General features: G+C 71.0%; 57 protein-coding genes (1 of these 57 running past the window's edge). 31 read left to right on the plus strand and 26 right to left on the minus strand.

From position 1 onward, the window contains the following. Positions 1-127: 127 nt before the first annotated feature. Positions 128-604 carry a macro domain-containing protein gene (locus QMF80_RS25460; RefSeq protein WP_283457084.1) on the plus strand — a complete coding sequence of 159 codons (477 nt, stop codon included), beginning with the start codon at positions 128-130 and terminating at the stop codon, positions 602-604. A gap of 194 nt (positions 605-798) precedes the next feature. On the opposite strand, the gene QMF80_RS25465 is transcribed toward QMF80_RS25460, so the two are convergent. The 4 genes from QMF80_RS25465 to QMF80_RS25480 form a co-directional block, all read right to left on the minus strand. Next, on the minus strand, positions 799-1,242 hold the full coding sequence (locus QMF80_RS25465) for a nitroreductase family deazaflavin-dependent oxidoreductase (RefSeq protein WP_283457087.1): 444 nt from the start codon (positions 1,240-1,242) through the stop codon (positions 799-801). Between the two features lie 157 nt (positions 1,243-1,399). Further along, on the minus strand, positions 1,400-1,585 hold the full coding sequence (locus QMF80_RS25470) for a hypothetical protein (RefSeq protein ID WP_283457089.1): 186 nt from the start codon (positions 1,583-1,585) through the stop codon (positions 1,400-1,402). Between the two features lie 78 nt (positions 1,586-1,663). Continuing rightward, on the minus strand, positions 1,664-2,671 hold the full coding sequence (locus QMF80_RS25475) for a YdcF family protein (RefSeq protein WP_283457091.1): 1,008 nt from the start codon (positions 2,669-2,671) through the stop codon (positions 1,664-1,666). A gap of 163 nt (positions 2,672-2,834) precedes the next feature. Further along, positions 2,835-4,142 carry an amino acid deaminase gene (locus QMF80_RS25480; RefSeq protein WP_283457093.1) on the minus strand — a complete coding sequence of 436 codons (1,308 nt, stop codon included), beginning with the start codon at positions 4,140-4,142 and terminating at the stop codon, positions 2,835-2,837. A 260-nt stretch (positions 4,143-4,402) separates the two neighbouring features. Between QMF80_RS25480 and QMF80_RS25485 the strand changes: the two genes are divergently transcribed. Beyond that, positions 4,403-5,242: an IclR family transcriptional regulator gene (locus QMF80_RS25485; protein WP_283457095.1), complete on the plus strand. Its 840-nt coding sequence runs from the start codon at positions 4,403-4,405 to the stop codon at positions 5,240-5,242. 201 nt (positions 5,243-5,443) lie between these two features. On the opposite strand, the gene QMF80_RS25490 is transcribed toward QMF80_RS25485, so the two are convergent. Together QMF80_RS25490 and QMF80_RS25495 are read right to left on the minus strand one after the other, a co-directional pair. After that, entirely contained in the window at positions 5,444-6,784 is a 1,341-nt protein-coding gene (locus tag QMF80_RS25490) for a M14 family metallopeptidase (protein ID WP_283457097.1), read from the minus strand. Between the two features lie 108 nt (positions 6,785-6,892). After that, a complete protein-coding gene (locus tag QMF80_RS25495) occupies positions 6,893-8,596 on the minus strand; it encodes a chitinase (protein ID WP_283457099.1) in 1,704 nt (567 codons plus the stop codon). Positions 8,597-8,967: 371 nt separating this feature from the next. On the opposite strand from QMF80_RS25495, the gene QMF80_RS25500 reads away from it, so the two are divergent. The 14 genes from QMF80_RS25500 to QMF80_RS25565 all read left to right on the plus strand — a co-directional run bounded on the left by QMF80_RS25500 (position 8,968) and on the right by QMF80_RS25565 (position 20,355). Then, complete coding sequence (locus tag QMF80_RS25500; protein ID WP_283457101.1) at positions 8,968-9,954, plus strand: hypothetical protein; 987 nt, start codon at positions 8,968-8,970, stop codon at positions 9,952-9,954. Positions 9,955-9,990: 36 nt separating this feature from the next. After that, complete coding sequence (gene cpaB / locus QMF80_RS25505; protein WP_283457104.1) at positions 9,991-10,692, plus strand: Flp pilus assembly protein CpaB; 702 nt, start codon at positions 9,991-9,993, stop codon at positions 10,690-10,692. Between the two features lie 7 nt (positions 10,693-10,699). Continuing rightward, a complete protein-coding gene (locus QMF80_RS25510; RefSeq protein WP_283457106.1) occupies positions 10,700-12,004 on the plus strand; it encodes a CpaE/TadZ family protein in 1,305 nt (434 codons plus the stop codon). A gap of 3 nt (positions 12,005-12,007) precedes the next feature. Next, a complete protein-coding gene (locus tag QMF80_RS25515) occupies positions 12,008-12,403 on the plus strand; it encodes a TadE/TadG family type IV pilus assembly protein (RefSeq protein ID WP_283457108.1) in 396 nt (131 codons plus the stop codon). A gap of 15 nt (positions 12,404-12,418) precedes the next feature. Beyond that, on the plus strand, positions 12,419-12,799 hold the full coding sequence (locus QMF80_RS25520; protein WP_283457109.1) for a TadE/TadG family type IV pilus assembly protein: 381 nt from the start codon (positions 12,419-12,421) through the stop codon (positions 12,797-12,799). Further along, a complete protein-coding gene (locus QMF80_RS25525; RefSeq protein ID WP_283457111.1) occupies positions 12,796-14,241 on the plus strand; it encodes a TadA family conjugal transfer-associated ATPase in 1,446 nt (481 codons plus the stop codon). Before QMF80_RS25520 ends, QMF80_RS25525 begins: the two co-directional genes overlap by 4 nt. Beyond that, complete coding sequence (locus QMF80_RS25530) at positions 14,238-15,176, plus strand: type II secretion system F family protein (RefSeq protein WP_283457113.1); 939 nt, start codon at positions 14,238-14,240, stop codon at positions 15,174-15,176. Before QMF80_RS25525 ends, QMF80_RS25530 begins: the two co-directional genes overlap by 4 nt. A gap of 16 nt (positions 15,177-15,192) precedes the next feature. Then, a complete protein-coding gene (locus QMF80_RS25535) occupies positions 15,193-16,143 on the plus strand; it encodes a DUF5936 domain-containing protein (protein WP_502962916.1) in 951 nt (316 codons plus the stop codon). Positions 16,144-16,148: 5 nt separating this feature from the next. Beyond that, positions 16,149-17,387: a sensor histidine kinase gene (locus QMF80_RS25540; protein WP_283457118.1), complete on the plus strand. Its 1,239-nt coding sequence runs from the start codon at positions 16,149-16,151 to the stop codon at positions 17,385-17,387. Then, the gene (locus QMF80_RS25545; RefSeq protein ID WP_283457119.1) at positions 17,387-18,082 is read left to right on the plus strand and encodes a response regulator; all 696 of its coding nucleotides are present in this window, start codon (positions 17,387-17,389) and stop codon (positions 18,080-18,082) included. Before QMF80_RS25540 ends, QMF80_RS25545 begins: the two co-directional genes overlap by 1 nt. 110 nt (positions 18,083-18,192) lie before the next feature. After that, complete coding sequence (locus QMF80_RS25550) at positions 18,193-18,438, plus strand: hypothetical protein (RefSeq protein ID WP_502962913.1); 246 nt, start codon at positions 18,193-18,195, stop codon at positions 18,436-18,438. Then, a complete protein-coding gene (locus tag QMF80_RS25555) occupies positions 18,435-19,070 on the plus strand; it encodes a pilus assembly protein TadG-related protein (RefSeq protein ID WP_283457122.1) in 636 nt (211 codons plus the stop codon). The genes QMF80_RS25550 and QMF80_RS25555 overlap by 4 nt, the downstream gene beginning before the upstream one ends. A gap of 30 nt (positions 19,071-19,100) precedes the next feature. Beyond that, positions 19,101-19,685, plus strand: coding sequence for a hypothetical protein (locus QMF80_RS25560; RefSeq protein WP_283457124.1), 585 nt, complete (start codon positions 19,101-19,103; stop codon positions 19,683-19,685). Positions 19,686-19,689: 4 nt separating this feature from the next. Next, positions 19,690-20,355 carry an OmpA family protein gene (locus QMF80_RS25565; RefSeq protein WP_283457126.1) on the plus strand — a complete coding sequence of 222 codons (666 nt, stop codon included), beginning with the start codon at positions 19,690-19,692 and terminating at the stop codon, positions 20,353-20,355. A 39-nt stretch (positions 20,356-20,394) separates the two neighbouring features. Here QMF80_RS25565 and QMF80_RS25570 read toward each other — a convergent pair whose 3' ends face one another. Then, positions 20,395-20,961, minus strand: coding sequence for a TetR/AcrR family transcriptional regulator (locus QMF80_RS25570; RefSeq protein WP_283457128.1), 567 nt, complete (start codon positions 20,959-20,961; stop codon positions 20,395-20,397). 109 nt (positions 20,962-21,070) lie between these two features. On the opposite strand from QMF80_RS25570, the gene QMF80_RS25575 reads away from it, so the two are divergent. After that, positions 21,071-21,547: a nuclear transport factor 2 family protein gene (locus QMF80_RS25575; RefSeq protein WP_283457129.1), complete on the plus strand. Its 477-nt coding sequence runs from the start codon at positions 21,071-21,073 to the stop codon at positions 21,545-21,547. Between the two features lie 287 nt (positions 21,548-21,834). Further along, positions 21,835-22,119, plus strand: a complete 285-nt coding sequence (locus tag QMF80_RS38380) for an alpha/beta fold hydrolase (RefSeq protein WP_502962917.1) — start codon at positions 21,835-21,837, stop codon at positions 22,117-22,119. Here the strand turns inward: QMF80_RS38380 and QMF80_RS25580 are convergent. Continuing rightward, positions 22,082-22,279, minus strand: a complete 198-nt coding sequence (locus QMF80_RS25580; RefSeq protein ID WP_283457132.1) for a hypothetical protein — start codon at positions 22,277-22,279, stop codon at positions 22,082-22,084. The genes QMF80_RS38380 and QMF80_RS25580 overlap by 38 nt on opposite strands. Positions 22,280-22,289: 10 nt before the next feature. Further along, entirely contained in the window at positions 22,290-23,141 is an 852-nt protein-coding gene (locus QMF80_RS25585; RefSeq protein ID WP_283457134.1) for a helix-turn-helix domain-containing protein, read from the minus strand. 325 nt (positions 23,142-23,466) lie between these two features. On the opposite strand from QMF80_RS25585, the gene QMF80_RS25590 reads away from it, so the two are divergent. Continuing rightward, positions 23,467-23,868 carry an ATP-binding protein gene (locus tag QMF80_RS25590; protein WP_283457136.1) on the plus strand — a complete coding sequence of 134 codons (402 nt, stop codon included), beginning with the start codon at positions 23,467-23,469 and terminating at the stop codon, positions 23,866-23,868. An 11-nt stretch (positions 23,869-23,879) separates the two neighbouring features. On the opposite strand, the gene QMF80_RS25595 is transcribed toward QMF80_RS25590, so the two are convergent. The 5 genes from QMF80_RS25595 to QMF80_RS25615 form a co-directional block, all read right to left on the minus strand. Beyond that, on the minus strand, positions 23,880-24,779 hold the full coding sequence (locus tag QMF80_RS25595) for a hypothetical protein (RefSeq protein WP_283457138.1): 900 nt from the start codon (positions 24,777-24,779) through the stop codon (positions 23,880-23,882). After that, positions 24,776-26,608 (minus strand): alpha/beta hydrolase, encoded by a 1,833-nt coding sequence (locus QMF80_RS25600; RefSeq protein WP_283457140.1) that lies wholly within the window; start codon positions 26,606-26,608, stop codon positions 24,776-24,778. Before QMF80_RS25600 ends, QMF80_RS25595 begins: the two co-directional genes overlap by 4 nt. Before the next feature lie 10 nt (positions 26,609-26,618). Next, positions 26,619-27,023: a hypothetical protein gene (locus QMF80_RS25605; protein WP_283457142.1), complete on the minus strand. Its 405-nt coding sequence runs from the start codon at positions 27,021-27,023 to the stop codon at positions 26,619-26,621. A gap of 97 nt (positions 27,024-27,120) precedes the next feature. Next, positions 27,121-28,245: an SGNH/GDSL hydrolase family protein gene (locus QMF80_RS25610; RefSeq protein ID WP_283457144.1), complete on the minus strand. Its 1,125-nt coding sequence runs from the start codon at positions 28,243-28,245 to the stop codon at positions 27,121-27,123. A 121-nt stretch (positions 28,246-28,366) separates the two neighbouring features. Continuing rightward, complete coding sequence (locus QMF80_RS25615) at positions 28,367-28,936, minus strand: TetR/AcrR family transcriptional regulator (protein ID WP_283457146.1); 570 nt, start codon at positions 28,934-28,936, stop codon at positions 28,367-28,369. Positions 28,937-29,053: 117 nt separating this feature from the next. On the opposite strand from QMF80_RS25615, the gene QMF80_RS25620 reads away from it, so the two are divergent. The 3 genes from QMF80_RS25620 (at position 29,054) to QMF80_RS25630 (ending at position 32,232) form a co-directional block, all read left to right on the plus strand. After that, positions 29,054-30,661 carry an MDR family MFS transporter gene (locus QMF80_RS25620; protein ID WP_502962914.1) on the plus strand — a complete coding sequence of 536 codons (1,608 nt, stop codon included), beginning with the start codon at positions 29,054-29,056 and terminating at the stop codon, positions 30,659-30,661. A gap of 307 nt (positions 30,662-30,968) precedes the next feature. Then, complete coding sequence (locus tag QMF80_RS25625; protein WP_283457148.1) at positions 30,969-31,784, plus strand: polysaccharide deacetylase family protein; 816 nt, start codon at positions 30,969-30,971, stop codon at positions 31,782-31,784. 121 nt (positions 31,785-31,905) lie between these two features. Further along, positions 31,906-32,232 (plus strand): nuclear transport factor 2-like protein, encoded by a 327-nt coding sequence (locus QMF80_RS25630; protein WP_283457150.1) that lies wholly within the window; start codon positions 31,906-31,908, stop codon positions 32,230-32,232. A gap of 115 nt (positions 32,233-32,347) precedes the next feature. On the opposite strand, the gene QMF80_RS25635 is transcribed toward QMF80_RS25630, so the two are convergent. Then, on the minus strand, positions 32,348-33,478 hold the full coding sequence (locus tag QMF80_RS25635) for a serine hydrolase domain-containing protein (RefSeq protein ID WP_283457152.1): 1,131 nt from the start codon (positions 33,476-33,478) through the stop codon (positions 32,348-32,350). A gap of 174 nt (positions 33,479-33,652) precedes the next feature. On the opposite strand from QMF80_RS25635, the gene QMF80_RS25640 reads away from it, so the two are divergent. Beyond that, positions 33,653-34,276: a hypothetical protein gene (locus QMF80_RS25640; protein ID WP_283457154.1), complete on the plus strand. Its 624-nt coding sequence runs from the start codon at positions 33,653-33,655 to the stop codon at positions 34,274-34,276. Between the two features lie 233 nt (positions 34,277-34,509). On the opposite strand, the gene QMF80_RS25645 is transcribed toward QMF80_RS25640, so the two are convergent. From QMF80_RS25645 to QMF80_RS25655, 3 genes are all read right to left on the minus strand, one after another. Continuing rightward, positions 34,510-35,793, minus strand: a complete 1,284-nt coding sequence (locus QMF80_RS25645) for an extracellular solute-binding protein (protein WP_283457156.1) — start codon at positions 35,791-35,793, stop codon at positions 34,510-34,512. Between the two features lie 262 nt (positions 35,794-36,055). Then, positions 36,056-36,673 (minus strand): SMI1/KNR4 family protein, encoded by a 618-nt coding sequence (locus QMF80_RS25650; RefSeq protein ID WP_283457158.1) that lies wholly within the window; start codon positions 36,671-36,673, stop codon positions 36,056-36,058. Between the two features lie 51 nt (positions 36,674-36,724). Further along, the gene (locus QMF80_RS25655; protein WP_283457161.1) at positions 36,725-37,120 is read right to left on the minus strand and encodes a DUF192 domain-containing protein; all 396 of its coding nucleotides are present in this window, start codon (positions 37,118-37,120) and stop codon (positions 36,725-36,727) included. Positions 37,121-37,249: 129 nt separating this feature from the next. Here QMF80_RS25655 and QMF80_RS25660 point away from each other — a divergent pair, with 129 nt between their 5' ends. Continuing rightward, positions 37,250-37,978 carry a prepilin peptidase gene (locus QMF80_RS25660; protein ID WP_283457163.1) on the plus strand — a complete coding sequence of 243 codons (729 nt, stop codon included), beginning with the start codon at positions 37,250-37,252 and terminating at the stop codon, positions 37,976-37,978. A 143-nt stretch (positions 37,979-38,121) separates the two neighbouring features. On the opposite strand, the gene mgrA is transcribed toward QMF80_RS25660, so the two are convergent. Next, positions 38,122-39,159 (minus strand): L-glyceraldehyde 3-phosphate reductase, encoded by a 1,038-nt coding sequence (mgrA, locus tag QMF80_RS25665; RefSeq protein ID WP_283457165.1) that lies wholly within the window; start codon positions 39,157-39,159, stop codon positions 38,122-38,124. A gap of 125 nt (positions 39,160-39,284) precedes the next feature. Here mgrA and QMF80_RS25670 point away from each other — a divergent pair, with 125 nt between their 5' ends. The 5 genes from QMF80_RS25670 (at position 39,285) to QMF80_RS25690 (ending at position 45,030) form a co-directional block, all read left to right on the plus strand. After that, a complete protein-coding gene (locus QMF80_RS25670; protein WP_283457167.1) occupies positions 39,285-40,046 on the plus strand; it encodes an isoprenyl transferase in 762 nt (253 codons plus the stop codon). A 355-nt stretch (positions 40,047-40,401) separates the two neighbouring features. Next, the gene (gene phoH2, locus QMF80_RS25675; RefSeq protein ID WP_283457169.1) at positions 40,402-41,718 is read left to right on the plus strand and encodes an RNA 5'-3' helicase PhoH2; all 1,317 of its coding nucleotides are present in this window, start codon (positions 40,402-40,404) and stop codon (positions 41,716-41,718) included. 417 nt (positions 41,719-42,135) lie between these two features. Beyond that, a complete protein-coding gene (locus QMF80_RS25680; RefSeq protein ID WP_283457171.1) occupies positions 42,136-42,852 on the plus strand; it encodes an aggregation-promoting factor C-terminal-like domain-containing protein in 717 nt (238 codons plus the stop codon). 103 nt (positions 42,853-42,955) lie between these two features. Next, positions 42,956-44,317 (plus strand): AI-2E family transporter, encoded by a 1,362-nt coding sequence (locus tag QMF80_RS25685; RefSeq protein ID WP_283457174.1) that lies wholly within the window; start codon positions 42,956-42,958, stop codon positions 44,315-44,317. Next, the gene (locus tag QMF80_RS25690; protein ID WP_283457176.1) at positions 44,314-45,030 is read left to right on the plus strand and encodes a hypothetical protein; all 717 of its coding nucleotides are present in this window, start codon (positions 44,314-44,316) and stop codon (positions 45,028-45,030) included. The genes QMF80_RS25685 and QMF80_RS25690 overlap by 4 nt, the downstream gene beginning before the upstream one ends. A 161-nt stretch (positions 45,031-45,191) precedes the next feature. Here QMF80_RS25690 and QMF80_RS25695 read toward each other — a convergent pair whose 3' ends face one another. Both QMF80_RS25695 and QMF80_RS25700 read right to left on the minus strand, forming a co-directional pair. Further along, positions 45,192-45,740 carry an alkyl hydroperoxide reductase gene (locus QMF80_RS25695; RefSeq protein WP_283457178.1) on the minus strand — a complete coding sequence of 183 codons (549 nt, stop codon included), beginning with the start codon at positions 45,738-45,740 and terminating at the stop codon, positions 45,192-45,194. A 3-nt stretch (positions 45,741-45,743) separates the two neighbouring features. After that, positions 45,744-46,298, minus strand: coding sequence for a peroxiredoxin (locus QMF80_RS25700; protein ID WP_283457180.1), 555 nt, complete (start codon positions 46,296-46,298; stop codon positions 45,744-45,746). A gap of 165 nt (positions 46,299-46,463) precedes the next feature. On the opposite strand from QMF80_RS25700, the gene QMF80_RS25705 reads away from it, so the two are divergent. After that, complete coding sequence (locus tag QMF80_RS25705) at positions 46,464-47,453, plus strand: hydrogen peroxide-inducible genes activator (RefSeq protein WP_283457182.1); 990 nt, start codon at positions 46,464-46,466, stop codon at positions 47,451-47,453. 39 nt (positions 47,454-47,492) lie between these two features. Here QMF80_RS25705 and QMF80_RS25710 read toward each other — a convergent pair whose 3' ends face one another. The 5 genes from QMF80_RS25710 to QMF80_RS25730 form a co-directional block, all read right to left on the minus strand. Beyond that, positions 47,493-49,898, minus strand: coding sequence for an FtsX-like permease family protein (locus QMF80_RS25710; protein ID WP_283457184.1), 2,406 nt, complete (start codon positions 49,896-49,898; stop codon positions 47,493-47,495). Then, entirely contained in the window at positions 49,895-50,581 is a 687-nt protein-coding gene (locus QMF80_RS25715; protein ID WP_283457186.1) for an ABC transporter ATP-binding protein, read from the minus strand. The genes QMF80_RS25710 and QMF80_RS25715 overlap by 4 nt, the downstream gene beginning before the upstream one ends. Continuing rightward, positions 50,578-51,102 (minus strand): PadR family transcriptional regulator, encoded by a 525-nt coding sequence (locus QMF80_RS25720; RefSeq protein WP_283457188.1) that lies wholly within the window; start codon positions 51,100-51,102, stop codon positions 50,578-50,580. The genes QMF80_RS25715 and QMF80_RS25720 overlap by 4 nt, the downstream gene beginning before the upstream one ends. Positions 51,103-51,246: 144 nt before the next feature. Then, positions 51,247-51,528, minus strand: coding sequence for a type II toxin-antitoxin system antitoxin (locus QMF80_RS25725; RefSeq protein WP_283457190.1), 282 nt, complete (start codon positions 51,526-51,528; stop codon positions 51,247-51,249). Next, positions 51,528-52,436: an SPFH domain-containing protein gene (locus QMF80_RS25730; protein ID WP_283457192.1), complete on the minus strand. Its 909-nt coding sequence runs from the start codon at positions 52,434-52,436 to the stop codon at positions 51,528-51,530. The genes QMF80_RS25725 and QMF80_RS25730 overlap by 1 nt, the downstream gene beginning before the upstream one ends. Before the next feature lie 231 nt (positions 52,437-52,667). Between QMF80_RS25730 and QMF80_RS25735 the strand changes: the two genes are divergently transcribed. Further along, positions 52,668-54,800: the 5' portion of a transglycosylase domain-containing protein gene (locus QMF80_RS25735; protein ID WP_283457194.1), read on the plus strand. The gene runs 156 nt beyond the window's last position; only the first 2,133 of its 2,289 coding nucleotides appear in the window; it begins with the start codon at positions 52,668-52,670; its stop codon lies beyond the right edge, outside the window.

The following is a 54,800-nucleotide window of genomic DNA, read 5'->3' on the forward strand; positions in this document are numbered from 1 at the left end:
CGGGTGGGTGCCCGGGAACTGCCCCGACCCCGGACGTTCGAAGCCAAAGCCCCCGCGGCGCAGCCGCGGCAGCCCCCCACGCCCCGCCCCCGCCCCCCTGTCAGCGGCTGCTGGCACCATCGGTCGTATGGAGCCGTTGAAGATCACCAAGGGGGATGCGGCCAGTCCTCACGCCAAGGGGCCGAAGATCATCGCCCATGTCTGCAATGACCTGGGCGGCTGGGGCAAGGGGTTCGTGCTGGCCGTCTCGAAGCGGTGGGACGCGCCCGAGGTCGCGTATCGGGCGTGGCACCGGGGGCGGAGCGGGAACGACTTCGGGCTGGGGGCCGTACAGCTGGTGCAGGTCCAACCGGACGTGTGGGTCGCCAACATGGTGGGGCAGCGGGGGATGCGGACGGGCAGCGGCGGCCCGCCCGTGCGCTACGACGCCATCGAGCGCTGCCTCGAAGCGGTGGCCGGGCATGCGGTCGAGCTGAGGGCCTCCGTGCACATGCCGCGCATCGGCTGCGGGCTCTCCGGGGGCAAGTGGTCGCGCATCGAACCGTTGGTCACCGGGGCGCTGTGCGCCCGTGATGTGCCGGTGACGGTCTACGACTTCGACTGACGGGACAGGCCTGCACCGGCTTGCGCACCGGGACCAGGGCCCACTGCCCGCGTACCCCCCGGTGCCAAGGAGGCCGCGTCCCCGTCCAGGTGTCCGCCCCGCGCACCCGACGCATTGCCGGTCGGGCCCACCCCGCAGCCGCAGACGCAGGGGGTCGTCTGGTTCGAACTCGGCCTCCCCGCCCCCGGCCCCGGTCACCGCTCGATGATCACCAGGGGGATTTCGCGGGAGGTGCGGGACTGGTCGTCGTCGAAGGGGGGCCACAGGGCCGTCAGGACCGGCCAGTACGCCTCGCGCTCCGCCGGGGTGGCCGGGCGGGCCGTCGCCGGGAAGGGGATCGGGCCCCTCTGGACGCGGACCCGGGGGTCGGCGGTGAGGTTCGCGTACCAGTCGGGGTGGGCGGGCGCGCCGTAGCCGGAGGCGGCGACGATCAGGCGGTCCTCGTCCTCGGCGTAGATCAGCGGGGTGCGGGCGGTGCGGCCGGTGGCGCGGCCGATGGTGGTCAGCAGGAGGGTGGGCACGCCGTGCCAGAGGTGGCCGTCGGTGCCGCCGGTGGAGACGTACGCGCGGACGTGGTCCCGTTGCGGGGCCCCCGGCGGGTCGGCGGGGCGGTTCCAGTCGATGTCGAGGCTGTGCATGCGGCTGCCTGCCCTTCGTGGTGCGGATGCGATGCGTGGTGCGGATGTGCGCGGCTAACGAGGAACCGCTGTTTCCGTCACGTCCGTCACGTCCGTCACGATGGTGGTACGTCCACCCGGGGGCGCGGTCCGCCGCGCCCCCAGTGCGTGCGCGGAGCTACGGGAGGTAGCGCTCGATGGCGGCCGGGCCCTCCTTCTCGATCATCTGGCGGGCCTTCTCCACCCGCTCCGGTGTCGGGTCCTGGCCCCGGGCCATCACGAGGTCCTCGGGGTCGTACGGCCGCTCGCCGCCCGAGAAGAGCTGGGCCGGACGATTGGGCTGCTGGTCCGATTCGGTGTCCATGGCGTACCTCCTCCAGTGCCCCCTGGCCCCATCCTGCGGCGGCCCGCCCATGAACGCACCTCGGCCCGGGCGGTGCCCCTACGCGGCCAGCGTCAGCAGCGCCCCGCTCGCCGCCAGCGCCCCGCAGATGGCCAGATTGACCACCTTGTGCTCCATGAACACCGCGACGAACTCGCGGATCGTGGCGCTCGGCCAGAAGTACGCGGCCGTCGGAGAACCCAGCACCTGCCCGTTGACCCGCGCCTTGCGCGCCATCATCGCCGCCCGGAAGGCGTGGAAGTTGTTGGTGACCACCACGCACCGGTAGCCCGGCGTGTCCCTGGCCATGATCGCTTCGCTGAAGCGGAGGTTCTCCTCCGTCGTACGGGACTGGTCCTCCAGCCGGATGTGCCCGGCCGGGATCCCCTCCGCGATCAGCCAGTCCGCCATCGCCCGCGCCTCGGCGACCTTCTCGTCCGAGCCCTTGCCGCCCGAGGGCAGCAGCACCGGCGGCGTACCGCCCCGGGCCAGCTGGGCCTGGTGGATCTGGATGCCCTTGTGCAGCCGGGAGGCCAGCAGCGGCGGCACCCGGTCGCCGCCGACGAGGCCGGAGCCCAGCATCACCACGTAGTCGACGTCGCCGCGCACCTTGATGCGCCCGTACAGGTACGCGTACCCGAGGAAGCAGAGGAAGAGGAAGGAGACGTACAGCGCGATCAATCCGATCGTGGCGGTCGCGCCGGCCGCCGTGACAGAACCGCTCTGCGCCGCCGCCACCGGCAGGATGAGCAGCCCGAGGATGGCGAGCCCGGCCAGCAGGGAGAGCAGGTTGCCGAGGCTGCGCCCCTCCTTGCGGACCATCGTCACGCCGTTGGCGATCAGGAAGAAGGCCAGGACCACCACGCCGAGCGCCGGTACGGCGAAGACCGCCGCGACGACCAGCGGGCCGATCCCGCCGGGGGCGTGCCGCAGCTGCGCGAGCAGGCCGATCACCAGGCTGATGCAGGTCAGGCCCAGGTACACCGCGTTGCGGAAGCGCCGCCGGTCCTCCCGGGCGCTCATACCGAAGAGGACGAGGAAAAGGAGAGCCGGGGCGAAGACGAACATGTCGGCCATCGTAGGTGGCGCGGGTGAACGATCACGGCCGTGGCCGGGCGGGCGGCGCTCCGCACGCCCGGCCACGAGCCGGGCCCCGTGGACCACGAGGTCCCTTCAGGTCCCTTCAGGGGTTCCTTCAGAGGTCCACGCGGGGGGCCGGGCGGTGGTCCGTTCAGAAGAAGGTGCGGACGAACTCGGTGACCGTGCCGTCCGCTTCCACGACCGGGATCAGCTGCCACTTCTCGAAGATCGTGCAGGGGTGGGACATGGCCAGTGCCACCAGGTCGCCGACCTCCAGGTCCTCGGCGGTGTCCGTCTCCAGCCACGCGTGCTGATCGGACAGCTTCACCAGGCGTACCCCGTCGGCCGGGCGCTCCACCCCGTCCAGGGCCCCGCGCACCAGCTCGGGGACCGGCAGCCCGAGGTCGTAGGACACGTCCCGCTTGCCCGCGTTCAGGAAGGCCTGGGTGGGGGAGGGGCGGGAGACGACCTGGGCCCACAGCCGGAACGCGGGGCGCAGCCCGCCCTCCTGCGGCACCCGGTTGAAGGGGGTCAGCTTGCTGTACCAGTCGTGGTCGTGGGAGACGTACGCCCCCGAGCGCAGCAGCTTGAGGACCGGCGCGGACAGCGGCGGCAGCTCCGCGAAGGCCTCGGCGACGGCGTCGAACCAGGCGCTGCCGCCCGCGCTCACGACGATCTCCTCGCCGGGGCCGAGCGCGCTGAAGCGGCCCTCCTCGTCGAAGGTGACGGCGAGTGCGGTGAGTCCGCGCAGCCAGGCGGTGACCTTGGCGGGGTCGGCGCCGGGGACCTCGGCCTCGTAGCCCGCTACGCCGACCAGGCGCAGGGTGGCGGTCCGGGCGACGGCGTCCGCGACGGCGCGGCACTCCTGGGCGGTGCGGGCGCCGGTACGGGCCCCCTCGCCCGCGCCGAGTTCGACGACGACGTCCACGGGGCGGGCGGCGGGGCCGTCCGTGGCGGCCTCGCCGAGGGCGCGGTCCATCAGCTCGACGCCGCGCACGGAGTCGACGTAACAGACGAACCGGAAGTCCGGGTCGGCGGCGAGTTCGGCGGCGACCCAGCGCAGGGCGGCGGGGTCGACGAGCTGGTTGGCGAGGAAGATCCGCTGGATGCCGAAAGCGCGGTAGACGCGGGCCTGGTGGGGCATGGCGGCGGTGATGCCCCAGGCGCCGTGGGCCAGCTGACGCTCGAACAGTTGTGGGGACATGCAGGTCTTGCCGTGCGGGGCGAAGGCGAGGCCGTGCCGGGCGCTGTAACGGCCGAGGAGGGCCAGGTTGTGCGCGAGAGCGTCGGCGTCCAGGGTCAGGACCGGGGTGGTGAACCCGCCGGTGTGCAGGTCGCGGCGCTGGGCGGCCAGCTGGCCGACGGTGAGGGCGGCGGCTTCGGCGTCCGGGGGGAGGCCCTTGAAACGGTGGTCGGCCGGTTCGTCGGCCAGTCGCCTGACGGCGTCGGCGGGGGCCATGCGTGTCTCCTCGCGTTGCGTTTGCTGCAACGGTCGTTGCGGGTTGCAGCTCCCGCTGTCTAACATCCCGAAGAACAGCGGGTCAACGTGGCCCGCACCCTGGTGTCCTCGATCGCCGGGCAGGCTGACGGCGCCTCCGGCGGCGTCTCACACGCCGGCGGGGGCCGGGCTTGCTTCGAAGCGCCCGCGGAGGGCACGTGAGGCCGCCCGGTGATCGAGGGTGCGCGGGGTCCGGGGCGGAGCCCCGGGGGAGGAGCGGGATGAGTCAGTCGGTCGACCGGGCGCTCGGGATCCTGCCGCTGCTCGCCCGCGGGCCCGCGGACCTCGGCGGGGTCGCCCGCGAGCTGGACGTGCACAAGAGCACGGCCCTGCGTCTGCTCCGCACCCTGCACGCGCACGGACTCGTCTACCGTCAGCCCGACGGCCGCTACCGCCTCGGCGCCCGCCTCTTCTCGCTGGCCGCCGAGGCCGTCGAGAACCTCGACGTGCGCGGGATCGCCCACCCCCACCTCGTCGAACTCGGCGCCCGTACCGGCCACACCGTGCACCTGGCGGTCCACCAGGACGACGAGGTGGTGTACATCGACAAGGTCGACAGCCGCTACCCCGTCCGCATGTACTCCCGCATCGGCAAGCCCGTTCCGCTGACCGTCGCCGGCGTCGCCAAGGTGCTGCTGGCCGACCTCCCCGAGCCCGAGCGCCGCGCGCTCGCCTCGCGCGTCGACTACCCGCGCTACACGGCCCGTTCGGTCCAGGACGCCGAGGGGTTCCTGCGCGAACTGGCGCTCGTACGCGAACAGGGCTGGGCCGCCGACCTCGGCGGCCACGAGGACTCGATCAACTGCGTGGGCGCGCCCGTGCGGGGCGCCGACGGGCGGGTCGTGGCCGCGATGTCGCTGTCCGCGCCCACGGTGGTCGTCACCGCCGAGGAACTGCTCGACCTGCTGCCGCTGATCCGGGGCAGCGCCGAGGCCATCAGCCAGGAGTACTCCGGCTTGGGAACGCCCTCGGGAAGGTCCTCGGGAACGTCATCCGCAACGCCCTCGGGAACGTCATCCGCAACGCCCTCCGGAGCGAAGCGGGAGACGGGGCAAGCGTGAGCTGGAGCGTCCGCTCGGTGCTGGAGGCCGGCGGCGCGGGCCGGGACGACGCACGGGCCCGGCGGGCCGGCACCGCTCTACGTACAAAAAACTGTACGTCGAGCGGGTGCTGGCAAGCGTCCTCCCGGGCCGGACCGGGGCAAGAGTGAGGGCGCCCCCCTGGCGGTGGGGCGCCCGGACCTGTGCGCCACGCGCCACGCGCTACGCGCAGTACTGCGCGGCCTTGCCGATGGACCGGTACATGCAGTCCGCGTTCTCCAGCAGTTGGAGCACCGCGTCCTTGTTGCGGGCGGTCTCCCGGTCGATCACCTCGTCGGGCGGGTAGAACCCGCCGCCGCTGCCGGACTCACCGGGGTACATCTCGAAGGTGTAGGTGAAGATCTTCTGCGTGCCCCACAGCCAGTCGTCGATCGTGCCGTCGGTGATGTACAGGTCGCTCGACTGCTCGGGGGTGTAGCCGTTGCTCGCGGCCATGCTGGTGCCGATCTTCTTGTAGACCGCGAGGTCGTCCGCCGTCAGGCCGGGGGCGGTGTCGTTGTAGGTCCAGCCGTACGGCCACAGGACGAGCTGGCTGTAGGTGTGGAAGTCGATGGACGCCTTGATCTGCTGCTTGCCGCCCACGACCCGGCTGCGCGCGAAGTCCGCGACGACCTTGACCTCGGGGGCCGACTCGCCCGCCGTGCCGCGGTAGGTCTCGGAGCTCTTGCTGCTGGAGGAGCCGCCGCAGCAGCCCCACTTGTAGTTCCAGTTCCGGTTCTCGTCGGTGCCGACGTAGGGGGAACCGGAGTTGGGCTGCCGGTTCTTGCGCCAGGACCGGTAGGAGCCGGAGGCGATGTCGTACTCGCCGCCGTCGGGGTTGAGGTCGGGAACCACCCAGATCTCGCGGCCGTTGACCATGTCGGTGATCCGGGAGTCGGTGCCGTACTTGGAGCCGAACTCCTTGAGCAGGTACAGGGCCATCTCGACGGTCAGGTGCTCACGCGCGTGCTGGTGCGCGGTGAAGAGCACCTCGGGCTCGTTCTCGTCCGTCGCGACGTTGTCGCTGATCTTGATGGCGATGATGTCCCGGCCCTCGTACGACTTCCCGATGACCTGCTTGCTCATGATCCCGGGGTAGGCCGCGATGTCCTGGTTGATCTCCGCGGTGGCCTCGGCGTAGTTGTGGTACTTCGAGTCGGCCGAGGGGAAGTCGAAGGGGACGGCGGCCATACCGGGCAGGGAGCGGTCCGGTGCTCCGGCGAGCGCGGTCAGCTCGTAGCCGCGGGCTCGCAGGGCCTTGGCCTGCATGGGGTCGGCGCTGACGACCACGGTGTGGTCGTCGACCTCGTCGATCGACACGCCGGTCGCGAGCAGCGCCGTGCGGTCGGCGGCCGAGGAGGGGCCGTGGATGCGGTACTGGACGATCGCCTCGTCCTGGGTCTGTGTGGACGGGGTGGGTGGTGGCGAGGCGGTGGCCGCGCTCATTCCGTAGGCGGGTGCGCCGAGGGCGAGCGCCAGCAGGGCCGCCGTGACGGCGGCCCTTCGGCGGGCGTGGAGCCGCATGCGTTCTCCTGGGTGGGGAGTGTGGGGGTAGCCGTGCGGACGCGCACAGCGTCCGCCCGTGGCATGTCCCGGTCAAGAGCCGGAAATCGGCCACCCCACACGTACCCGCTACGGCAGGCCGTGGACGTGCGGACCCACCGCGTTGGACCAAGCGCTACCCGCTTTGGCGTCCCAGTTGGTCGACCAGGTCATCGCCCCGCGCAGGGCCGGGTAGGTCTTCGACGGCTTGAAGGAACCGCAGCCCGCGCCCTTGGCCAGGCAGTCCAGGGCGTTGTTCACCACGGTCGGGGAGACGTAGCCGCTGCCCGCGCCGCTCGGCGAGGCCGGGACGCCCAGGCCCACCTGGGAGGGGTCGAGCCCGCCCTCCAACTGGATGCAGGCCAGCGCGGTGAGGAAGTCCACCGAGCCCTGGGAGTAGACCTTGCCGTCGCAGCCGTTCATCGCGCCGCTGTTGTAGTACTGCATGTTGACGACCGTCAGGATGTCCTTGACCGCGAGCGCCGTCTTGAAGTAGCCGCCCTGGGTGGACTGCATGTCGATGGTCTGCGGGGCCATCGTCAGGACGAAGGACGGACCGGCCTTCTGGGCCAGGGAGCGCAGGGCCTGGGTCATGTAGGTCGGGTTGAGACCGTTCTCCAGGTCGATGTCGATCCCGCTGAAGCCGTACTCCTGCATCAGCGCGTAGGCCGAGTTCGCCAGGTTGTCGGCGGAGGTGGAGTCGTTGACCGAGATGGTCCCCTTCTCGCCGCCGATGGAGAGGATGACCGACTTCCCGGCAGCCTTCTTCGCCGCGATGTCCGCCTTGAACTGCGCGACCGTGTAGCCGCCGAGTCCGGCCGAGTCGAGGGTGAAGGTGATCGCGCCGGGCGTGGTGGTGGCGTCGGCGAAGGAGACCGCGATGATGTCGTACTGCGCCTGGACGTCGGAGATCTTCTGGACGGTCGCGCCGTTGTTGAAGTTCTGCCAGTAGCCGGTGAGGGCGTGCTTGGGCACCCCGGGGTTGGGGTTCGGGTTGCCCCCGCCGCCGGTCGTGGTGCCGCCGACGGGCGCCGAGCGGGGGCTCTCGCCCGCCTGGTTGTAGGCGCTCACCTGGAAGGAGTACGTCGTGGACGCCGCCAGGTTCTGGATCTGGGCGGAGGCCGCCGAGCCGGGGAGCGTCTGGACCCGTACGCCGTCCTGGTAGACGTAGTAGCCGCTCGCGCCGCTGACCGCGCTCCACGAAAGGGTGAGCCCGTTCTGGCTCTGGCCGGAAACCGCGAGCCCGGCCGGGGCGCCGGGGACGGACGGGCCCGGGTCGGTGCCGCCGCCCCCGTCGGGGCCGAAAACGCTGAAGTCGTCGGCGTAGTAGGCGGGCTGGCCGTACCAGCCGTGGGTCCACACGGTGACCTTGGTGGTACTGGGACCCGTGGTGAAGGTGGTCGAGAGTTTCTGCCAGCCCGAGCCCGAGCCGGGGGTCCAGGTGGAGACGTCCTGCGTGCCGGTGCCGGTCGCGCCGAGGTAGACGTACGAGCCCTGGACCTGCGTGCTCAGCGTGTAGGTCGAGTTCGGCTTGACCGTGACGACCTGGCTGCACTGCGCGTTGTCCTGGCCCGCCGGGGTGGCCTTGAGGGCGCCGGTGCCGGAGGACACGGGCGAGGAGACGGCGGCTCCGGTGGAGCCGGTACAACTCCAGTTGGTCAGACCGGACTCGAAGCCGCCGTTGCGGGCGACATTGATGTCGGCGGCCTGCGCCGTACCGGTGGCGAGGGCGGTGAGCCCGGCGGCGGTGAGGGTGCCCGCGCCCAGCAGGGCGAGGGTGCGTATGGGTTTCACGGACGACTCCGGTGGGGGGAGTGGGACGGCGGGGATGGGGGAAAGCCGTGAGAAGTGACGGGTGCGGGACTTGTGGGGTTGTCCCGCAGCCAAGTTGGTCCAGACCAATCCCCATGTCAAGGGTCTTTGCAATGTGGCCGGAAACGGCCGCCCGAGCGGGCCGGGTTGTCTGTGTTGTCTGGGTTTCTGGCCGCCCCGTGACACGTGTTGGCAGTACCGGAATCGACAAGGCCCTGCCCCGTCGGCGAGGACGCGGATAGGGTGCTCGGGCAGGAGGGAAACGCGTCGATCGTTTGCGGTCGCGCAGGATGTGCGCGGATGTGAAAGCTGCGCCAACATCCGTGGCGTACGGGGTGAACGGGGGGATTCGCGTGCCGACCGCCATCGCTGTCACCAGCGCCGATCTGGTGCTGCCCGCCCCCGACCGGCACACCCCGGCGGCCGCCGTACTGCGCCCGCCCGAGCAGCTGGACCTGGAGGGCTCGCTCTCCGAGACCACCGCCCTGCTGGAGCGGCACGGGCACGTGGTGGCCGTCGTACCGTCCTGGCTGCCGGGCGCGACCGTCCGCCGCCTGCACACCGTGCGGGCCATCCTCGAAACCGACCGGATCGCGCTCATCGGCACCGATCTGCCGCCCCTGGCGACCGCCCTGCTGGTGCGTCAGCTGCGCCAGCTCAGCGTGTGCGACTTCAGCCCCGGAATCATCGCGTCCGCCGCCCGGCTGCTCTCCCACTACATCTACGCGGGCGCGCTGCTGGGCACGGTGGCCAAGCTCGACCGGGTCCCCGTCGGGCTCAAGGCGCACGCCCGGTCCTGGACCCCCGGCGCCCAGTTCGCCGTAGTGGCCAACCCCGAGCCGTACCTGGTCAAGCTCGGCGGCTCGGGCGGGGGCGGCGGGGCGCACGGGGCCGGTGGCGTCGTCCTGCCCCCCGGACCCGCTTTCGCCACCCACCTCACCTTCGCCCGCGGCCAGCTCGCCTCCGACTGGGTCACCGCCGAACTCGCCCCCGCCTGGCAGGTCCAGGGCGTCATGGAGAACCCGCTGCCCGCGGACTCGCCCGGCTGGTGGGCCACCGGGAAGCTGGTCGAGTTCGCCGCGGCCATCCCCGACATCGGCATGCTCTACCAGCTGGTCGCCTCGGTCCGCCGCGACCAGTGCCGCTGGTGCGGGGCCGAACTCATCGGCGACCGCTGCGGATTCTGCGCCGCCCCGCTCGTGGTGCCACCCGCGGCCGTCCCTGGAGCCCGCTCGGGGGCGGGGCAGGGCCCCGGGCCAGGCCCGGGCGCCGCGTCCGCGCCCCGCTCCGGTCCCGCCTCCCGCCCCGCCTCCGCGTCCCGCCCCAGATCAAGATCCTGACCGGCCCGAACGAAGAACGACGAGGTAGTCCCGGCCATGAACTCACGCCAGCGCCGCGGCGTCATCCTGCTCATCCTGTCGGTCCTGTGCGCCCTCGGCGCCTTCGCCGGGGTGCTCACGGTGATCGGCGACGTCAACTCGAAGGTCGGCCCCGAGGTCGTGGCGTACCGGGCCAAGGGCGACATAGCGCCCTACAGCCCCCTGAACGCGGGCCAGTTCGAGGAGATCAGGATGCCCAAGCGCTGGCTCTCCGCGACCGCGGTGACCGACCTGGGCGCCGTACGGGACAAGATCGCGCTCACCACCCTGCGCAAGGGCTCCCTGCTCCAGAGCGACATGGTGGTCGACAAGCCGCAGCTCCAGGCCGGTGAGCAGGAGATCGCCATCATGATCGACGCGGCGACCGGAGTGGCCGGAAAGATCTACTCCGGGGCCAAGGTCAACATCATCGCCACCTTCAAGGGCGCCAAGGACACCGATCCCGCCCGCGCGGTGATCATCGTGGCCAACGCCCGCGTCATCAACGTCGGCAAACTGACCTCCCTCGACAAGGACAGCAGCCGCACCGGACCGGCCGAGGTGGTCCCGATCACCTTCGCCCTGAACACCAAGGACACCCAGCGCGTCGCCTACGCCGAGTCCTTCGCGGCGCACGTCCGGCTGGCGCTGGTGGCCCCCGGCACCGAATCGGTACCCGGCCCGAGCGAGCGCACGTACACCCTCGACGGGGACAAGTGAGGCCCGGATGACCACCCGAATCCTCCCCGCGGTCAGTGACCCCGAGGCCGCCCGATCCATCATCACCCTGCTCAGCCAGCTCCCCGAGGCCGAGCCCGCGGCCCCCGTGCCCGACTCCACCTCCCTCCTCGACACGCTGGCCCGGCTCGCCGCGGACTCCCTCGACGAGCTGCCCGAGGTGGTGCTCGTCCACGAACGGATCGGTCCGGTCCCGGCCCTCGAACTGATCCGGGAAGTGGCGCTGCGCTTCCCGGCGGTCGGCGTCATCCTGGTCAGCTCCGGCGCGAGCCCCGGCCTGTTCTCCGCCGCCATGGACTCCGGCGCCCGCGGCCTGATCGGGCTGCCCCTGGCCTACGAGGAACTCGCCGCCCGCGTCCAGGCCGCCGCCCAGTGGTCCGTGGGCGTACGCCGCCACCTGGGCCGGGGCCCCGACGTCCTGCCCGGCCCCGGCGGCCGCCTGGTCACCGTCTCCGGGGCCAAGGGCGGAGTGGGCACCACCTTCACCGCCGTCCAGTTCGCGCTGGCCGCCGCCGCCTCGGGACGGCGTACCGCACTGGTGGACATGGACCTCCAGGCCGGGGACGTCGGCTCATACCTCGACGTGCAGTTCCGGCGCTCCATCGCCGACCTCGCCGGGATCCAGGACATCTCGCCCCGCGTGCTCCAGGACGCCGTGTACGACGACCGCACCGGGCTCGCCCTGCTGCTGGCCCCCGGCGAGGGCGAGCGCGGCGAGGAGGTCGACGACCGGGCCACCCGCCAGATCGTCACCGCCCTGCGCGGCCGCTACGAGCTGGTCGTCATCGACTGCGGCACCCAGCTGACCGGAGCCAGCGCCACCGCCGTGGAGATGGCGGACGTCGCGGTCCTGGTCACCACCCCGGACGTGGTCGCCGTACGCGCCGCCAAGCGGATGGTGCGCATGTGGGAACGCCTCCAGGTGCGCAAGCCCGAGGAGACCTCCATGGTCGTCAACCGCTGGAGCAAGCACACCGAGATACAGCCCTCCCTCATCCAGAAGATCACCAAGACCCGGGCCACCCGGACCCCGGTCCCGGCCAACTTCAAGGAACTCCAGGCCGTCGTGGACGCGGGCCGGGTCCAGGACCTCGACAACCGCTCCACCGTCAAGCAGGCCCTGTGGACCCTGGCCGGGGAACTGGGCCTGCTGACCGCCCCGGACGCGGCGGAACCCGTGACGGCCGCCCCGGGCGGCACCCTCGCGGTGCGCGCGAGCAGCGGTGTGGCCCGGCTGCGCGGCGGCGACCGCGGCGCGGTGAGCCCGTGGCGGCGCCGGACGGGGGAGGGCTGAGCGATGACCGGTGGGGGGCGCGCGAAGGTCCGGGGGCTCCGGCGGGGGCGCGGGCGCGGTGACCGGGGACAGGTCGCGATCGAGTTCCTCGGCACGGTCCCGCTGATCCTGCTGCTGGTGGTCGCGGTGTGGGAGTGCGTACTGATCGGCTACGCGTTCTCGCTCGCGGGGAACGCGGCGGACGAGGCGGCGCGGGCGGGGGCGGCCAGGGACGACGGCGCGTGTGCGACGGCCGCGGGCCGGCACATCGGCGGGGCGTGGCGGATGACGTCCAACTGCCGCACCTCCGGCGACATCTACAAGGCGACCGTCACCCTCAAACTGCCGGTCCTCTACCCCGGTCTCGACATCGGCATCGACATCACCGGCGAGGGCGGCTCCGCCAAGGAGAAGGAGTGACCTGTGAGGAGTGACATGCACCGGAAGCGGAAGTGGCGCTCCGAGCGCGGTCAAGTCGCGCTGGAGTACATCGGGTTCGTCCCCATCGTGCTCTTCGTCGGCCTGTGCGGGATCCAGCTCGGCTGGATCGGCTACGTCCACGAGCAGGCCGACACCGCCGCCCGTACGGCCGCCCGCGTGGAGGCCCGTACCGGCGGCGGCGGAGAGGCCGCGGGCCGGGCCGCCATCAGCAGCGGCCTCGCCTCCCGCGCGGTGATCGTGGTCTCGAAGAACGCCGACGCGGTGACGGTGACGGTGACGATCGCCGTCAACTCCATCGTGCCCGGGCTCAGCGTCGACCCGGCCACCCGCACCGCCGTCATGCCCAACGACGACCCGAAGGTGACCGGACCATGAGCCTGCGTTCCCGGGTCAACACCCCCGACGACCGGCACAGCCCCCGCGAGGACGGCCGTCTGGTCTCCTCGTACCGCGCCAAACTGCTGGAGGAGATCGACCTCGCCGAGATGTCCGCGCTCGCGCCCGCCGAGCGCCGGGCGCGCCTGGAGCGCGTACTCGGACACATCATCAGCCGCGAGGGGCCCGTCCTCTCCACCATCGAGCGCGCCCAGCTGATCCGCCGGGTCGTCGACGAGGCCCTCGGCCTCGGCGTGCTCGAACCGCTCCTCGAAGACCCCTCCATCTCCGAGATCATGGTCAACGGCCCCGACCAGATCTTCGTGGAGCGCGGCGGCCGGGTCGAGCGGCTCCCGCTGCGCTTCGCCTCCCACGAGCAGCTGATGCAGACCATCGAGCGGATCGTGTCCACCGTCAACCGCCGCGTGGACGAGGCCAATCCGATGGTCGACGCCCGGCTGCCGAGCGGCGAGCGCGTCAACGTCATCATCCCGCCGCTGTCCCTGACCGGCGCGACCCTCACCATCCGCCGCTTCCCGCGCGCCTTCACCTTGCACGAGATGATCGGCCTGGGTTCGCTCGACGAACAGATGCTGCTCCTGCTGTCCGGGCTGGTCCAGGCGAAGATGAACCTGATCGTCTCCGGCGCCACCGGAACCGGCAAGACCACCCTCCTCAACGCCCTCTCCGGCCTGATCCCGGAGGGCGAGCGGATCATCACCATCGAGGACTCCGCCGAACTCCAGCTCCAGCAGCCCCACGTGATCCGCCTCGAATCGCGCCCCGCGAACGTCGAGGGCAACGGCCGCATCACCATCCGCGACCTCGTCCGCAACTCCCTGCGCATGCGCCCCGACCGCATCATCGTCGGCGAGGTGCGCGGCGGCGAGACCCTCGACATGCTCCAGGCCATGTCCACCGGCCACGACGGCTCCCTCGCGACCGTCCACGCGAACAGCTCGGAGGACGCCCTGATGCGCCTCCAGACGCTGGCGTCGATGTCCGAGGTCGAGATCCCCTTCGAGGCCCTCCAGGACCAGATCAACAGCGCCGTCAACGTCATCGTCCAGCTGACCCGTTTCGGTGACGGCTCGCGCCGGATCACCGAGATCTCCGTCCTCGACTCGCACGGCCGCGAACCGTTCCGGATCACCCGGGTGTGCCGGTACGTCGCCCAGCCGCCCGGGCCCGACGGGCGCGTCCTCGGACACTTCGAGTACGGGCCGCTGCCGCGCCGGGTCGCGGACCGGCTGTACATGAACAACCAGCCGGTCCCGCAGGCCTTCGGGGTCGCCCTGAGCGGCGCCGCGCAGCAGCCGCGCCACGCCCCGCACGCCCCGCACGCGCCCCATCCGCTCGATCCGCCGCACCCGCTCGGCCCGCCGTACCCGCCCCACCCGCTCGATCCGCTGAATCCGCTCGACTCCCGGAACATCCTGTGAACCCTCTCGTGCTCCTCACCATCGGAGCCACCCTCCTGGCCTGCCTGCTGGTCGTCTTCGGCGTGCACGCCTACGCCGCCGGGCGCGCCCAGCGCGCGGCCCTGGTCGAACGGCTCTCGGCGAGCGGCGAGCCCCCGCCCACCGGCCGCACCCGACGCTTCCGGGCGGTCGACCGCAGACTGCGTGGGACCGCGTTCGGCCGCTGGGTCGAGGTCAAACTCGCCACGACCGGACTGGACCTGACCCCGGGCGAGTTCCTCGTGTACGTCCTGGCGTCCGTGGCCGCCGTCTGGCTGCTCTCCGCCGCCTTCCTGGCCCCCTTCTTCGGTCCCGTGGCGGGCCTGATCGGGCTCTGGGCCGCGAACGCGTTCCTGAACTGGCAGCGGGCCCGGCGTACGGAACGGTTCATCAACCAGCTCCCCGAGCTGGCCCGGATCCTCGCCAACGCCACCCAGGCGGGCCTCGCCCTGCGGACGGCCATCGGCATGGCGGCCGAGGAACTGGAGGCCCCGGCGGGCGAGGAGCTCTCCCGCGTCGCCGACCGGCTCGCCGTCGGGCACTCCATCGAGGAGGCCCTGGGGGAGATCGCCGAGCGGCTGCCCTCGCGGGAGCTGGTCGTGCTGGTGTCCACGCTGGTGCTCTCCGCGCGGGCGGGCGGGGCGATCGTAGGCAGTCTGCGCAACCTGACGGTGACCCTGGAGCAGCGCAAGGAGACCCGGCGCGAGATCCGCACCCAGCTCTCGCAGGTCACGGTCACCGCGTACCTGGTGCCCGCGATCGGGCTGGCCTCGCTGCTGCTGGTGAACGCGATGATGCCGGGGGCGCTGGACCGGATGACGGGCGCGTTCATCGGCCAGACGGCGGTGCTCGTCTCGCTCGGTTTCTTCGCCCTGGGGTTCATCCTCATCCGCCGCCTGTCCAAGATCGACGTGTGAGGGCCGCCGGATGACCATGCCGCTCCCCGGCGCTCCGTCCGTACCGCTGGCCGCCTCGGTGGCGACCAGCGGGTGGACCGGGCCCGTACTCGCCCTGGCCGTCGGCCTGTGCGTCTTCGGCGCCTTCCACGGCCTGCGCCTCTACCGCGCCGACACCAAACTCCCCACCGACCTGGCCCTCGCCCTCGAAGTCGGCGCCACGCGCACCACCGCCGTCGGCTCCCTCGTCGACCGGATGGGCATCCGCTGGGCGCCGCTGGTCCAGCGCCTGATGGGCCCCGAACGGGTGGCCCGCAAGCGCCGCCAGATCGACATGGCGGGCAACCCGGCCGGCCTCACCATCGACCGCTACGCCGCCCGTCGCGCGGTGTACGGGTTCCTCGGCGCCCTCGGCGCCTTCGCGATGCTGATCAACGGGCAGCTGGTCGCCGCGCTGCTGATGGTCGCCTTCGGGCTGTTCTGGATCGAGTTCGGCCTGTGGTCGGCGATCCGGGTCCGGCGCGACCACATCGAACGGACCCTGCCCGACTTCCTGGACGTCCTGGCCGTCGTGGTCAGCGCCGGGCTCGGCTTCCGGCAGGCGCTGGAGCGGGTCGCGGGCAAGTACGACGGCCCGTGGGCCGACGAAGTGCGCATCACCCTCCAGCAGATGGACATGGGCGTCAGCCGCCGCCAGGCCTTCGACGACCTGCGCAGGCGCAACGACTCCGAGCAGGTCGCGCAGTTCGTCACCGCCCTCCAGCAGGGCGAGGAACTGGGTTCGCCGATTGTGGACACGCTGATCGCGATCGCCGAGGACATGCGGCGTACGGACGCCCAGAACGCCCGCCGCAGGGCCGCCCGCGCGGTTCCCAAGGCGACCTTCGCGGTCACCATGTTCATGCTGCCCGGGACGCTGATCCTGCTGGTCTGCGGCTTCGTCTACGGCGCGAACGTCGACTTCGGCGCGCTCTTCGGGGGAGGCTGACGACGATGGCCTCACCGTCCTTCCCGATGCGCGCCTCCCTCTCCGCCTCCGCGCGCGGCCGCTCCGGTGCGGTCCGGGCGGCCGCGCGCGCGGTCCCGTCGCTGCCGCTCCAGGTCAACGCGCTGCAGGCGCTGTGCCGCCAGGTCTTCGCCTTCCGGCTGGTGATGCTCGCCCTGGGCGCCCCGCTCGCCCTCGCGCACACCGCGCGCGGCCTGCCGCTGTGGCTGGTCTCCGGGGCGCTGCTGAGCGTGGTCATGTTCTCGTACGCCCTCTTCCGGGACTGGGAGCGCTTCGGCCCGCTGCTGCTGCGCCACTCCTGGCTGCTCGCGGTCGACATGGCGGTCAGCGCGCTGCTCCTGGTCACCGCCACCCCCGAATCGCCGCTCGGCCTGGTCTCGGTCTGCACCCCGCTGCTGGCCGGGCTGGTCCACGGATGGCGCGGCTCGGCCCTGTACGCCGCCCTGCAGGCGGTGGCCGTGGCCGCGCTGGCCCCGCACGTACCGGCGGCGTACCTGCTGGCCACGCTGTGCCTGCTGGCGGGCGCGGCCGGGTCCTGCCTGCGCGGCCTGCTGCTGCGGTTCGGCGCCGCCAGCCAGGCGCTGACGGAGACCCGGGCCCGGCTGGCGGTGGCCGAGGCGGTCCGTGACGAACGGGCCAGACTGGCCCGGGAGATGCACGACTCGGTGGCCAAGACCCTGCACGGCCTGGCCCTGGCGGCGGACGCGCTGGCCCGTACGGACGACCCGGACGCGATACGCCGCCACGCCGCCCTGATCGCCGACGCGGCCCGCAGCGCGGCGGCGCAATCCCGGGACCTCCTGAGCGACCTGCGGGCAGCGGACCCCGCCGCGGTGTCCCTCACCCGGGAACTGGAGCACTGCGCGGCCCCGTTCGAGAACGTCGCGCTCTCGCTGCCGCCGGACCTCCCGGTGTACTCCCGCTCCGCCGCCCACCACATCCTGTCCATCACCTCCGAGGCCCTGGAGAACAGCCGCCGCCACGCGGCCGCGACCAGGGTCACGGTGACGGCGGCCGTGACCGCCGACCGCCTCACCCTCACGGTCCGGGACGACGGTCGAGGCCTCGGGCCTGCGGCTCCCCGGACCGAAGAGGGCCGCTTCGGCCTGCTGGGCATGCGGGAGCGGGCGGCCGCGATCGGCGCGGAGCTGCGCGTGGCCCCCGCGTCCCCGTCGGGCACGGAGGTCCGCCTGACGGTTCCCCTGCCCGCGACGGGAGGACACTGATGCCCCCTGCCCCGCCCCTGCGCATCCTGATCGCGGACGACAACCCGGTGGTCCGGGCCAGCCTGGCCGCCCTGCTCGTCACCCAGGACGACCTCCAGGTGGCGGCGGAAGCGACCGACGGCCGCAGCGCCCTCCACCTCACCCGATCCCACCGCCCGGACGTGGTCCTGCTGGACGTCCGGATGCCGGGCGTGGACGGCATCTCGGCCCTCCCGCACCTGGTCCAGCTGGCGCCCGTACTGATGCTGACGTACAGCAGGGAGTCCGAAATCGTCCGTGAATCCCTGCTGCTGGGCGCGGCGGGATACCTCGTACACGGCGAATTCACCCCGGACCAGCTGATCACGGCGGTCCGCGACGCCCACGAGGGCCGCGCCAGCTTCAGCTCGACTCCGTCGGACATCCTGCTCGCAAGTCTCCGGACCTCTTCGCAACCGCAACGAGTTGTGGCACAGTCTTCTCTGCAGGACCACAACCAGGTTGTGTACGGGCTGAGTTCGCGGGAGGTGGAAATCATGGACCTGATCGCATCCGGGATGAACAACCAGCAGATCGCCGCGACCTGCTTCATCAGCGAGAAGACGGTCAAGAACCACATCAACCGCATCTTCGCGAAGCTGCACAGCACCACCCGCAGCGAGGCCATAGCCCGCTGGCTGGGAACCGCCCGTCCAGGAGTGGCCGGTCATGGCTAGACGCGGTGCGCATTGGGTCCGTAATTGGGCCCCGGGACCCTTGGGCTCCCCCCTCCCCACCCCGTACGGTCCGCAAATCGACAGCGGCACCGGACCGGGAGGACCCCTCTATGTCACACAGCACGCTGCTGAAGGCCACCGTGCAGACGAAGATCCGCGTGAGCGGATGGACGGACACGGCCATGACGAAACTCCGCAAGCGCTACGAGACGACGGACCGCGGCCAGACGGCGTTCGAGTACCTGGGCATCATCCTGGTGGTCGTGGTGATCATCGGGGCGATCGTGGGGTCTGGTATCGGGACCGAGATCACCAGCAAGATCAAGAAGGCCGTCGGGGACATCAAAGCCGGGTGAACAGGAGCGTTCCGCCGGGTGACCGAGGGCAGGCCTTCCCCATCTATGTCGTGGTGGTGGCGGGTCTGCTCTTCGCCGCCTTCGCGTTCTTCGTCATCGCACAGGCTTCGGTCACTCGCAGTGATGCGCAAGGAGCGGCTGACGCCGGCGCGTTGGCAGCGGCGGCCAAGGCCAGGGACAGTCTGATCCCGGGTCTGGACCTCGCCACCCTGAAGCCCGAGGACTGGCAGAAGGTACTTGACGGCAAACTCTTCGACGCTGCTGCCGCCTGCGGCCAGGCAAGGGATTTCGCTGGCAGGAACGGCGCGACGGCTACGTCGTGTTCGGCCGGTGTACTCGAATTCACCGTAGCGGTGGAGACGACGGGAACGGTTGGCAGTTCCGTGATCCCCGGGACGGAAGGCATGCACGGCACGGCCAACGCCACGGCCAGGATCGAACCGCGATGTCATCTCGGCGCGGCGGCAACCGACGCCAGTCCGAAGCCTCACCCTGGTGGTGGGGGAGCGGACAAGCCAGGTCCGGTGAACATCGAATGCGACGGTTCCGGCGACATCCGGTTCGACCCTTTGCATCCGGAGTTGTGGAGCACCTTGGCCAGAACGCTCTTCCATGTGCGGCTGGTCGAATGACAGTGATCGAGAGACAAGGAAAAGGCGTAGATGAGCATGCGGCACATGGGGAAGGCCCGCGGGGGAGCAGTCGCGTTGGTTGCGGCGGCACTGGCCCTGACGCTGACCGCGTGCGGTGGCGGAGAGCAGAAGCCGAAGGAGCCGCAGGCGGGCTCATCGGGGCAGTCCCAGGGTGCCTCGCAGGCCCCGGTTCCCACCGGGAGCCAAGCCGCTACGCCGACCGAGGTCATCGCCACGGTTCAAGGGGTGAACGGTGTGGTGCTCACCGTCAATGCACTGAAGCGTGACGGCGGGGGCTTCCTCACGCTCAACGGGCAGATCAAAAACGGCGGAAGCCAGTCATTCGTCGGGACTTCAGCCTGGCGCGGCAACGAACTCACGTCGAGCGGTGAATCCCTGGCGGGCGCAACGCTGATCGACAAGGCCGGCAAGAAGCGGTACTACGTTCTGCGCGACACGGACGGGAGGTGTCTGTGCACCACGGGAGTGTCCAGTATCGACGCGGGTCAGACGGTACCCGTCTTTGTGCAGTTCCCCGCACCCCCCACGAACGTCACCGAGGTCGATTTCAACCTCCCCACCTTCGCCACGGCCACCATCAAAATCTCCGGGTGACCCCATGACCACACGCACACGCCCCCACACCCAAACCCCCACCCCCCACCGCGTGGCCGCCGCCACTGCCGTGGCCGCGCTGGTCATCGCCGGGGCGCACATCCTCGGCGCGGGCAGCGCGTACGCCGACGACAAGCCCAGCGCGCCCCCCGGCACCGAGCCGTCCAGTTCGGCGCCCGTGCCCATCGACTCGAACTCGCCCGGGCTCAAGATTCCGCAGGGCGGGACCCTCGCCCCCGCCAAGGTGCTCGACATCGCCGAGGTCGTCGAGGACCTCGGGGGCGAGCAGCGGCGGCAGGAGACCAACCAGAACGTCATGATGGCGCTCCAGTCGGAGGTCCTCTTCCCGGAGAACAGTGCCGTGTTCAACGCCCAGGCCGCCGCCCGCATCCAGGCCATCGCGAACGAGATCAACCAGCAGAAGGCCACCCGCGTCCGCGTCTTCGGTTTCACCGACGACCAGGGCAGCTACGAGCACGGCAAGGAACTCTCCAAGCAGCGCGCCGACGCCGTGCAGGCCGAACTGGCGAAGACGGTCACCAACGCCTCCGTCGTCTTCGACATCCGCGGGTACAGCGAGGACTATCCGATCGCCGACAACAGCACCGAAGAGGGCCGCAAGAAGAACCGCCGCGTGGAGATCACCTTCCCGCGCGGCAGCGACAAGTAGGCGGCGGCGACAAGTAGGCGGCAGCGACAAGGGGCGGCGTCAGGCCCCAGCCCCGTCCCGCGTCAGCAGCAGCAGTTCCGCCATCTCCCGCGCCCGCAGGGCCGGGGCCGGGCCGGGGTGGAGGGCCGCGATCGCCGTCGCGCCCTCGACCAGGATCATCAGCCGGTCCGCCAGCTCCGACGACGCCGATGCCGACGACGGTGGGCCCGTCAGCTCGCCCAGCAGGGCCCGCAGCTCCCGCTTGTGCCGTCGTACGACCTCCGTCACCCCGGCCGGCCCCGCGCCCAGTTCGCCGTGGGCGTTCAGGAACGCGCACCCCCGGAAGCCGGGCTCCGCGAACCACTCGGCCAGCCAGTCGAACACCGCCGTCACTGGCTCCGGCGCGGCCGCCACGGCCGCCCGCAGGTTCGCCGTCCACCGCCGGTCGCGCCGCTCCAGGTAGGCCGTGAGCAGGGCCTCCTTGGCGGGGAAGACCCGGTAGAGCCGTTTCAGCGGGACCCCCGACTCCGCGCGGATGCGGTCCATTCCGACGGCCTGGACGCCCTCCGCGTAGAACAGCGCCTCCGCCGCGTCCAACAGCCGGGTCCGGGCCTCTTCGTCGTCCATGAAGGCAGCGTAGTCCAGTTTCGCTTGCGATGAGAACGGTCGTTCTCTACGGTGAGAACGTACGTTCTCTAGCTCGCCCTCCCGAGGAGCCCCGCCGGAAGGCCCCGCCATGCCCGCAAACCCCGCACTCCGCCCGCCCCTGCCGCCCTTCACGGCGGAAAGCGCCCGTGCCAAGGTCCAGGCCGCCGAGGACGCCTGGAACTCCCGCGACCCCGACCGGGTCGCCCTCGCCTACACCGAGGACTCGGTCTGGCGTAACCGCGACCGCTTCCTCACCGGCCGCTCGGAGATCCGGGCCTTCCTCGCCGACAAGTGGACCCACGAACTCGACTACCGCCTCCGCAAGGAGCTGTGGTCCTACACCGGCAACCGCATCTCGGTCCGCTTCGAGTACGAGTGGCACGACCCGGCGGGCCAGTGGTGGCGCAGCCACGGCAACGAGCAGTGGGAGTTCACCCCCGACGGCCTGATGAGCCGCCGCGAGGCCAGCATCAACGATGTCCCCATCACCGAATCCGATCGTCGGCTCCCGGCAGGCGGAGGCGTCGATCTCGCCATCGAACGGAGCGGGCACGGCCAGGGGTGAGCCGAACGGCACGGTCGTGCGTGCCCGGTACCCGTGGGCCGAGGGGCCGGCGAAACAGGTGATCTCGGGCTCCTGCATGTCCACGAGGGGTATGCCGGAACACCGGCACGGGCCCACGAGCCCCCGCTCATGGGCATCGTGGCCGACGACCCGGAGCTACAGCCGCTGATGCGGGCCACGCAGGACAGGATCGATGCCGTCCTCGCGGCCCTGTGCGCGGGTGAGGCCGAGGCCGCCGCGGAACGTTTCGTGGAGGAGGTCGCCTTCGGATCCGCAAGACCTTCGTCATCAACGCCCCCACGTTCGCGGACGAACAGGCGGACCCGGACTGGGCCCGCCTCGACCTCAGCCGCCTCGCCGCCTACACGGGCCCCGCACTGCTGACCAAGGGCACCGAGAGCCCGCCGTGGTTCCCGGTGATCATCGGCAAACTCGCCGCCGCGCTCGGCCAGGCGCAGGTGCGGACCCTGGACGGGGCCGGACACGTCCCGCATGTCACCCGCCCGGACGCCTACGTCGACACCCTCACCGGTTTCATCCGTCCAGGAGGTGGTCTGCCTTCCCGGCCTTGATGTCCCGGATCAGTTGGCGCAGCGCGTCGCCGCTGTCCGTGAGGTATCTGTCCTCCTGGCCGGAGAGTGCTATGTAGCTATTGCCGTCCGCGTCCACGCCGATGCGATAGCAGTTGTTTCCTTCGCCGCAGTACGGGTCTTCCCAGGTGATGTCGGCCATTGGTGGCTCCTCAGAGTTGGCGGGCGATCGCATGGATGTAGTCGCGGGATGCGTCCACGGACAGCGCGTGCTGGTCCATCCAATCGAGGTGGAACCGGTACTTCGCGAGCTGAGGCTCGGTGTGGGTGAACTCCGGGCCGTGCGCCGAGTCGAGTTGCACCGTGTCCAGTCGGCGGACCGCGCCCTCGGCGTAGAGCATGGCGTGCCCGGCGCCGGGGAACGCCCCGGCCTCGACAGACAGCACGCGCAGCGTGATGTTGTCCCATTCCGACACCTCGCAGAGGTGTTCCAGCTGCTCCCGTGTGGCCCGTCGGCCGCCGAACTGCATCCGCAGGGCGGCCTCGTGGACGTACCCCTCGTACTCGCGGGCGTTGTCGCCTTCAAGTACTTGCCGTCGCTGCATTCGCTGGGCCACACGCAACTCGACCTCGGAAGCCGCCAGCGCCGGGATCACCGAGCCGAATACCGCGCGGGCGTAGGCGCCCTGATGGAGGAGCCCCGGGAGGTGCACGGTCTGCACGGTGCGAAGGCGGGTGGCGTGCCATTCCAGCTCGGCGACATCAAGCAATCCGGACGGGATCGCGCCACGGTAAGCCTCCCACCAGCCGCGCTCCGGGGGGTACGCCAGCGTGGCGAGGCTATCGACGTACGTCTCGTCCGTCACGCCGCAGTGGATCGCCAGGGTACGCAGACGCTCCTCGCTGACGGCCCGCAGGCCTTGTTCGATCGAGGACAGTTGTGAGCGGCTGACGCCGAGTACTCCAGCTGCCGACTCGGCGGAAACGTCCGCCATGACGCGCATCCTGCGCAACTCCGCGCCCACGCGCCGCTGTCGTTCCGTGGGGGAGGTCCTGGCTGTCATGCCTGCAGTCTGGCGGTTTGAAGGGACTCTTGGCGACGGCCGTGAAAATTTCTGTGAGCACGGGCACAATTGCGCCCCGCGTCCCCTACGGTAGGTAACGCACTACTCACATAGGGGAGTTGAAGTGCACCGCTGCGCCATGCGCATGGCGCAGCGGCAGGCCACACCCCCGCTCCACCCGCATCGGCAACAACAGCCGCGTAACGCCACGGAGTCCGTGATGCTCGATCACCCGACCAGCCGATTCAGTTCCTGCCCGGTGTCCCCGCCCGCGCCCACTGGCGACGCACCCCCGTCGCCCCACGGGCTGACGTGCAGCCTCATCGTGCCCGGGGAGCCGTACAGCGCCCAGATCGCCCGGACCACCGTCCGCTCGGTCCTCCACGCGCACCGGCTCGACCCGCTCGCACCTGCGGCCGTGCAGGTCACCGGTGAACTCATCGCGGCCGCCTGGCACCTGGACCCCGGGCGGAGCCTGTATCTCGCCGTCCGCTACCGCGAGGACTCGCTCCGGCTGACCGTCTACGACGGCCACGCGTCCCACGCCCACCCCCGACTGGCCGCGCACTGCGAGGCCCGGCGGCGGGCGGCGCTGCGGGTGATGGCGGCGGTCGTCCGGGACTGCGACGGAGCCTGGGGCTTCGGGGAATCCCGCGAGCCGGGCGGCGGCACCCGCACCTGGGCCACCCTGCCCGTGTCCGGTGCCGCGCGGTACCTGTCCGCGTGACGGCTCGCGCGTCAGGCCTCGGCCCGCAGTACGGCAACGGCCGGGCCCGTGATACCCACCAGGAGGGCACCGTCGTGCCCGGGCGCCAGCTGAGCCACGACCTCGTCGGCCGGATGGAGTGCCACCATGCGGCTGGGGACGGTGCGCACGCGCCAGCCCGAGCCCTCGAAATACGCCCGTGCCCGCGCCATTGCCCTGGCCGCTCGGTCCTCGGTCAGTGGCGCGGTCGCCCAGGCGTGGTGGACGTATGTGGCGCTGTCGTCCTCGACCGTGCGCAGCTCCGTGGCGCCGGATGGGGCGTGCGGGACGCGCAGGGCGTCGTAAATCCGGCTGGAGTGGGCGAGTACCCGCTGCTGGGAGGCATCGTCGGCGGACAGCGCGCGCGGAGGCGGGGAGGCAGTCTTTCCGGACTTCGGGAAGTAGCAGGGCGACGTGACCGTGATGTAGGCGACGCCATCGCCTGTGGCCTTGTCCCTCACGCTGACTTCGAGTTCCATCCAGAAGTCGTCGGGCACGGTACGCATGCTGACGTACGGATCCGGCTTGGACCAGTCTCCGTCCCCGCTCTCGGTCTTGAACTTGTACCCCTGTGCGACCCAGGCGTCTCGGGCTTGGCGGACGAGCTGCTGGCTGACGGAACCCGGAACGCCTTCGAGTCGATAGCTGATGTGCACCTGCTCGCGCTCGCTGGGGCCGGAGTCCGCGAGACAAGCGCCGACACCGTAGCGGCCATCCCGCTTGGGTAGGGGCTTCGGCGACATGGCGCCCAAGGCCTGGTGGGCGATCTCCTCGGCGCGTGTGATGGCCTGCTGGTCATCCATGGTGATCCTCTGGTTCCCCGCTCCTCCACATGCCGTCAGGGTGAGCGTCAGCCCCAACAGCATGGCCGCCATTGCCTTGCGTGTACTCATCTCGCCTGTCCCGTCACGATGCGTCCCATGTTCCTCAATGAATCGCCCTGCCAGTACTGAGAGTGCGCCGGCATCAGGCCGTCCGAGAGGAAGCGTTTGCCCGGATCTACTTCGAATGTCCGCCCGCCGAAGTCGTCCGTGGTGGGATCGGTCCCGTAGAGGATGGAGTGATCGTCCCAGAACTCGATGGCTCCCAGCGGGTTCAGCGGACCGAGAGCCGAGCCGAGCGCCGCGTTGGGCGTCGGGGCGATATTGATCCAGTCGTTCTCGGCCGTAGCCGCCCAGACGTGATCCGGCGGAACTCCCAGATCTTTCGCGTGGTCCACGCCGACACCCGGGCTGCCCACGAAGACGACGTTGTCCACCGGGAGGTCGGGGTGCCCGGCCAGTGCCTTACCGGCGACCAGCGTGCCGTAGCTGTGTCCGAGGACGGTGGAATTGACGGGGCCGCCCGAGTGGGCGGTGTCGATCCCGGTGAGGAAGCGGCTCAGAGACCCTTGTGCCGCGTCGGCGTACTTCTCGCTCGTAGCGTCCGTGACGATGCTCTGGGGCGCGTCGTAGCCGAGCCAGAGGATCGACGCCGTCTGCTGCCCCGGCGCCGCCTTCGCCGCCGCGCTCTGGAGATCTCCGGCGCGTTCCAGATCCCCCTTGATCCCCGCCAGGTTCGCCCCCGTCCCCGGCACGTACGTCACCACGTTCTCCGCCGTGTCCGGGTTGCCGATCGAGACGATGGCCTTGCCCAACTTGCTGTTGTCGAAGCCAAGAAGGTAGCCCTCCGGGCGACGGCCGGGTTCGGAGGCCGACAGGCGTTCCTGGATCCTGTCCATCCCGTTCAGGCGGCCTTGCAGCTCCTTCTGCTTCCCGTTCCAGTCCCGCCACGCCTTCGACTCGACCTCCGCGCCCTTGACCTCGCGCCCCGTGATCGGGCTGATGTACTTCTCGTACCGGGGTGGCTCCTTCGCGCGCAGCGCGGCCAGGTCCATCTGCGTCGTCCCGTGGGCCTCCGCCAGGACGACGCGGTTCGCCGTGTCGCGGATCTCGGACGGGATGCCGTCCAGGGCGCCGACGCTCGCCGGGTAGAGGGTGATGTACTCGTCGCGGTGTTCCTGGTCGAGGCCGTTCCACCAGGCGGCGTTCTCCGCCGGGGACTTGCCGTGCGGGACGTCCCCGTCCTTGAGGTACTTGCCCGCCGCGTCCTTCATGCGCCCCAGGTCCTGGGCCGCGTCCGCCCACACCGCGTCGTCGACCCTCAGGCCGCGGTCCGCCTTGAGGGCGGACAAGGCCTGGCGGTAGCGGGAGTCGATCTCGGCCGCCGCACGGCAGGCCGACGCGATGCGGTCCGCGATGGCTTCGGCCTTCGCCTTGTTCGGGTTCAGTAGCGGGGCCTGCCCTCCTCCCGGGAAGGGGGCGAGGCCGGTGGCCGAGGTGGCCGTACCGCCATCGGCCGGCTTGAGGTAGGGGGAGGAGGGCGCACCCGCCGGGTAGGAGACGGAACCGTCCTGGTGGACGGTGAAACCGAGCGCGGCGGCCTCGCCGAGCGCGCCCGCCAGGAGGTTCTGCGGGGCGGCGACCTCGCTGGCGAAACCGTTCAACGCCGTACGGGCGAGCCCGCATTCGGCATGGATGTACTCGTAGTTGCGGGCCAGTTGAGCGAGAGCCTCCAGCGCGGCCGTGGCGGACTCGCCCTGTTGCGTGTCCCGCAGCTTCGCGAGCATCTCGTTCTCGACGCGCTCCTTGGCCGAGTACGCACGGCTGCTGACATCGCCCCAGCCGTCCGCGGCCTCCTCGAACTCCGAGCGCTTCAGGTCCTTCAGGTGCTGCCAGGTCATCACGGCGCGGTCACCGGCTCCCGGGCCGCAGACCGGCGAAGGACTGCTTGATCTTCACGTCGATCTCGCCGAATTCCTTGCCCGCGGTGCGCAGCGTCCCTTCCAGGCGCGCGCATTCGGCCCGTACGTCCTCCAGGCGCCCCTTCCACGACGTCCGCACCTCGCCGAGGACCGCCGGCAGCATGAAGCCCTCAAGGGTGGGGACCACACCGTCGTGCGAGGTGTCCAGCCGGGTCACGGCCGCATTGGTGCTCCCGGTCAGGTCCGAGGCCACCGCGGAAGCTCCGGTCCACGGGCCCTGGCTCGCCTTGAGGTCCGGGTTGCCCCCGCCCGCCGGACCCGGGGCCGTGGCCGAAGACAGCGTCATTGCCGCGCCGGAGCCGAACAGCTGCTCCCACTCTGAACTGAGCCCCATGTGCCTCTCCCACCCCACCCGCGTCCGCGCCTATGACTCGTTGATCGTATGGAGGCGCGAAGGACGGGGCGTGAGTACGGCTACTCATCTTCCCCGGTCAGGTCCGGGGGGCGGCGCCCAGGGCGAGGAGGGCCTTGGTGACGTCGTCGGCCTGGTGGGTCGCGCCGCGCAGGTTCGGGTGGAGGAAGGTGCAGGCGGCCTCGCCGTCGGCCGGGATCAGTCTGCAGATGTCGGCGGGCGGGTCGCCCTGGGTGCCCTCGCCGGTGAGGTGGTCCTTGAGCCCGTACATCCAGCGGGTCTCGGCGCTCGCGCAGACTCCGTGCCCGACGCTGGAGGCGTAGGTGTCGACGTAGCGCACGTGGGCACGGGCGGACTGGTCGCGCAGCGCCGTGTTGAGCCGCCGCTCCAGGGAGTCCATCCAGGTCATGTCGCCCCTGGTGATGGTGCCGAGCTGGTGCCACACGCCCAGGCCGCAGCCGGAGCCGTCGTCCACGATCGCCGGATAGCCCACCACCGCGATCCCGGCCCGGGGAGCGCGGGCGTGGATGCCGTCGAGCATCGAGGCGACGTCCCGTTCCATGGTGGTGAACCGGCGGTCCAGCGCCGCCGCTCCCTCACCCTTCGTGTAATGGTCCGCGCAGGGGTGGCCCAGCCCGAAGGCACGCAGCCCGCGCTCCACGCACTGCTGCACGATGCCCGCGAAGCCGATCGAATTGCCCCCGATGCCCACGCTGACCAGGGAGGTGTCCGCCGTCACCGCCTCGATCTGGGCCGGCCGGGCCTTCCAGCCGCCCGCGGGTGGCACGGTGGGTGGGCCGGACAGCCGGGTCTGGGGCTCCAGCACCCCTGCCCGCACTTCGGCCGCCCCGCAGGTCACGTCCTTGAGGCTCACCTTGAGGCGGTGACCCACCTGCTTGGGGTAGTTGATCTCGGACTGTCCGCAGCCGCCGCCCGCCCAGGGTCTGACGAAGCTGTTCGCGCTGTAGGAATCCCCGAGCGCCACATAGGCGAGCGGCGTGACGGCGGACACGGGTGTGGACGCCGCCGCCGACGGGGGGAAGGCGGCCGCGGCCGCCGCCAGTGTGATCACCCCGGCCAGTACGGCTCGCCGCACGGTGCCGCCGTGGGAGGGAGACCGGGTGGTGACGCTCATGGGGGACTGCCCTTCGGCTCCGGCGCAGGTACCGTCCGACCAGCGCTCGTCACCAAAAGTAACCGGCATCGTGACGGAGGGTAGTCTTCCGGTGAGCGAATCCCTCGATCGAGTGGTCGACGCCCGGCGCCCGACCTCGCCCCGCCCCGCGCCCGACCCCGCCCCCCTGATCGCCGCCCGGCCCCACCCGCTACTGGTGCGCCCGCGTGATCAGGTCCGTCGCGACCTCGAGCGCCGCCAGCCGGGTCTCCTCCGGGTCGGCCTCGACGTGCTGGAGGAACATCATCCCCGCGTGCAGCGTGAAGATCGCGCTCACGCAGCGCACCTGGTCCTGCAGCGGCGCCTCGTCCGTGCGCAGCAGGTCGACCATCTTCAGCATCCGCTTCTTGACGATCTCGCCGATGCTGAGCTCGCGCATCGTCGCCTGGTTCTCCTGCATGAACCGGTACAGCTGTGCGCCCGAGCGCATCGCCTCGCTGTAGCGGCGGAGCAGCTCCCGCTTCGTGGCCAGGGTGTGCGGCTGCTCACCGGCCCACACGATCAGCTCGTCGATCGGGCGGGTCGTGTCGTCGAAGATGCTGATCAGGATCTCTTCCTTGGTCTTGAAGTGGTAGTACAGCGCCGCCTTCGAGACCTCCAGCCGCTCCGCGATCTCGCGCAGTGACGTCTTCTCGTACCCCTGCTCGGCGAAGAGCTCCAGTGCGACGTCCTGGATGAGCTGGCGCGTGTTGCCACGGCGCGGCTGCGGACTGCTGGACATGGGGCACTCTCCATTTACTTACTTGACGCCCGGCTAGTTACGGGTCTACTTTCCTCAGTGTAGTGAACTAGCCGGGCGGCAAGTAAGTGCCCGGGCGCCATGGGGAGTGGGACGGACATGAGCAAGACATCACAGGCGGAGCCCGGAGCGGGAATGGCGGTGCCCGCGGACGGACCCAAGCCGCGCAGCGTGCGCGTCGTGCTGCTCGCGCTCATGATCGCCATGCTGCTGGCAATGCTGGACAACATGATCATCGGTACGGCGATGCCGACCATCGTCGGCGAGCTGGGCGGCCTGGAGCACCTCTCCTGGGTGGTCACCGCCTACACCCTCGCCACCGCCGCCTCCACCCCGATCTGGGGCAAGATCGGCGACATGTACGGGCGGAAGGGCTCCTTCCTCACCTCGATCGTCATCTTCCTGATCGGCTCGGTGCTCAGCGGCATGGCCCAGGACATGGGCCAGCTGATCGGCTTCCGTGCGATCCAGGGTCTCGGCGCGGGCGGTCTGATGGTCGGCGTCATGGCGATCATCGGTGACCTGATCCCGCCCCGTGAGCGCGGCAAGTACCAGGGCATGATGGCCGGCGTGATGGCCCTCGCCATGATCGGCGGTCCGCTCGTCGGCGGCACCATCACCGACCACATGGGCTGGCGCTGGTCCTTCTACATCAACCTCCCGCTCGGCGCCGTCGCGCTCGCGATGGTGACCGCGGTCCTGCACCTGCCCAAGAAGAAGGCCAAGGGCAAGATCGACTACCTGGGCGCCGCGCTGCTCACCGTCGCCATCACCTCCACCGTCCTGGTCACCACCTGGGGCGGCACCGAGTACGCCTGGGCCTCCGCCGAGATCATCGGCCTGATCGTCACCGGCGTCCTGTCCATCGCGGCGTTCCTCTACGTCGAGACCAAGGCCGCCGAGCCGGTCATGCCGCTGCACATCTTCCGCAGCCGCAACTTCACCCTCATGTCGGTGATCGGCTTCCTCGTCGGCTTCGCGATGTTCGGCGGCGTGCTCTACCTCCCGCTCTTCCAGCAGTCGGTGCAGGGCGCCTCGGCCACCAACTCGGGCCTGCTGCTCCTGCCGATGCTGCTCTCGATGATGGTCATCTCCCTCGTCGCGGGCCGGATCACCACCAGCAGCGGCAAGTACAAGATGTTCCCGATCCTCGGCGGCGCGCTGATGGTCGTGGGCCTCTTCCTCCTCGCGACGATGGACACCAGCACCAGCCGCCTGATGTCCGGCGTCTACATGGCGGTCCTCGGTGCGGGCCTCGGATTCCTGATGCAGATCACCATGCTCGTCGCGCAGAACAGCGTGGACATGAAGGACATGGGCGTCGCGTCCTCCTCGGCCACCCTCTTCCGTACCCTCGGCGGCTCCTTCGGTGTGGCCCTGATGGGCTCGCTGTTCACCTCGCAGGTCACCCGGACCATGACCGACCGGCTCGGTCCGGAGGCCGCCGCGAAGTCGGGCTCCGCGCAGCTGGACGCCGCCAGCCTGGCCAAGCTGCCGGAGGTCGTCCGTGACGCCTACCAGCACGCGGTGGCCGCCGGTACGCACTCCGCGTTCCTGCTCGGCGCGGGCATCGCGCTCATCGGTTTCGTCGCCGCCTGGTTCGTCAAGGAGGTCCCGCTGCGGGGCGCGGGTCCCGCGGCGGCCGGCTCCAAGGACGCCGACGGCGCCGCGGCCGCGGCGAACGTACAGGCCTCCGTGGCCCACTGACGGCCGCACCCGCCTGCCGTACGACAGCCCGGCCCCCGTGGACGCGTCCACGGGGGCCGGGCTGTTCGCCGTCCCCGCGCCCGCGGGTCGCCGACCGAACCTCCCGGCGCCGTCGGGGTCTCGGCTCCCGGGCCGGCGGGTGGGGGTTCAGGTGGTCCGGCGCGGTTTCCGTCGGGGCGCCAACTGGGACGATCAGTGACCAAGATCTAGTTATCAGGGCTTTATGTGCAAATCTGCCGCAACCCTTCGCTGTTGGGCGTCGTCCTCCCCCTCAGACACGTACAGCAGCTTGGGGAGCGGAGGGTGCATGGCAGGCACGACGAAACGGGGAACCCGGGCCCGGACAGCCGCCGCGACAGCCGTCGCGACCGTCGCCGCGACGGTCTGGGGTGTGGCCACGGTGGCCGCGCCCGCGCACGGCCCCGGTGACGGCCACCGCCACGAGAACGCCTCCCGGGACAAGGGCGCGCCGCCCGCCGACCCCGCGGATCCGGACGGGACGGACCGGGTGCCCGACACCATCGCGCACGCCTCGGAAGCGGGCCGCGACGCCGTCGACATCACCATCGACGACGGTCCCGACCCGGCCTGGACGCCGAAGGTGCTGGAGGTGCTCCGCAAGCACGGAGCCAAGGCGACCTTCTGCATGATCGGGCCGCGGGCCCGGGCCCGCCCCGATCTGGTGAAGCAGGTCGTCGCCGACGGCAACCGGCTCTGCGACCACACCACGGACCACGACATCCGCATGGGGAAGAAACCGGTCGACTACCAGAAGCGGCAGATCCTCGACGCCCAGAAGATGATCGAGGACGCGGCCGGGGGTGGCGCGAAGGTCGGGTACTACCGCGCGCCGGGCGGGGCGTTCACCCCGGAGAGCCGGGCGCTCGCGGCGGCCGCGGGCATGCGTCCGCTCGGCTGGAACGTCGACACGAAGGACTTCGGGAAGCCGGGCACCGCCGCCATCGTGAACGCTTTCAAGAAGCAGCTCGGCAACGGACCGACCGTCCTCTTCCACGACGGCGGCGGCAACCGCGCGCAGACCGTGGAGGCCCTGGACCAGGTGCTGCCCTGGATTTCGGAGCAGGGCCGCCGGACCGGCTTCCCGGTCCGCACGGCCCCCTGACACGCCGTCGGCGGGCGAACGGGTGAGGATCCGGGCCCCGGGGCCGCCACAGGTGTTCCCGGGCCCGCCACCGGTGTTCCCTGGTCGCCCGTACGTCCTTGCGCCGACCAGGAGGCCACCCGTGACCCTCGCTCCCGCCCAGCTGACCGACCCCGTCGTCCGTGCCTTCGTCACCGCCGTCAACGCGGGCGACAAGGGGGCCGCCCTGGCGCTGCTCACGCCGGACACGACCATGTCCGACGACGGTTCGGACCGCGACCTCCGGCAGTGGACCGACAAGGAGATCTTCGGCTCCAGCGGCCACATGGACGTCGAGTCCGAATCCGCCGGCGGACACGCGCTCGTCGTGAACTACAGCAACTCCACCTGGGGCGCGATGCGCACCGCCTGGCGGTTCGTGGTCACCGACGACGGCCGGATCAGCCGCTTCGAGACCGGCCAGGCCTGAGCCGTCTGACCCGCGCCGCCTAGGACCGGCGTCAGCCCAGGACCGGCGTCAGCCCAGGACCGGCGTCAGCCCAGGACCGGCGTCAGCCCAGGACCGGCGCCGCCCAGGACCGGCGTCAGCCCCGGGCGGCCTTCAGCACCGCCGCCGTCAGCGGCCCGTTCTCCGCCGCCGCGCCGCCCGGGAAATTGAAGCGGCGGCGCGTGTAGCCGTACGCCACCCCGGTGACCGGGTCGGCGAAGCCCAGACCTCCCGAGGCTCCGCAGTGGCCGAAGGCCTGCGGCCCGACCGCCGGCTGCTGCTCGAAGCCCAGTCCGAAATGATCCTTATCCGGTGTCACCAGGTCGTCACCGGGGGTGTGCAGCTTCGCGAACTCGGCCGCCGTCGCCGGCGTGAGCAGCGCGGGCCGCCCGGCCTGCTCCCCGATCGCCGCCGCGAACAGCCCCGCGACCCCGCGCGCCGTACCCGTGCCGCCCGCCGAGGCCGGGCCGCGGGACTTCACCCCGGGGTCGTTCGCGAAGCCCACCAGGTCCATCGCGGGCTTGATGTGCCAGTTGAAGGCGGTCTCCATCAGCTTCGGCGGCACCGGGCCGGCCACCAGTGCCGCCAGCCCCTCCGCCGTCGGCACCTGGGGCAGCACCGGCTTCCAGCGCGGCTCCAGCTCCGCCGGGAGGCCGAGGTACAGGTCCAGCCCGTACGGGGCCCGGATGCGCTCCTCGTAGACCTCCTGGAGGGACTTCCCGGTCGCCCGGCGCACCACTTCGCCGGTCAGCGCTCCGATCACGAAGGCGTGGTAGCCGTACGCCGTCCCGGGCTCCCAGTACGGCTTCTGCCCGGCCAGCCGGGCCGCGATCAGCGCGTCGTCCGCGACCTCGCCGAGGGTGAACCCCTCCGGCGTGTTGATCAGCCCGGACTGGTGGGAGATCAGCTGGCGCAGCGTGAGGCGCTCGTTGCCGTACCCGGTGAACTCCGGCCAGTACGCCGACACCGGACGTTCCAGGTCCAGTACGCCCTCCTGCACGAGCAGGGCCACGACCAGGTGGGCCGCGCCCTTCGTGATCGAGTACACCCCGGACAGGGTGTCCCCGTCCGTGTCCTCGCCCGCCCACAGGTCCACCACCAGGCGCCCCCGGTGGCGCACCGCCAGCTGGGCCTCCGGAGGGACCGCCTGGGTGGTGGCGAAGTCCGTGAACTCCTCCCGGACGCCTTCCCAGCCCGCCGCCACCGTTCCGTCCACCTGTACGCCCATGCGAAGTCCCCCTGGAAGCGGTCGAGATCGTCCCTGCTGTCTCAGCAGCGCCAACGGCCCCCGGGCAGACCATATTCCTGGCGTACCCGAGTGCGTCACCTCGGCGCTCTCCCGTACGAGTGAACGCGGACCCGGCGTCGTTCCGGCCCGCCGCGGGGGTCCGTTGGGCAGCCCATGAAGCGCACCCGTATCGCCGCCGTCGCCCTCGCCACCGCCGCCGCGGCCCTCGCGCCCGCCCTCGTGCAGGCTGCGGCGGCCGACGGTCCGGCGTCGTACCTGCAAGACCCGGCAGGCGGCGAGAAGACCATGAAGACCGTGTGGACCAAGGACGAGATGCACAAGCTGGAGGCGCAGTTCCGCTTCCACCCCGGGGTCCAGTACAAGACGGTCCCCGCCGCGGGCCCCTCCGGCGCCCCCGAGTGGGAGACGAAGAAGGCCGACCCCAAGACGCTGGCGTGGCAGCCGAAGTTCGAGTTCGCCTGGTCGGTGTCGGACTCCACCCTGGTGAAGAAGGCCGTCACCACCAAGAACGGCAAGCACCCCTTCACGCTCTACGCGGTGGTGCGCCGGGCCGACGGGACGAAGGCGGCCGAGATCCGCGACGAGTCCAAGGGCCGCCCGGCCACCGGGCGCGTCACGGTGGGCGGGGACAAGCGGATCGCATGTGACACGGGGGAGTACACCGTCGAGTGGTCCGCCACCCGTTCCGGTTACGGCACGCTCGGCGGCACCCTGCGCTGGGACTCCAGCTGCGAGCAGTACCGCACGGCCTTCTCCACGAGCAACGGCCCGCGCTGACGCCTCGTGGCAGGCAGGCAGGCAGGCAGAGGCAGGCAGGCAGGCAGGGAGGCAGGGAGGCAGGGAGGCAGGGAAAGGGGAGGGGAGGGGAGGGGAGGGCCAGCCGCTCCGCGCGCCTTGTGGGCGGGGTGCGAGCGACCGGGCCGCGGCCTCGGATCGAGCGCCGTGACAGCCGTGCTGCCGCAAGGGATGGGCTGCGGCGGAGGTCCGGAAGTCCCTGGTGCAAGGGTGCTTCAGTGGGTCTTGCCCGCTTCGCGGGCCTTTTGGGCGATGCCCTCCAGGACGCCCTTCGGGTCACCGCCGGACGGGTCCACGGCGCGGCCGATGTTGCGCTTGATGATGTCGCTGACGCTCACCCAGGAAGGGTCGTTGACCGGGTAGAGCTGGGCGCCGCGCAGGGCGGTCAGGAACTGCTCGTCCGTCTTGTCGAGGCCGTCGCGCGACGGGGTGGCGGACGCGGACAGGGTGGAGGGCAGCAGGTGGTAGCGGCCCGCGAAGTCGGAGAGGTTCTTGTCCTGGTAGACGTAGTCCAGGAACTGACCGATCTGCGCGCGGTGGCCGTTCTGCTTGAAGGCCGCCATCCAGTCCGCGACACCCACGGTCGGCGGGGTCTCACCGCTGCTCAGCGTGTCGTTGACCGGCATGTTCACCGTGCCGACGCTGATGCCCCGGCTCTTCGCCGCGTAAGCGAGCGACGGGTAGCCGTTGAGCATGCCGACCTCGCCGCGCAGGAACGCCGCGAAGGCGTCCTGGCGGTTGAGCTGCGCGGGCGGCACCGGTCCGAGCAGGCCCGGGGTGACGAGGTTGTCCCTGATCCAGCGGAAGGCCTGGATGTTCTGGTCCGAGGCCAGGCTGTAGTTGCCGCTGCTGTCGGCGTAGCCGCCGCCGTTGCTCAGCTCCCAGATCAGCGCCTCCGCGTGCGCCTCCTCCGGGCCCAGCGGCATGGCGTACGGGAACTTCACGCCCTTGTCCTTGAGGGCCTTGGCCGCGGCCTTGAGGTCCGACCAGGTCTTGGGGGCGCTGACCCCGGCCTTCGTGAAGAGGGACTCGTTGTAGAAGAGGAGGCGGCTGCTCGCCACGAAGGGCAGGCCGTAGAGGGTGTTGCCGACCGAGCCCGCCTCGGCGAGCGGCGGCAGGAAGTTCGCCTCGGCCGTGACCGAGAGCAGTTCGTCGGCGGAGTACAGCTTGCCCTCGGCCGCGAAGTCCGAGTACGAGCCCATGAGGGCCATGTCGGGCGCCTTGCCCGCCTTGACCATTTTGCCGACCTCACGGTCGATGTCGGCCCACGGCAGGAGTTTCACCTCCACCTTGACGGCGGGGTGCTGAGCGGTGAAATCGGCCGTCACCTTGTCCCAGAAGGCCTTGGAGCTGGTGCCCGGGCCGTCGCCGTATTCGGCGGCGACCAGGTGGAGCGTCGTACCGTCGCCGTCACCCGCGGTGGAACCGCATCCGGCCAGCGGAACGAGCAGAGCTAGCACGACCGCGCCAGCGGCCGTGCCGAACGTACTTCGTCGCACGAGAGAATTCCCCGAGTTTCTTTTGGAGCCCGACATTACTTATGGGTTGCTCCGGGTGGTGGTGTCCCGTCGCGACCCGTTGGCCGGAATTCTCTCCCGGGGAAGGGTGATTGGTCGTGTTGGGGCACCACTTGTGGTCAATGCTCCAAGCAATGCTTTTCCGAATGGTGTTTTCCGATATGTGATCAACAATTCGGACGCGCGTAGACATGCCGAAACGCCCGTTTCCGGGGGGAACGGGCGCAGCGGCGTGAAGTGGCCGTCAGTCGGCGAAGTCGCCCGCGTACGGGTCCGGCTCGCCCGTCTCGGGGTTGCGGCCCTCCTGCCAGCGCCGCTGGGCCTTGCGCCAGTGCACGAAGCCCAGCTGCTCGCCGTCCCAGAAGGTGATGCCGACCGGGCTCATGTCGAATTCGTCGGAGCACATCCGCAGCAGGAACTCCGCCATCCCGTACGGATACACGGCGAAGACCTCGGCGGTGTGCCTGCCGCAGACCAGAACCGGCCAGCGGTCCGGGTCGGGGTCGGTCGTCAGCCAGCACAGGATGTCGGCGCCGCCCACCACGCCCCAGGCCAGGATCGACTCCGGGTCGACGTCGAAGGCGGCCCGGCCGCCCTCGGCCGCCCACAGGGCGCGGGCGTTCGCGGTCTCCTCGGCCATCTCCGCCGGGTCCCACTGCGGGCCCGACGTGGGCAGCGGCAGCAGGATGCCCGCCTCGCCGTTGATGCTGCCCGCGCCGAAACGGCCCATGAAAGCGACGTAGTCGGCGGGGAACCGGGTGCCCCAGACCGCCTCGGCGGCCGGCCAGTCGATGTCCTCGTCGGCGCCGTGTGTCGCGGACATGATCTGTTCCAACGCCTTGACCCGCGCGTTCTCTGACACAGCTGCTCCCCGACGATCCCCGCACCCCGCCCGGTGCCCAACCGTCCCAACTTACCGTGCGCCGGGTGCGGGTCCCAGCGCCCCCGTCGCCGATACCTCCACCGTCACCCCGGGGCGCAGCCCCCACCCGGCCATCGCCCCCGCCGCCGCCTCCAGGACGTGCCGCGAGCGCGGCCTCGGCAGACCGAGCCTGCCCGGCGCCATCGTGCGCACCGCCAGCACCCGCAACCGCCGGTCCAGATAGGCCACGTCGATGGCGAAGCGCATCCCGAAGGTGTGCACGCTCCCGGCCGGGGTCAGCAGCAGCGCCGCGCCCTCGATCCCGTCCCGCCCGAGCAGCCCCCGGGTCCGCGCGCGATACGAGGCCGCGATCTGGAGCGGTACCCCGCCGCCCCCCGGGAGGCCGAGCGTGCCCGGCCCGTCCTGCCAGCGCGCTCGCCGTGCCATCCGGTGCCCCCTCGGTCGGTGTGCCCTGCGCCGCACACGGCATGCCGCATGCCGTGTGCCCGCGCCGACGGCAGCCTATGGGCCCCCGGGCCCATGCCCCCAGGGGCGGTGGCGCCTACGGTCGGCCAGATGGGCGTCGTCGTGATCATCCTTGCCGCCGGGTACGGCACGGCCGCCGGGCTGCTCCTGCCCAGGGCCGCCTACCGGCTGGGCGCGGATCCGCAGGAGCCGTGGCGGGCGAGCTGCCCGCAGGGCCATCCGCTGGGCCCCGGCCCGCGCGGCTGGCTGGGGCCCGCGCGGTGCCGCGGCCGCTCCTACGGGCCCGGGCCCACCCGGACGGCCGTACCCGCCGCGCTGATCTGCGCGGCACTGGCCGCGGCCGCCGGGGTCCGGCCGGAGACCGCCGTCTTCGTGGGTCTCGCGCCGGTCCTGGTGCTGCTCGCACTGGTGGACCTCGCCGTGCACCGGCTGCCCGACGTGCTGACCCTGCCCCTGGCCGCCGCCCTGGGCGCGCTGCTCGGGATCGCGGCCCTGGCGCCCGGAGCGGCCGGGTCCTGGCGGCTCGCGCTGCTGGGCGGGGGAGTGCTGGGGGCGGCGTACCTGCTGCTCTTCGTGGTCAACCCGGCCGGGCTCGGCTTCGGGGACGTCAAGCTCGCGCTACCCCTCGGGGTCGCTCTTGGGTGGTACGGGTGGGGGGTATGGATGGCCGGGGCGTTCCTCGGCTTTCTCTACGGCGCCGTGTACGGCCTCGGCCTTGTGCTGCGGGGCCGGGCGAGCGGCCGGGACGCTTTTCCGTTCGGCCCCTTCATGGTGGCGGGCGCCCTTACCGGAATGTTCCTGGGCGGTCTCGGAGCGTAATCGTGTCGCGGCAATGCACGCAGCAGGCTTTACGAAGGGTTATGGTGGAACCCCCCCCTCGGGCCGGTCCGTATCCCCCCCACGGACCGGCCCGTTTTTTCGTCTCCGGCCCCCCGGGCCCCGGACGAAGGGGAATCCACAGGTCAGCCCCGCTGGGCCCAGATGTTCGTCCCGGGCGTCGAGACCGCGAGGGAATCGATCTCCTTCAGCTCCTGCGCCGACAGCGCGGCGCCCGACAGCGCGGCCACGTTCTGCTCCAACTGCTCCACGCTGGACGCGCCGATCAGCGCCGAGGTCATCCGCTCGTCCCGCAGCACCCAGTTCAGGGCCAGCTGCGACAGCGACTGCCCGCGCCGCACGGCGATGTCGTTCAGGCCGTTCAGGCGCCGTACGACGTCCTCCGAGAGCAGAGCGGGGTTCAGGGACTTGCCCTGGGTGGCCCGCGAGCCCTCCGGGATGCCCTTGAGGTACTTGCCGGTGAGCAGGCCCTGGGCCAGCGGCGCGAAGGAGATGCAGCCCATGCCCGCCTCCTCCAGGGTGTCGAGCAGGCCGTCCTCCTCCGTCCAGCGGTTGATCATGGAGTACGAGGGCTGGTGGATCAGCGGACGTACGCCCATCCCGTGCAGGATCCGCACCGCCTCGGCCGTCTGCTCCGCCGTGTAGGAGGACACGCCGACGTACAGGGCCTTGCCCTGCTGGACCGCGGACGCGAGCGCGCCCATGGTCTCCTCCAGCGGGGTCTGCGGGTCGAAGCGATGCGAGTAGAAGATGTCGACGTAGTCCACGCCCATCCGCTTCAGCGAGGCGTCGAGCGAGCCGAGCAGGTACTTGCGGCCGCCCCATTCGCCGTAGGGGCCCGCGTGCATGAGGTAACCGGCCTTGGTGGAGAGCACCAGCTCCTCGCGGTGGGACGCGAAGTCCTGGGCGAAGAGCTTGCCGAAGTTCAGCTCGGCGGAGCCGGGCGGCGGGCCGTAGTTGTTGGCCAGGTCGAAGTGGGTCACGCCGAGGTCGAAGGCCCGGCGAAGGATCGCCCGCTGGGACTCCAGGGACGTGTCGTCCCCGAAGTTGTGCCAGAGTCCGAGGGAGATCGCGGGAAGCTTGAGGCCGCTGCGGCCCGAGCGGCGGTACTCCATGGAGTCGTAGCGCGAGGGCTCTGCCCGATAGGGATTGGTATCAGTCACGTTGTCCTCCCTATCACGGACTTGTGACAGACCGAGTTGGGTGAGGGATCGGAGAGCGCAGTAATGTTGCGGACTCGGGGGACCGCAATTCGCACGGGGGCATTGCACGGAGGGGCTGGAAGATCGTGAATCTGCGCGACCTGGTGTACAGGCTCTACGCACGCCGGGTGGAAGGCCGCATCGACCATGACGCGGCGCCCAAGCACATCGGCGTCATCCTGGACGGCAACCGGCGCTGGGCCAAGGCCTCCGGAGGCACCACGGAGCAGGGCCACCAGGCCGGAGCCGAGAAGATCTCCGAGCTGCTCGGCTGGTGCGACGAGTCGGACGTCGATGTCGTGACCCTGTGGATGCTCTCCACGGACAACCTCGACCGGCCCGAGAACGAACTCGGACCGCTGCTGACGATCATCGAGAACACCGTGCGCAACCTCGCCGCGGACGGACGCTGGCGCGTCCACCACGTCGGGAACATGGACCTGCTGCCCGCGCGCACCCAGTCCGTGCTCAAGGAGGCCGAGGAGGCCACCCTCGGCATCGGCGGAATACTGGTCAACGTCGCCGTCGGCTACGGCGGCCGCCAGGAGATCGCGGACGCGGTGCGCTCGCTGCTCCTGGAACACGCCGAGAAGGGCACCTCCTTCGAGGAGCTGGCCGAGATCCTCGACATCGACCACATCGCCGAGCACCTCTACACGCGCGGCCAGCCCGACCCGGACCTGGTGATCCGCACCAGCGGCGAACAGCGGCTCTCCGGATTCATGCTCTGGCAGAGCGCCCACTCCGAGTACTACTTCTGCGAAGTCTTCTGGCCGGCCTTCCGCAAGGTGGACTTCCTGCGCGCGCTGCGCGACTACGCCGCACGTCACAGGCGCTACGGGAGCTGATCCCGGCCGCCCCGAGCCCTGCCCCGAACCGGGCCCCGGACCTTCGTCCGGGGCCCGGTTCGCACGTTCGGCCCACCCGCGCGGGCCCTTCACCAGGGATTCACCGAGCGTCCGTCATATGCCGTGGCATGGCAGTGGGTGTTCGAGGGAATACCCCATGCAGGTCGACGTCCGATCCACGGGTGTCGAGTCTCAGCGGACGGCACAGGGCCGTCCGCCCGGGAGGCCCTTTGCACCAGGACGCGCGTGCGGTTCGCACGGACGGATTGGAGGGCCGGAATTCGGCCCTGGCAGGGCGGCCGATGACCGGTCCGGTCTACATGGCCCGACCTCTTCCGAGGGGGTACGTCCTTCCGTGGTGACCAGCACAAAGCGCCGCCTGCCCGACAGGCGGACCTATGTCCTCGACACCAGCGTCCTGCTGGCAGACCCCAACGCGATCACCCGCTTCGACGAGCACGAAGTCGTGCTCCCGATCGTGGTGATCACCGAGTTGGAGGCCAAGCGGCACCATCCCGAACTCGGCTACTTCGCCCGGCAGGCACTGCGCCTGCTCGACGACTTCCGCGTTCGCTACGGTCGCCTCGACGCCCCCATCCCGTTGGGTGATCTCGGCGGCACCCTGCGTGTCGAGCTCAACCACTCCGATCCGGGCATCCTGCCCGCGGGCTTCCGGCTGGGGGACAACGATTCGCGGATCCTCGCCGTCGCCCGCAACCTGCAGGCCGAGGGGTACGACGTCACGGTCGTGTCGAAGGATCTCCCGCTGCGCATCAAGGCCTCCTCCGTGGGCCTGCTCGCCGAGGAGTACCGGGCGGAACTCGCCATCACCGACGCGGGCTGGACCGGGATGAGCGAGCTGTCCCTCTCCGGGGAGCAGGTGGACCTCCTCTACTCGGAGGAGCGGCTGCACGTTCCCGAGGCCGCCGAACTGCCCGTGCACACCGGACTGGTGCTCCAGTCCGAGCGCGGCAAGGCGCTGGGCCGGGTCACGGCCGACGGCAACGTGAAGCTCGTACGCGGCGACCGCGAGGCCTTCGGGCTGCACGGCCGCAGTGCCGAGCAGCGCATCGCCCTGGACCTGCTGCTCGATCCGGAGATCGGGATCCTCTCCATGGGCGGCCGGGCCGGCACCGGCAAGTCCGCGCTGGCCCTGTGCGCGGGCCTGGAGGCGGTGCTGGAGCGCAGGCAGCACCAGAAGGTGATGGTCTTCCGGCCGCTGTACGCGGTGGGCGGCCAGGACCTCGGCTACCTGCCCGGGGACGCCTCCGAGAAGATGAGCCCCTGGGCGCAGGCGGTCTTCGACACCCTCTCGGCGGTCGCCGGACGCGAGGTCATCGAGGAGGTGCTGACCCGCGGGATGCTGGAGGTACTGCCGCTCACGCACATCCGGGGCCGTTCGCTGCACGACGCCTTCGTGATCGTGGACGAGGCCCAGTCGCTGGAGCGCAACGTCCTGCTGACCGTGCTGTCCCGGATCGGGGCGAACAGCCGGGTCGTGCTGACCCACGACGTCGCCCAGCGGGACAACCTGCGGGTCGGGCGGTACGACGGAGTGGTGGCCGTGGTCGAGAAGTTGAAGGGGCATCCGCTCTTCGCCCACATCACGCTCACCCGGTCCGAGCGCTCGCCGATCGCGGCGCTGGTGACGGAGATGCTGGAAACCATCTGACGGGAAACCGCCTGAAAGGACCCATAGCGGTACGGAAGTTGGCGCCGCCCGGCAAAGGTGAAAGACCCTAGCCGGGCGGCGCACCGCTGCACAGGGGTTCGCCCAAAACAACGGGGACATGCCAGGTGTGACCTTTCCCACGCAACGGAGAATTGCCTCACGGTGTCGCGGTCCGGCAGAGTCTGCTTTCCGTAAGGCCCCGCATACGGCACACGTGTATCCCTCGTGGCTGCACAGCTCAGCAACAACTCCACAGTCGACCGCCGTATGCCGCCCGGAAGCTTCATGTGGCACTCCCGCCAAGGGAGTTGCCCACGGGCCCGCGCCTCCTGTGACCAGAGCATCAGGGAGGCCAGCGTCAGGGGCACTCATGCGTGCGCGTGGTCACCGCTGCGGACGCTGCTGGAAGGACACCGTGTGAGCCGGATCTCGGTCCGGGGGTTCGCCGTGGCATCCGCCACCGCGGTCACCACCGTTGGCGCAGTCGTGGGTGTCGCCACGGGCGACCCCCAGCACTCGAACGACCTTGAGACGACCGCCTCGGGAACCGACACCCTCCTCGCGGACATTCCCGCGGGCGAGCAGGCACGGGTCCAGAGCGCGTCCTTGACGCAGCAGGCCGACGCCCTCTCGCACGCCGCCGACACCGACGCCAAGCGCTCGGTCGAGGAAGCGGCGCGGATCCAGGCCGCCAAGGACGCGAAGGACAAGAAGTCCGCGGCCGAGGCCAAGGAGAAGGCCGACGCCGAGGCGAAGGCCAAGAAGGAGCGCGAGGAGAAGGAGCAGGTGGCCAGCCGTTCGGCCAGCCGCGACGCCTCGTCCTTCACCCCGAAGAGCTCCTACACGGTGGCCGAGCTCAAGTCCATCGCGCGGCAGATCGTCCCGGCGAGCCAGTTCCAGTGCTTCTCGAACATCGTCGACGCGGAGTCGACCTGGAACTACCTGGCCGTCAACGACTCCTCGGGCGCCTACGGTCTGGTCCAGGCGCTCCCCGGGTCGAAGATGAGCTCGGTGGCCGCCGACTGGCGCACCAACCCGGCCACGCAGATCCAGTGGGGCCTGAACTACATGAACGAGACGTACAAGAGCCCCTGTGGCGCCTGGACCTTCCACCAGGCCAACGACTGGTACTAGTACCGCGCTCAACCTCGTGGAGCCCCGCACCGTCATACGGTGCGGGGCTCCACGCGTGTACCGTCGTCGAGGTGCGTAGGACGGGCGGGGGGAAAGGGACGACATGTCGAAGTGGGCAGGCTGGCTGGGCCGGCTCGGAACCAGGCTGAGCCAGGTCGAGGCGAAGCTGGACGAGCGCCGTGCCGAGGTCGAGGCGGAGACCAGCGGGACCGGGCGGGTGCCGTCCGCGGCCGCGGCCGGAACGGCGGGCGTGCCCGGGGCCGGTGGCGCTGTGGCTCCCGTCGCTCCGGTGGCGGACGCCGCCGCGGCCGGCTCGTCCGCCGCGCGCGGGCGTCCCGACCCGGTGAGCGTGGTGCCCTGGGGCATGCGGGTGGCCGCGGAGGTGTCCTGGAGGCTGCTGCTGGTCGCCGGGATGCTCTGGGTCGTGATGAAGGTGATCAGTGAAGTCCGCCTGGTCGTGCTGGCGTTCGCCGCAGCCCTGCTCGTCACGGCGCTGCTCCAGCCCTTCGTGGTCCGGCTGCGCAGACTGGGCCTGCCGCGCGGGCTTGCCACCGCCGTCACCGCGATCCTCGGCTTCGTGATCATCGGGCTGGTCGGCTGGTTCGTGGTCTGGCAGGTCATGGAGAACCTCGACCAGCTCTCGGCCCGGGTCCGGGACGGCATCGAAGAGCTGAAGCGGTGGGCGCTCAACAGCCCGTTCCACGTGACCGAGCAGCAGATCAACGACCTCGCCAAGAACCTCAGCGACACCATCGGCACCAACACCCAGGAGATCACCTCCGCCGGGCTCCAGGGCGTGACGGTGATGGTGGAGGTGCTGACGGGCATTCTGCTCGCCATGTTCTCGACCCTCTTCCTGCTGTACGACGGCAAGAAGATCTGGCAGTGGGTGCTGGGCCTGGTGCCCACCGCCGCGCGCGCCGGGGTGGCGGGCGCCGGTCCGCGCGCCTGGCGGACCCTGACCGCCTACGTGCGGGGCACGGTCCTCGTGGCGCTCATCGACGCCACCTTCATCGGCCTGGGCCTGTGGTTCCTCGACGTGACGATGGCGGTGCCGCTGGCCGTCTTCATCTTCCTGTTCGCCTTCATCCCGCTGGTCGGCGCGGTGGTCTCGGGCGCCCTCGCGGTGGTCGTCGCCCTGGTGACCCAGGGGCCGTTCACGGGCCTGATGGTGCTGGCCGTCGTCCTCGCCGTGCAGCAGATCGAGGGGCACGTCCTGCAGCCCTTCATCCTGGGGCGGGCGGTACGGGTGCACCCGCTCGCGGTGGTGCTTTCGGTGGCGGCCGGCGGCATGATCGCCGGTATCGGGGGCGCTGTGGTCGCCGTACCGCTGGTCGCCGTCACCAACACGGTCGTCGGCTACCTGCGGGTGTACGCGCGGGAGCAGGACGCCCTCCTCGGGCCCGGCCCGCACGGCGCGACGGCCGTGGACCACGGGGGTGCCGAACAGGGGGAGCAGCGGTGATATCGGAACCGGAGGCCGATGTCGGCTGGACCACCGAACTGGCGGACTCGTCCGGGCCGCCCCCCGCCGGTCCGCCCCCCGCCCCGGAGCGGAAGGAGGGCGGACGTCCCGGACGCGCCGGAGGCCTGCTCTGGGGCCTGGGCGGGGCCGCGCTCGCCTCGGCGCTCTGGGCGGGCGGACTGTACGCCCTCGGGGACCGGCCGGACGCGCCACCGATGGCCTACCAGCTGCCCGCGAAGATGTGCGACGCCCTGGAGGCCAAGGCGCTGAGCGCGGCCGTCGGGGACCTGACCAAGAGCGCGCCCGTGGACCAGAAGTCGGAGCGGCCGGTGCAGGACTGGGCGGTGTGCGGGAAGGACACCGGAGCGGACGGGGCCCTGCGCTACAACGTCTGGGCGACGGTGGCGCTGCACAAGAAGACCGATCCGGGGCCCGAGTTCGACATCAGGAACCCCTGGCTGAGGGGTGAGACGGGGCCGGATCCGACCGCCGTACCGGAGCTGGGTGAACGCGCCCTGATGAGGTCGGCCTACGGCGCCACGGGACCGGAGCTGAGGGTGCTGGACGGCGGAGCGGTGTTCACGCTCTCGGTCTGGGTGATGGACGTGGCGAAGGGCAGCGGCGCCCCCGCCGGGACCATCGACTACGCCCCGATCGAGGCGGCGTTGATCGCCGACATGCGCGACATGATGGCGGCCATGAAGAAGAAGTGAGCGGCGCGGCGCGCCCGGAACGTGAGCGGCCGCCTCGGAACGGAGCGGCCGCCGGAAGGTGGGCGGCCGCGCCGCAGCGCACGAAGGGCCCCGCTGCCGTGGTGACGGCGGCGGGGCCCTTCGCTGGTGCTCGCGCGGGTGGCGCGGGTCTTCGGGTGGTACTACTCGGCGGCGCCGGCCGCGTCGAGGGCCGCTTCCGCGTCGAGGGTGACCGCGACGGCCTGGATCACCGAGGCGATTTTGAAGGCCTCCTGGATGGTCTCGCGGTCGACCCCGGCCTTGCGCAGGACCTGCTCGTGCGAGTCCAGGCACTGGCCGCAGCCGTTGATCGCGGAGACCGCGAGCGACCACAGTTCGAAGTCGATCTTCTCGACGCCCGGGTTGCCGATGACGTTCATCCGCAGGCCCGCCCGCAGCGTGCCGTACTCCGGGTCGGAGAGCAGGTGCCGGGTGCGGTAGAAGACGTTGTTCATCGCCATGATCGCGGCGGCGGACTTGGCGGCGGTGTAGGCCTCCGCCGACAGGTTCGCCTTCGCCTCGGGCTCCAGCTCACGCAGGACGCGCGGGGAGCGGGCGGCGATCGCGCAGGACAGGACCGTGCCCCACAGCTGCTGCTGCGGGAGGTCGCTGTTGCCGATGACCGAGCCGAGGTTCAGCTTCAGGTCCTTGGCGAAGTCCGGTACGGCGGCCTTCAGCGTGTCGAGGGACACGGGTCACTCACCGGCCAGGAGGGTGCCCGCGTCGAGGGTGCCCTCGCCCTTGTTCCAGTTGCAGGGGCACAGCTCGTCGGTCTGCAGGGCGTCGAGGACCCGCAGGACCTCCTTGGGGTTGCGGCCCACGGAACCGGCGGTCACCATCGTGAACTGGATCTCGTTGTTCTGGTCGACGATGAAGACCGCGCGCTGCGCGAAGCCGTCCTCGCCCTGCACGCCACAGGCCTGCATGAGCTCGTGCTTGGAGTCGGCCAGCATCGGGAAGGGCAGGTCACGCAGGTCGGCGTGGTCCTTGCGCCAGGCGTGGTGGACGAACTCGGAGTCGCCGGAGACGCCGAGGACCTGGGCGTCGCGGTCCTGGAACTCCTCGTTCAGCTTGCCGAAGGCGGCGATCTCGGTCGGGCAGACGAAGGTGAAGTCCTTCGGCCAGAAGAACACCACGCGCCACTTGCCCTCATAGGTCTTGTGGTCGATCTGGGCGAACTCGCTACCGGCCTCCAGGGAGACACAGGCGGTCAGATCATACGAGGGGAACTTGTCACCGACAGTGAGCACGCGCACTCCAAGTGGATGGGAAAGTTGCCTTTTTGGGGGCTTTCCAAGGGGGTTGGACGGATCTCACATGCTGGCACACCTGGATTGATTACAGAAATAGCTACTCTTGTGCTGGGTGATCGGAAGTACCTATCAGTGGCTGCCAGTAATAGGGGAGCGAAGGGCATGGCGAAGAACGGCACGCAGGGCGGGGTGGCCGGTGGCGCGAAGGGTGGTGCCAAGAGTGGCGCGAAACAGCCCACCCTCGCGCAGCTGCGTGCTTTCGCGGCCGTCGCGGAGCACCTGCACTTCCGGGACGCGGCCGCCGCCATCGGCATGAGCCAGCCCGCCCTGTCCGGGGCGGTCTCCGCCCTGGAGGAAGCCGTCGGCGTCCAGCTGCTGGAGCGCACCACCCGCAAGGTGCTGCTCTCGCCGGCCGGTGAGCGGATCGCGGCCCGCGCGAAGCTCGTCCTGGAGGCGATGGGCGGGCTGCTGGAGGAGGCCGAGGCGGTACGGGCCCCCTTCACCGGGGTGCTGCGGCTCGGGGTGATCCCCACCGTGGCCCCCTACCTGCTGCCGACCGTGCTCGGCCTCTTCCAGCGCCGCTACCCGCTGATGGACCTCCAGGTGCACGAGGAGCAGACGTCCTCCCTGCTGGACGGACTGGCGGCCGGGCGCCTCGACCTGCTGTTGCTCGCGGTGCCGCTCGGAGTCCCCGGGGTCACCGAACTGCCGCTCTTCGACGAGGACTTCGTCCTGCTCGCGCCGCGCGAACACCCGCTGGCGGGGCGCCGGGACATTCCGCGCGAGGAACTGCGCGGACTGCGGCTGCTGCTCCTCGACGAGGGCCACTGCCTGCGCGACCAGGCCCTCGACATCTGCCGCGAGGCCGGCCGGCCGGAAGGCGCGGACGTCACCACGACCGCCGCCGGACTCTCCACCCTGGTCCAGCTCGTCGCGGGCGGCCTGGGCGTCACCCTGCTGCCGCGCACCGCGCTGCGGCTGGAGACCACCCGCAACGAGTACCTCGCCACCGGGTACTTCGCCGAGCCCGCGCCCTCCCGCCGGATCGCACTGGCGATGCGAACGGGAACGGCCCGCGCGCAGGAGTTCGGGGCGATCGCGCACGCGCTGCGCCAAGCGGTCCGCCCGCTCCCGGTCTGGCCCACCGAATAGGGCCGCCGGGGGGCGGCGTACGTCCGCACGGGGCCGGGACTACTCGGTGCGCAGGCCGTCCGGGCGCATCATCCGCAGCATCGGCGGCAGGCTGAGCAGCGTCACCAGGGCGACCAGGCCGCCGCCCGCCCCGGCCATCGCCAGGACCGCGCTCCACTCGATGACCGGCGACAGCCCCGTCATCCGCAGCAGTACCGCGCCCAGCGCCAGGCCCACCCCGGTGGCCAGGACCAGGGCCAGCGCGATCGGCACCGCCGTCTGCCACAGCACCGACAGGCACAGGGTGCCCCGCCGGGTGCCGAGGGCCACCAGCGAGGACAGCAGCCTCCTGCGCTCGCGGAGCTGCTCCAGCTGCGCGACCAGCAGGCTCAGCCCGATCAGCACCAGGACCAGCACGGAGCCGATGTACAGCCCGGCCCGGATCGCGCCGTACTGGCCGTCGGTCTTCGAGAACTTGAGGGTGGCCGCGGTGGCGAGCGGATCCGCCTGGTAGGCGGCGGTACGTACGTTGTCCAGGGCGTCCGGCACCGCCGGGTCGAGGCGGACGTACACGATCGCGAAGACCGACGAGGCGTCGACCGCGGGCGCGGCGGACGGGGTGACCAGCACGCCGGTGCGCAGCTCGCCGTCCGGGTCCCGGCGGACGGCCGCCGACCGGGCGCCCGCCGGAACGGTCCATTCGACCGGGTCGGGCGCGTCCTGGTAGCCGGTCGCGCCCGCGAGGAGCTGGTCGCCGGGCTTCGCGAGGGGCCCCTCCGGCACCTGTTCCGCCAGGGCGCCGCCGCCCGTCAGGACGAAGGAGTCGCCCTCCACGCAGGAGCCGAGATCCGCGACCTCGCGCAGCGCCTCGCAGGAGCCCACGGTGATCTGCACCACCGGGTCCTCGGTGGACGCCGCGGCGCGGGCCCCGGCGGATCTCCCGGCAGCGGGATCCGGGGTCCGCTTCTCGGGGGACGCGGGGAATCTGGTCAGGGCGATGGTCCGGCGCACGCCCTCGGCCGAGGACAGCTTCGCGGCGAGGTCCTCGATCCGGTCGTTCGCGCCGGGCTGCGCGTGGGTGATCACCGCCATCTCGGCCCGCGCCGGATCCGCGCCGGTGAGTTCGGTGTAGGTGGACTCGCTTCCCGCGAAGAGGACTTGCAGGGCGATGGCCCCGGCGACCGCGACCGCGATGCCGTTGACCAGCCGCGCCGCGGTCCCGCTGCCGACCTGCAAGCGGCGTACCGCGAGCTGCCAGGAGACGGGGCCGCCGGAGAGCCGCGAGACGCTGCGCTCCACCAGCCAGGGCAGCACGGCGGTGATGCCCAGGAGCAGCAGTACGACCCCGGCGCCCACCTGCCACGGGTTGAAGACCCCCGGGTCGTCGGTGCCGCGCGCCGCCAGGGGTGAGAGCAGGGCCGCCCCGGCGAGGGTGGGCAGCACCCGCCACCAGGTCCGTCGCCGGGCGGACTTGGCGGCGCGTACGACGCCCAGCGGTTCGATGACCACACCGCGCAGGGTGGCCAGGGTGACCGCGACGGACAGCAGCGGTACGGCGACCGCGACGAGCGCGGCCAGCCAGGGGCTCGGGTCGAGGTCGGCGGGGAAGACGCTGCGCCTGCCCAGGGCGACGCTGGCGACGAGCTGCCGGGAGACCAGGAAGAAGAGGGTGCCGAGGGCCAGGCCGAGCACGGATCCGGCGAGCGCCTCGCCCGCGGCGATCCGGCGGGTCATCCGGCTGTCGGCGCCGACCAGGCGGAGCGCGGCGAGACGGCGGTCGCGCTGTTCGCCGCCGAAGCGGACGGCGGCCGCGATGAAGACGGTGACCGGCAGCAGCAGGGCGACGAAGGTGAGGAGGACCAGCAGGGACAGCACCGGGTCCAGCTGGTCGGGTTCGTCGTCGGTGCCGAAGGCGTCGTAGCGCAGGGCCCGGTCGTAGCGCGCGCCGTCGTTGCGGAGGGCGTCGTTGCCCGCGTAGAAGAACAGCTCGCCCGGCCCGATCAGGCCCGCGTCGCCGATGATGCCGACGACCTTCCCCTCGAAGCGCGGGCGCAGCCGCTCGCCCTCGTCCGACGTCAGGAGCGCGTCCAGGGCGGGGGAGAGGGCCAGTTCGCCCGGGCCGGGGAGCCGGGTGAGGCCGGGCGGGGCGGGGGCGTCGGGGCCCTCGGCCTTGACGAAGGCGCCGTCGATGGACGTGTGGTGGTAGTCCTGCCCGGCGCGGGCGATGAGGAAGGTGCCCGGGCCGGGCTGCCCCGGTCCGCTCAGGGACATCCGGGCGCGGGCGTCGCCGCGGTCGTTGCGCGCCGTCAGCGCGCTCGGGAGCGCGGCGGTGACCAGGAGCAGGGCGACGCCGAGGCCGACGCCGACCCCGGTGAGCAGGGTGCGGGTCCAGCCCTGGCGGCCACCCGTGAGTGCGAACCGGGCCCCCATGAGGAGGTCGCGCGTCCAGCCGCGGGCGGCGCTCATACGACCTGCTCCACGTCCCGGGACGTGCCGTCGCGTACGACGATCTCGCGGTCGGAGTAGGCGGCGACCCGGGTCTCGTGCGTGACCAGGACGACGGCGGTGCTGGAGGCCCGGGCGGCCTCGGTGAGGAGCTGCATCACCAGTTCGCCGTTGAGGGAGTCGAGGGCGCCGGTGGGCTCGTCGGCGAAGACCACCCGGGGGTTGGTGACCAGGGCGCGGGCCACGGCGACGCGCTGGCCCTGGCCGCCGCTGACCTCTCCGGGGCGGCTGGCCCGTACGTCGTCCACCTCCAGCCGGGTCATCCACTGGAGGGCGGTCGCCTCGGCCTGCTTGCGCTTGACCCCGTTCAGGCGCAGCGGCAGGGCGACGTTCTCCACGCAGGTCAGTTCGGGGACGAGCTGCCCGAACTGGAAGACGAAGCCGAACTCGCTGCGGCGCAGGGCGCTGCGCCGGGCGTCGTCCATGGCGGACAGCTCGCGTCCGGCGTAGGTGATGGTGCCCGCGTCGGGCCGGACGATCCCGGCCAGGCAGTGCAGCAGCGTGGACTTGCCGGACCCGGAGGGTCCCATGACGGCGACCACCTCGCCGGGGTGGATGGAGAACTCGGCGTCGGTCAGGGCGGCGGTGGAGCCGTAGGACTTGCAGAGGCCCTCGGCGCTGAGGAGCGAGCCGTCGGGTATCACGGGCGGACCTCTCCGGCGAGCTGGTCCAGCCGGGCCGCGGCCAGCTCCAGCCAGCGCAGGTCTGCTTCCAGGTGGAAGAGGGCGTGGTCGCAGATCAGCTGGTCGGCGAGGTCGCCCTTGCGCTTGCGGCTGGTCAGCAGGCGCATCATGCGCAGGTGTTCGGCGCGCTGGGTGTCGAGGAGCCGCTCGGCGCTGCGGCCGGTGAGCAGGGCCAGGACGACCTTGGTGTAGAGGGTCGAGTGGAGGTACGGCTCGGGCTTCTCGGGCTGGGCGAGCCAGGTCTCGACGTCGGTGATCCCGGCGCCGGTGATGGCGTACCGCTTGCGGTCAGGGCCGCAGCCGCTCTCGATGCGGTCGACCTCGACGAGGCCGTTCTTCAGTAGCCGGGACATGGTCGAGTAGACCTGCCCGTAGGCGAGCGGGCGGTCGTGGCCGAACTTCTCGTCGAAGGCGCGCTTGAGGTCGTAACCGTGGCGCGGGCCGGCCTCCAGGAGACCGAGCAGGGTGTGACCGATGGACATGGGCGGGACTCTACCTGCGGTGTATACACACGGTGTAGAGAGGGGAGCGGGGAGGGGTGTGGGGGAGGGGGTGTGGGGGAGGGGCCCCGCTGGACACGGGAACGCCCCCGGCCTGGTGGGCCGGGGGCGCGGGTCGGGCTCGGGCTACTCGGGGGCGGACTTCGGAGGGCGGCCGCGGCGGGGCATCGGGCCCGGCGCGGACGGGAGCCGTCCGGACTCGGCGAGTGCGCGGCGCAGCAGGAACTCGATCTGCGCGTTGGCGCTGCGCAGTTCGTCTCCCGCCCAGCGGGCGAGCGCGTCGTACACCTGCGGATCGAGCCGCAGCAGCACCTGCTTGCGCGCCGGGCGCCGGGCGGGGCCGGTGGCCGCCGCGGGCCGCTCGTCCTCGCCGGGCCCGTCGGGGGCCGTCGGCTCGCCGCCCGTCATCACTGGTAGAGGGTGCCGGTGTTCACGACGGGCTGGGCCGCGCGGTCGCCGCACAGGACCACCATGAGGTTGGAGACCATGGCGGCCTTGCGGTCGGGGTCCAGGTCCACGACGTCCTCTTCCTGAAGGCGGGTCAGGGCCAGCTCGACCATACCCACGGCGCCCTCGACGATCAGGCGACGGGCCGCGACGACCGCGCCCGCCTGCTGGCGCTGGAGCATCGCCGAGGCGATCTCCGGGGCGTACGCGAGGTGCGTGAAGCGGGATTCGATGATGTGCACTCCGGCTGCCTCGACCCGGGTGTGGAGCTCGACGGCGAGCTTCTCGGTGATCTCCTCGGCGTTGCCGCGCAGCGAGAGACCACCCTCGTCGTGGGCGTCGTAGGGGTATTCGATGGCGATGTGCCGGACGGCGGCCTCGGTCTGGGTCTCGACGAACTCGGTGAAGTCGTCGACCTCGAAGAGGGCGCGCGCGGTGTCCTCGACCTTCCAGACGACGACGGCGGCCAGCTCGATCGGGTTGCCGTAGGCGTCGTTGACCTTCAGGACGGCCGTCTCGTGGTTGCGCACCCGGGTGGAGATCTTGTCGCGGGAGGTCAGCGGGTTGACCCAGCGCAGGCCGTCGGTGCGGATCGTGCCCCGGTAGCGGCCGAAGAGCTGGACCACGCGGGCCTCGCCCGGAGCGACCGTGTTGAGCCCGCACATGGCGTAGATCGAGCCGAGGATGACGACCACCCCGAGGACTATCAGGGCCGCCTTGGCTCCGGCGGTCAGTACGGCGCCGGTGGCGATCAGGCCCGCACCGGCCAGCAGTCCGAGCAGCCCGAGCAGCAGCGCCAGGCCGCCGCCGACGCTGTGCGCGGGGAACTCCCGTACGTGCGGCTCCGGCATCTCAGTGGTCTTGGTCATGGTTCGCCCCGTTTCGTTCAGGAGGAGTCGGTCACGCTCCCTAGCAAAGTGATATCACTTTTTTGGCGGGCTGCAACTCTTCTGGTCTGCTAGGCGTCGGTTCCTTGGGTGTGGGTGCTGATTCTCACGTCCGGATTGACCGTGATTGATCGGTATTAGGCAGTCTTTGTCACAACCTCCGGTGTTAGCTTTCTGAGCTGACGTCGGGGGTTATTGAGCGGAGCGGGAGCGATGGGCCGAGCAGAAGCGCGACGGGCGCAGCAGCAGCGCGGGACACGGCGTGCGCCGCGCGGTCGCGCGGCGAAGGGCGGTCGCGCGGGCAAGAGCGGCGCGGGCGCGGGGAAACGGACCGGCATACGCAGGTTCTTCACCTGGAAGAAGATCCTCGGCACGTTCTTCGGGATGGTCCTGCTCGGCATGGCCGCGCTGGTCGGCATCTACTTCTACGTCGACGCGCCCAAGCCCAACGAAGAGGCGACGCTCCAGAGCAACGTCTACCAGTGGTCCGACGGCTCCGTCATGACCCGCACGGGCAAGTTCAACCGCGAGATCCTTCCGTTCGACAAGGTCCCGCCGGAAGTCCGCACCACGTTCATCGCCATCGAGAACAAGAACTTCTACAAAGACAGCGGCATCGACATCAAGGGTCTGGTGCGCGGCTTCGTCTCCACGGTGACCGGCAAGGGCAAGGCCGGTGGTTCGACGATCACCCAGCAGTACGTCAAGAACTACTACCTGAACCAGGACCAGACGGCGACGCGCAAGCTGAAGGAGATGGTTATCTCCCTCAAGACCGACCGGAGCATGAGCAAGAACGCGATCCTCGAGGGCTACATGAACACCAGCTACTTCGGTCGCGGTGCGTATGGAATCCAGGCCGCCGCGCAGGCGTACTACGGGGTCGACGCCTCGAAGCTCACCCTGGAACAGGGCGCCTACCTCGCCGCCGTCCTCCAGGCCCCCAGCTCCTACGACTGGGCGACCGCGGGCGACAACGGCAAGCGCCTCGTCATGATCCGCTTCAACGCCACCCTCGACAACATGGTCGGCATGGGCGAACTGGACGCGGCCAAGCGCAAGACCCTGCACTTCCAGGAGCCCATCAAGCCCAAGCCCGCTCCCGGGCGCGAGGGTCAGAAGGGCTACCTGATGGAGGCCGCCGACGCCGAGCTGAACCGCCAGGGCGTGCCCAAGGCGGCGATCGACGCCGGTGGCTGGACCATCAAGCTCAACATCGACAAGAAGAAGCAGGCCGCCCTGGAGAAGGCCGTCAACGACGAGCTGGAATCCAAGCTGGAGCGCAAGAACACCGCGGAGCGCCCGGTCGACCAGAACGTGCAGGCGGGCGCCACCTCGGTGGACCCGAAGACCGGCGCGATCGTCGCCATGTACGGCGGCACCGGCCAGGCCGAGAAGTGGTCCAGCAACGCCCTGCGCACCGACTTCCAGCCCGGCTCGACCTTCAAGCCGGTCGTCCTGGCCACCGCCCTGCAGAACGGCGCCAAGACGCAGGACGGCAAGCCGATCAACCCGAGCACCCTGTACGACGGCACCAGTGGCCGCCCGGTGGTCGGCAGTGACACCCCCTTCTCCCCGCAGAACCAGGACCAGCACGACTACTGGGACATCGGGCACAACATCACGGTCCAGAAGGCGACCAACGCCTCCGTCAACTCCGTCTACGCGCAGATGACCGTCGACGCGAAGCCGGAGAAGGTCAAGGAGATGGGCCTCAACCTCGGCATGCGGGACCGCGACGGATGGCCGGCCGACAAGCCCGCCATGGCGCTCGGCACCATGAGCTCCAGCACCGTCGAGATGGCCGGGGTCTACGCGACCTTCGACCACCACGGCAAGAAGGTCACCCCGTCGATCATCAAGAGCGCCCAGAACCACGCGCGCACCTACCGGCCGGTGCAGACCATCGGCGACCAGGTGATCAACACCTCCACCGCCGACACCGTCACCAAGGTGCTCACGGGAGTTGTCACCGACGGTTCGGGTAACGCGGTCTACAGCGACGCCTACCAGGCGGCCGGCAAGACCGGTACCACCGAGTCCAATGTCGCGGCCTGGTTCACCGGCTACACCCCGGAGCTGGTCACCGTCGTCGCGATGTTCGGTGAAGAGGTCGGCACCGGCAAGCAGGTCACCCTGACCGGCACCGCGGGCGGCGGTCGCGCGGGCGGCTCCAGCTTCCCGGCCGCCATCTGGAAGGCCTACACGCTGTCCGCGCTCTCGGGCGTGGACACCAGCAAGTTCGAACTGCCGGACGCGGACATGGGTACGCCGCCCCCGAGCCCCACCCCGACGCCCTCGGCCCCGAGCAGCCACAGCCCGACTCCGGCCGGCACTCGGTCCTCC

This window comes from Streptomyces sp. G-G2 (assembly GCF_030063135.1).
In the GTDB taxonomy this organism is placed as follows: Bacteria; Actinomycetota; Actinomycetes; order Streptomycetales; family Streptomycetaceae; genus Streptomyces.

Coding starts and splice junctions, on each gene's coding strand:
- QMF80_RS25655 (WP_283457161.1), bottom strand. CDS start 37,120: ATGGCACGGCGAGCGCGCTGGCAGGACGGGCCGGGCACGCTCGGCCTC.
- QMF80_RS25535 (WP_502962916.1), top strand. CDS start 15,193: ATGCCGCTCCCCGGCGCTCCGTCCGTACCGCTGGCCGCCTCGGTGGCG.
- QMF80_RS25585 (WP_283457134.1), bottom strand. CDS start 23,141: ATGACAGCCAGGACCTCCCCCACGGAACGACAGCGGCGCGTGGGCGCG.
- QMF80_RS25720 (WP_283457188.1), bottom strand. CDS start 51,102: ATGTCCATCGGTCACACCCTGCTCGGTCTCCTGGAGGCCGGCCCGCGC.
- QMF80_RS25580 (WP_283457132.1), bottom strand. CDS start 22,279: ATGGCCGACATCACCTGGGAAGACCCGTACTGCGGCGAAGGAAACAAC.
- QMF80_RS25460 (WP_283457084.1), top strand. CDS start 128: ATGGAGCCGTTGAAGATCACCAAGGGGGATGCGGCCAGTCCTCACGCC.
- QMF80_RS25610 (WP_283457144.1), bottom strand. CDS start 28,245: ATGCCGGTTACTTTTGGTGACGAGCGCTGGTCGGACGGTACCTGCGCC.
- QMF80_RS25525 (WP_283457111.1), top strand. CDS start 12,796: ATGAGCCTGCGTTCCCGGGTCAACACCCCCGACGACCGGCACAGCCCC.
- QMF80_RS25710 (WP_283457184.1), bottom strand. CDS start 49,898: ATGAGCGCCGCCCGCGGCTGGACGCGCGACCTCCTCATGGGGGCCCGG.
- QMF80_RS25485 (WP_283457095.1), top strand. CDS start 4,403: ATGAGTCAGTCGGTCGACCGGGCGCTCGGGATCCTGCCGCTGCTCGCC.
- cpaB (WP_283457104.1), top strand. CDS start 9,991: ATGAACTCACGCCAGCGCCGCGGCGTCATCCTGCTCATCCTGTCGGTC.
- QMF80_RS25570 (WP_283457128.1), bottom strand. CDS start 20,961: ATGGACGACGAAGAGGCCCGGACCCGGCTGTTGGACGCGGCGGAGGCG.
- QMF80_RS25615 (WP_283457146.1), bottom strand. CDS start 28,936: ATGTCCAGCAGTCCGCAGCCGCGCCGTGGCAACACGCGCCAGCTCATC.
- QMF80_RS25520 (WP_283457109.1), top strand. CDS start 12,419: ATGCACCGGAAGCGGAAGTGGCGCTCCGAGCGCGGTCAAGTCGCGCTG.
- QMF80_RS25540 (WP_283457118.1), top strand. CDS start 16,149: ATGGCCTCACCGTCCTTCCCGATGCGCGCCTCCCTCTCCGCCTCCGCG.
- QMF80_RS25605 (WP_283457142.1), bottom strand. CDS start 27,023: ATGGGGCTCAGTTCAGAGTGGGAGCAGCTGTTCGGCTCCGGCGCGGCA.
- QMF80_RS25565 (WP_283457126.1), top strand. CDS start 19,690: ATGACCACACGCACACGCCCCCACACCCAAACCCCCACCCCCCACCGC.
- QMF80_RS25470 (WP_283457089.1), bottom strand. CDS start 1,585: ATGGACACCGAATCGGACCAGCAGCCCAATCGTCCGGCCCAGCTCTTC.
- QMF80_RS25465 (WP_283457087.1), bottom strand. CDS start 1,242: ATGCACAGCCTCGACATCGACTGGAACCGCCCCGCCGACCCGCCGGGG.
- QMF80_RS25685 (WP_283457174.1), top strand. CDS start 42,956: ATGTCGAAGTGGGCAGGCTGGCTGGGCCGGCTCGGAACCAGGCTGAGC.
- QMF80_RS25515 (WP_283457108.1), top strand. CDS start 12,008: ATGACCGGTGGGGGGCGCGCGAAGGTCCGGGGGCTCCGGCGGGGGCGC.
- QMF80_RS25635 (WP_283457152.1), bottom strand. CDS start 33,478: ATGGGCGTACAGGTGGACGGAACGGTGGCGGCGGGCTGGGAAGGCGTC.
- QMF80_RS25550 (WP_502962913.1), top strand. CDS start 18,193: ATGTCACACAGCACGCTGCTGAAGGCCACCGTGCAGACGAAGATCCGC.
- QMF80_RS25545 (WP_283457119.1), top strand. CDS start 17,387: ATGCCCCCTGCCCCGCCCCTGCGCATCCTGATCGCGGACGACAACCCG.
- QMF80_RS25560 (WP_283457124.1), top strand. CDS start 19,101: ATGAGCATGCGGCACATGGGGAAGGCCCGCGGGGGAGCAGTCGCGTTG.
- QMF80_RS25625 (WP_283457148.1), top strand. CDS start 30,969: ATGGCAGGCACGACGAAACGGGGAACCCGGGCCCGGACAGCCGCCGCG.
- QMF80_RS25620 (WP_502962914.1), top strand. CDS start 29,054: ATGAGCAAGACATCACAGGCGGAGCCCGGAGCGGGAATGGCGGTGCCC.
- QMF80_RS25575 (WP_283457129.1), top strand. CDS start 21,071: ATGCCCGCAAACCCCGCACTCCGCCCGCCCCTGCCGCCCTTCACGGCG.
- QMF80_RS25480 (WP_283457093.1), bottom strand. CDS start 4,142: ATGGCCCCCGCCGACGCCGTCAGGCGACTGGCCGACGAACCGGCCGAC.
- QMF80_RS25475 (WP_283457091.1), bottom strand. CDS start 2,671: ATGTTCGTCTTCGCCCCGGCTCTCCTTTTCCTCGTCCTCTTCGGTATG.
- QMF80_RS25705 (WP_283457182.1), top strand. CDS start 46,464: ATGGCGAAGAACGGCACGCAGGGCGGGGTGGCCGGTGGCGCGAAGGGT.
- QMF80_RS25640 (WP_283457154.1), top strand. CDS start 33,653: ATGAAGCGCACCCGTATCGCCGCCGTCGCCCTCGCCACCGCCGCCGCG.
- QMF80_RS25600 (WP_283457140.1), bottom strand. CDS start 26,608: ATGACCTGGCAGCACCTGAAGGACCTGAAGCGCTCGGAGTTCGAGGAG.
- QMF80_RS25660 (WP_283457163.1), top strand. CDS start 37,250: ATGGGCGTCGTCGTGATCATCCTTGCCGCCGGGTACGGCACGGCCGCC.
- QMF80_RS25725 (WP_283457190.1), bottom strand. CDS start 51,528: ATGACGGGCGGCGAGCCGACGGCCCCCGACGGGCCCGGCGAGGACGAG.
- QMF80_RS25510 (WP_283457106.1), top strand. CDS start 10,700: ATGACCACCCGAATCCTCCCCGCGGTCAGTGACCCCGAGGCCGCCCGA.
- QMF80_RS25730 (WP_283457192.1), bottom strand. CDS start 52,436: ATGACCAAGACCACTGAGATGCCGGAGCCGCACGTACGGGAGTTCCCC.
- QMF80_RS25595 (WP_283457138.1), bottom strand. CDS start 24,779: ATGAGTACACGCAAGGCAATGGCGGCCATGCTGTTGGGGCTGACGCTC.
- QMF80_RS25490 (WP_283457097.1), bottom strand. CDS start 6,784: ATGCGGCTCCACGCCCGCCGAAGGGCCGCCGTCACGGCGGCCCTGCTG.